This window comes from Nonomuraea sp. NPDC049649 (assembly GCF_040675175.1).
Lineage (GTDB): Bacteria > Actinomycetota > Actinomycetes > Streptosporangiales > Streptosporangiaceae > Nonomuraea.
Genome location: NZ_JBFAOH010000026.1, coordinates 1 through 55,746, shown reverse-complemented (window position 1 = coordinate 55,746; position 55,746 = coordinate 1). Strand labels below are relative to the sequence as shown.

Annotated in this window: 54 protein-coding genes; 19 read left to right on the top strand and 35 right to left on the bottom strand. The window is 71.4% G+C overall.

Features of this window, described 5'->3' with window-relative positions:
• Positions 1-125: 125 nt before the first annotated feature.
• On the bottom strand, positions 126-527 hold the full coding sequence (locus AB0J42_RS27045) for a VOC family protein (protein WP_364299143.1): 402 nt from the start codon (positions 525-527) through the stop codon (positions 126-128).
• Positions 528-606: 79 nt separating this feature from the next.
• Here AB0J42_RS27045 and AB0J42_RS27040 point away from each other — a divergent pair, with 79 nt between their 5' ends.
• A complete protein-coding gene (locus tag AB0J42_RS27040) occupies positions 607-1,200 on the top strand; it encodes a TetR/AcrR family transcriptional regulator (protein WP_364299141.1) in 594 nt (197 codons plus the stop codon).
• Here AB0J42_RS27040 and AB0J42_RS27035 read toward each other — a convergent pair.
• The gene (locus AB0J42_RS27035; RefSeq protein WP_364299139.1) at positions 1,190-2,116 is read right to left on the bottom strand and encodes a bifunctional riboflavin kinase/FAD synthetase; all 927 of its coding nucleotides are present in this window, start codon (positions 2,114-2,116) and stop codon (positions 1,190-1,192) included. The genes AB0J42_RS27040 and AB0J42_RS27035 overlap by 11 nt on opposite strands.
• A gap of 95 nt (positions 2,117-2,211) precedes the next feature.
• On the opposite strand from AB0J42_RS27035, the gene AB0J42_RS27030 reads away from it, so the two are divergent.
• Positions 2,212-3,231 (top strand): SAM-dependent methyltransferase, encoded by a 1,020-nt coding sequence (locus AB0J42_RS27030; protein ID WP_364299137.1) that lies wholly within the window; start codon positions 2,212-2,214, stop codon positions 3,229-3,231.
• Here the strand turns inward: AB0J42_RS27030 and truB are convergent.
• From truB to rimP, 8 genes are all read right to left on the bottom strand, one after another.
• A complete protein-coding gene (gene truB / locus AB0J42_RS27025; protein WP_364299135.1) occupies positions 3,228-4,100 on the bottom strand; it encodes a tRNA pseudouridine(55) synthase TruB in 873 nt (290 codons plus the stop codon). The genes AB0J42_RS27030 and truB overlap by 4 nt on opposite strands.
• Positions 4,100-5,122, bottom strand: coding sequence for a DHH family phosphoesterase (locus tag AB0J42_RS27020; protein ID WP_364299133.1), 1,023 nt, complete (start codon positions 5,120-5,122; stop codon positions 4,100-4,102). The genes truB and AB0J42_RS27020 overlap by 1 nt, the downstream gene beginning before the upstream one ends.
• Entirely contained in the window at positions 5,119-5,568 is a 450-nt protein-coding gene (rbfA, locus tag AB0J42_RS27015; RefSeq protein WP_364299131.1) for a 30S ribosome-binding factor RbfA, read from the bottom strand. Before rbfA ends, AB0J42_RS27020 begins: the two co-directional genes overlap by 4 nt.
• 42 nt (positions 5,569-5,610) lie before the next feature.
• The gene (locus tag AB0J42_RS27010) at positions 5,611-5,907 is read right to left on the bottom strand and encodes a DUF503 domain-containing protein (protein WP_364299129.1); all 297 of its coding nucleotides are present in this window, start codon (positions 5,905-5,907) and stop codon (positions 5,611-5,613) included.
• A 115-nt stretch (positions 5,908-6,022) separates the two neighbouring features.
• Positions 6,023-9,040 (bottom strand): translation initiation factor IF-2, encoded by a 3,018-nt coding sequence (gene infB / locus AB0J42_RS27005; RefSeq protein WP_364299127.1) that lies wholly within the window; start codon positions 9,038-9,040, stop codon positions 6,023-6,025.
• A 137-nt stretch (positions 9,041-9,177) separates the two neighbouring features.
• Positions 9,178-9,465, bottom strand: a complete 288-nt coding sequence (locus tag AB0J42_RS27000) for a YlxR family protein (RefSeq protein ID WP_364299125.1) — start codon at positions 9,463-9,465, stop codon at positions 9,178-9,180.
• Positions 9,449-10,441, bottom strand: a complete 993-nt coding sequence (gene nusA, locus AB0J42_RS26995; RefSeq protein ID WP_364299191.1) for a transcription termination factor NusA — start codon at positions 10,439-10,441, stop codon at positions 9,449-9,451. The genes AB0J42_RS27000 and nusA overlap by 17 nt, the downstream gene beginning before the upstream one ends.
• A gap of 23 nt (positions 10,442-10,464) precedes the next feature.
• Entirely contained in the window at positions 10,465-10,941 is a 477-nt protein-coding gene (gene rimP, locus AB0J42_RS26990; RefSeq protein ID WP_364299123.1) for a ribosome maturation factor RimP, read from the bottom strand.
• 234 nt (positions 10,942-11,175) lie between these two features.
• Here rimP and AB0J42_RS26985 point away from each other — a divergent pair, with 234 nt between their 5' ends.
• From AB0J42_RS26985 to AB0J42_RS26975, 3 genes are all read left to right on the top strand, one after another.
• Positions 11,176-12,141, top strand: coding sequence for a ferritin-like domain-containing protein (locus AB0J42_RS26985; RefSeq protein ID WP_364299121.1), 966 nt, complete (start codon positions 11,176-11,178; stop codon positions 12,139-12,141).
• 101 nt (positions 12,142-12,242) lie between these two features.
• A complete protein-coding gene (locus AB0J42_RS26980; RefSeq protein ID WP_364299119.1) occupies positions 12,243-12,869 on the top strand; it encodes a PadR family transcriptional regulator in 627 nt (208 codons plus the stop codon).
• 208 nt (positions 12,870-13,077) lie between these two features.
• On the top strand, positions 13,078-13,716 hold the full coding sequence (locus tag AB0J42_RS26975) for a DUF998 domain-containing protein (RefSeq protein WP_364299117.1): 639 nt from the start codon (positions 13,078-13,080) through the stop codon (positions 13,714-13,716).
• Here AB0J42_RS26975 and AB0J42_RS26970 read toward each other — a convergent pair.
• The 4 genes from AB0J42_RS26970 to AB0J42_RS26955 form a co-directional block, all read right to left on the bottom strand.
• Entirely contained in the window at positions 13,694-14,485 is a 792-nt protein-coding gene (locus AB0J42_RS26970; protein WP_364299115.1) for a class I SAM-dependent methyltransferase, read from the bottom strand. The genes AB0J42_RS26975 and AB0J42_RS26970 overlap by 23 nt on opposite strands.
• A 61-nt stretch (positions 14,486-14,546) precedes the next feature.
• On the bottom strand, positions 14,547-16,292 hold the full coding sequence (locus AB0J42_RS26965) for a proline--tRNA ligase (RefSeq protein WP_364299113.1): 1,746 nt from the start codon (positions 16,290-16,292) through the stop codon (positions 14,547-14,549).
• Positions 16,293-16,366: 74 nt separating this feature from the next.
• Positions 16,367-17,014, bottom strand: a complete 648-nt coding sequence (locus AB0J42_RS26960) for a hypothetical protein (protein WP_364299111.1) — start codon at positions 17,012-17,014, stop codon at positions 16,367-16,369.
• A 107-nt stretch (positions 17,015-17,121) separates the two neighbouring features.
• Entirely contained in the window at positions 17,122-17,550 is a 429-nt protein-coding gene (locus tag AB0J42_RS26955) for a hypothetical protein (RefSeq protein WP_364299109.1), read from the bottom strand.
• A 265-nt stretch (positions 17,551-17,815) separates the two neighbouring features.
• Between AB0J42_RS26955 and AB0J42_RS26950 the strand changes: the two genes are divergently transcribed.
• The 6 genes from AB0J42_RS26950 to AB0J42_RS26925 all read left to right on the top strand — a co-directional run bounded on the left by AB0J42_RS26950 (position 17,816) and on the right by AB0J42_RS26925 (position 24,924).
• The gene (locus tag AB0J42_RS26950; RefSeq protein WP_364299107.1) at positions 17,816-19,117 is read left to right on the top strand and encodes an FAD-dependent oxidoreductase; all 1,302 of its coding nucleotides are present in this window, start codon (positions 17,816-17,818) and stop codon (positions 19,115-19,117) included.
• A 10-nt stretch (positions 19,118-19,127) separates the two neighbouring features.
• Positions 19,128-20,279, top strand: a complete 1,152-nt coding sequence (locus tag AB0J42_RS26945; protein ID WP_364299105.1) for an aldolase — start codon at positions 19,128-19,130, stop codon at positions 20,277-20,279.
• Positions 20,280-20,450: 171 nt separating this feature from the next.
• Positions 20,451-20,627, top strand: a complete 177-nt coding sequence (locus AB0J42_RS26940; RefSeq protein ID WP_364299104.1) for a hypothetical protein — start codon at positions 20,451-20,453, stop codon at positions 20,625-20,627.
• An 81-nt stretch (positions 20,628-20,708) separates the two neighbouring features.
• Positions 20,709-21,710 carry an MvdC/MvdD family ATP grasp protein gene (locus tag AB0J42_RS26935; protein WP_364299102.1) on the top strand — a complete coding sequence of 334 codons (1,002 nt, stop codon included), beginning with the start codon at positions 20,709-20,711 and terminating at the stop codon, positions 21,708-21,710.
• Complete coding sequence (locus tag AB0J42_RS26930; protein WP_364299100.1) at positions 21,707-22,759, top strand: TIGR04500 family putative peptide maturation system protein; 1,053 nt, start codon at positions 21,707-21,709, stop codon at positions 22,757-22,759. The genes AB0J42_RS26935 and AB0J42_RS26930 overlap by 4 nt, the downstream gene beginning before the upstream one ends.
• A 38-nt stretch (positions 22,760-22,797) precedes the next feature.
• Entirely contained in the window at positions 22,798-24,924 is a 2,127-nt protein-coding gene (locus AB0J42_RS26925) for a peptidase domain-containing ABC transporter (protein ID WP_364299098.1), read from the top strand.
• On the opposite strand, the gene AB0J42_RS26920 is transcribed toward AB0J42_RS26925, so the two are convergent.
• The 4 genes from AB0J42_RS26920 to AB0J42_RS26905 form a co-directional block, all read right to left on the bottom strand.
• On the bottom strand, positions 24,911-27,499 hold the full coding sequence (locus AB0J42_RS26920; protein WP_364299096.1) for a LuxR C-terminal-related transcriptional regulator: 2,589 nt from the start codon (positions 27,497-27,499) through the stop codon (positions 24,911-24,913). The two genes, AB0J42_RS26925 and AB0J42_RS26920, sit on opposite strands and share 14 nt — an antisense overlap.
• Before the next feature lie 15 nt (positions 27,500-27,514).
• Positions 27,515-28,195, bottom strand: coding sequence for a copper homeostasis protein CutC (locus AB0J42_RS26915; protein WP_364299094.1), 681 nt, complete (start codon positions 28,193-28,195; stop codon positions 27,515-27,517).
• Between the two features lie 347 nt (positions 28,196-28,542).
• Positions 28,543-29,145, bottom strand: a complete 603-nt coding sequence (locus tag AB0J42_RS26910) for a GNAT family N-acetyltransferase (protein WP_364299092.1) — start codon at positions 29,143-29,145, stop codon at positions 28,543-28,545.
• A 212-nt stretch (positions 29,146-29,357) separates the two neighbouring features.
• Positions 29,358-30,107, bottom strand: a complete 750-nt coding sequence (locus AB0J42_RS26905; protein WP_364299090.1) for a GntR family transcriptional regulator — start codon at positions 30,105-30,107, stop codon at positions 29,358-29,360.
• A 929-nt stretch (positions 30,108-31,036) separates the two neighbouring features.
• Here AB0J42_RS26905 and AB0J42_RS26900 point away from each other — a divergent pair.
• Both AB0J42_RS26900 and AB0J42_RS26895 read left to right on the top strand, forming a co-directional pair.
• A complete protein-coding gene (locus AB0J42_RS26900; RefSeq protein ID WP_364299088.1) occupies positions 31,037-31,603 on the top strand; it encodes a flavin reductase family protein in 567 nt (188 codons plus the stop codon).
• 32 nt (positions 31,604-31,635) lie between these two features.
• Positions 31,636-32,382 carry an SDR family oxidoreductase gene (locus AB0J42_RS26895; protein WP_364299086.1) on the top strand — a complete coding sequence of 249 codons (747 nt, stop codon included), beginning with the start codon at positions 31,636-31,638 and terminating at the stop codon, positions 32,380-32,382.
• On the opposite strand, the gene AB0J42_RS26890 is transcribed toward AB0J42_RS26895, so the two are convergent.
• From AB0J42_RS26890 to AB0J42_RS26875, 4 genes are all read right to left on the bottom strand, one after another.
• Positions 32,379-33,194 carry a hypothetical protein gene (locus AB0J42_RS26890; RefSeq protein WP_364299084.1) on the bottom strand — a complete coding sequence of 272 codons (816 nt, stop codon included), beginning with the start codon at positions 33,192-33,194 and terminating at the stop codon, positions 32,379-32,381. The genes AB0J42_RS26895 and AB0J42_RS26890 overlap by 4 nt on opposite strands.
• Before the next feature lie 51 nt (positions 33,195-33,245).
• Positions 33,246-33,497 (bottom strand): hypothetical protein, encoded by a 252-nt coding sequence (locus AB0J42_RS26885; RefSeq protein ID WP_364299082.1) that lies wholly within the window; start codon positions 33,495-33,497, stop codon positions 33,246-33,248.
• Positions 33,498-33,518: 21 nt separating this feature from the next.
• Entirely contained in the window at positions 33,519-33,776 is a 258-nt protein-coding gene (locus AB0J42_RS26880) for a hypothetical protein (RefSeq protein ID WP_364299080.1), read from the bottom strand.
• 329 nt (positions 33,777-34,105) lie between these two features.
• Positions 34,106-35,878 (bottom strand): glycoside hydrolase family 3 N-terminal domain-containing protein, encoded by a 1,773-nt coding sequence (locus AB0J42_RS26875; protein ID WP_364299078.1) that lies wholly within the window; start codon positions 35,876-35,878, stop codon positions 34,106-34,108.
• A 191-nt stretch (positions 35,879-36,069) separates the two neighbouring features.
• Here AB0J42_RS26875 and AB0J42_RS26870 point away from each other — a divergent pair, with 191 nt between their 5' ends.
• Together AB0J42_RS26870 and AB0J42_RS26865 are read left to right on the top strand one after the other, a co-directional pair.
• Positions 36,070-36,729 carry a TetR/AcrR family transcriptional regulator gene (locus AB0J42_RS26870; RefSeq protein ID WP_364299076.1) on the top strand — a complete coding sequence of 220 codons (660 nt, stop codon included), beginning with the start codon at positions 36,070-36,072 and terminating at the stop codon, positions 36,727-36,729.
• On the top strand, positions 36,726-37,400 hold the full coding sequence (locus AB0J42_RS26865) for a DNA alkylation repair protein (RefSeq protein WP_364299074.1): 675 nt from the start codon (positions 36,726-36,728) through the stop codon (positions 37,398-37,400). The genes AB0J42_RS26870 and AB0J42_RS26865 overlap by 4 nt, the downstream gene beginning before the upstream one ends.
• Here AB0J42_RS26865 and AB0J42_RS26860 read toward each other — a convergent pair.
• The gene (locus AB0J42_RS26860) at positions 37,393-38,550 is read right to left on the bottom strand and encodes a LysR family transcriptional regulator (protein ID WP_364299189.1); all 1,158 of its coding nucleotides are present in this window, start codon (positions 38,548-38,550) and stop codon (positions 37,393-37,395) included. The genes AB0J42_RS26865 and AB0J42_RS26860 overlap by 8 nt on opposite strands.
• A gap of 83 nt (positions 38,551-38,633) precedes the next feature.
• On the opposite strand from AB0J42_RS26860, the gene metE reads away from it, so the two are divergent.
• Positions 38,634-40,838, top strand: a complete 2,205-nt coding sequence (gene metE / locus AB0J42_RS26855) for a 5-methyltetrahydropteroyltriglutamate--homocysteine S-methyltransferase (protein ID WP_364299072.1) — start codon at positions 38,634-38,636, stop codon at positions 40,836-40,838.
• A gap of 218 nt (positions 40,839-41,056) precedes the next feature.
• Here metE and AB0J42_RS26850 read toward each other — a convergent pair whose 3' ends face one another.
• The 5 genes from AB0J42_RS26850 to AB0J42_RS26830 are packed head-to-tail and all read right to left on the bottom strand — an operon-like array spanning position 41,057 to position 45,916.
• The gene (locus AB0J42_RS26850; protein ID WP_364299070.1) at positions 41,057-41,971 is read right to left on the bottom strand and encodes a carbohydrate ABC transporter permease; all 915 of its coding nucleotides are present in this window, start codon (positions 41,969-41,971) and stop codon (positions 41,057-41,059) included.
• Complete coding sequence (locus AB0J42_RS26845; RefSeq protein WP_364299068.1) at positions 41,971-42,882, bottom strand: sugar ABC transporter permease; 912 nt, start codon at positions 42,880-42,882, stop codon at positions 41,971-41,973. Before AB0J42_RS26845 ends, AB0J42_RS26850 begins: the two co-directional genes overlap by 1 nt.
• Positions 42,882-44,291: an N-acetylglucosamine/diacetylchitobiose ABC transporter substrate-binding protein gene (gene ngcE, locus AB0J42_RS26840; protein WP_364299066.1), complete on the bottom strand. Its 1,410-nt coding sequence runs from the start codon at positions 44,289-44,291 to the stop codon at positions 42,882-42,884. Before ngcE ends, AB0J42_RS26845 begins: the two co-directional genes overlap by 1 nt.
• A gap of 26 nt (positions 44,292-44,317) precedes the next feature.
• Entirely contained in the window at positions 44,318-45,046 is a 729-nt protein-coding gene (locus AB0J42_RS26835; protein WP_364299064.1) for an SIS domain-containing protein, read from the bottom strand.
• Positions 45,047-45,916 carry a MurR/RpiR family transcriptional regulator gene (locus tag AB0J42_RS26830; RefSeq protein ID WP_364299062.1) on the bottom strand — a complete coding sequence of 290 codons (870 nt, stop codon included), beginning with the start codon at positions 45,914-45,916 and terminating at the stop codon, positions 45,047-45,049. It abuts the gene before it with no gap.
• 79 nt (positions 45,917-45,995) lie between these two features.
• On the opposite strand from AB0J42_RS26830, the gene AB0J42_RS26825 reads away from it, so the two are divergent.
• The gene (locus AB0J42_RS26825; protein WP_364299060.1) at positions 45,996-46,976 is read left to right on the top strand and encodes a BadF/BadG/BcrA/BcrD ATPase family protein; all 981 of its coding nucleotides are present in this window, start codon (positions 45,996-45,998) and stop codon (positions 46,974-46,976) included.
• Here AB0J42_RS26825 and AB0J42_RS26820 read toward each other — a convergent pair.
• From AB0J42_RS26820 to AB0J42_RS26790, 7 genes are all read right to left on the bottom strand, one after another.
• On the bottom strand, positions 46,973-47,206 hold the full coding sequence (locus AB0J42_RS26820; protein WP_364299058.1) for a hypothetical protein: 234 nt from the start codon (positions 47,204-47,206) through the stop codon (positions 46,973-46,975). The genes AB0J42_RS26825 and AB0J42_RS26820 overlap by 4 nt on opposite strands.
• A 747-nt stretch (positions 47,207-47,953) precedes the next feature.
• Positions 47,954-48,772, bottom strand: a complete 819-nt coding sequence (locus tag AB0J42_RS26815; RefSeq protein ID WP_364299056.1) for a carbohydrate ABC transporter permease — start codon at positions 48,770-48,772, stop codon at positions 47,954-47,956.
• Positions 48,769-49,647 carry a sugar ABC transporter permease gene (locus tag AB0J42_RS26810; protein ID WP_364299054.1) on the bottom strand — a complete coding sequence of 293 codons (879 nt, stop codon included), beginning with the start codon at positions 49,645-49,647 and terminating at the stop codon, positions 48,769-48,771. Before AB0J42_RS26810 ends, AB0J42_RS26815 begins: the two co-directional genes overlap by 4 nt.
• Positions 49,648-50,904, bottom strand: a complete 1,257-nt coding sequence (locus AB0J42_RS26805; protein WP_364299052.1) for an extracellular solute-binding protein — start codon at positions 50,902-50,904, stop codon at positions 49,648-49,650.
• 9 nt (positions 50,905-50,913) lie between these two features.
• Positions 50,914-52,266 carry a cellulose binding domain-containing protein gene (locus AB0J42_RS26800; RefSeq protein ID WP_364299050.1) on the bottom strand — a complete coding sequence of 451 codons (1,353 nt, stop codon included), beginning with the start codon at positions 52,264-52,266 and terminating at the stop codon, positions 50,914-50,916.
• A gap of 55 nt (positions 52,267-52,321) precedes the next feature.
• A complete protein-coding gene (locus tag AB0J42_RS26795) occupies positions 52,322-53,068 on the bottom strand; it encodes an SIS domain-containing protein (protein WP_364299048.1) in 747 nt (248 codons plus the stop codon).
• Positions 53,065-53,934 carry a MurR/RpiR family transcriptional regulator gene (locus AB0J42_RS26790; protein WP_364299046.1) on the bottom strand — a complete coding sequence of 290 codons (870 nt, stop codon included), beginning with the start codon at positions 53,932-53,934 and terminating at the stop codon, positions 53,065-53,067. Before AB0J42_RS26790 ends, AB0J42_RS26795 begins: the two co-directional genes overlap by 4 nt.
• Before the next feature lie 135 nt (positions 53,935-54,069).
• On the opposite strand from AB0J42_RS26790, the gene AB0J42_RS26785 reads away from it, so the two are divergent.
• Together AB0J42_RS26785 and AB0J42_RS26780 are read left to right on the top strand one after the other, a co-directional pair.
• Complete coding sequence (locus AB0J42_RS26785; RefSeq protein WP_364299044.1) at positions 54,070-54,213, top strand: hypothetical protein; 144 nt, start codon at positions 54,070-54,072, stop codon at positions 54,211-54,213.
• Positions 54,210-55,382: a methyltransferase domain-containing protein gene (locus AB0J42_RS26780; protein ID WP_364299042.1), complete on the top strand. Its 1,173-nt coding sequence runs from the start codon at positions 54,210-54,212 to the stop codon at positions 55,380-55,382. The genes AB0J42_RS26785 and AB0J42_RS26780 overlap by 4 nt, the downstream gene beginning before the upstream one ends.
• The last annotated feature ends 364 nt before the right edge of the window (positions 55,383-55,746 follow it).

Genomic DNA, 55,746 nt, shown 5'->3' with positions numbered 1-55,746 from the left:
GCGCGGATGAGAATCGCGAACGACCGTGCGTGCCTACAGTCGCCGCGGCTAAGGCCTCAGGGCGGCGCCTCGCGCCACCGTCACAGAGCCGACATGCAAGGTTACCACCAAGAAGCGGAGCCCGCTCATACGTACTGCGCCGCGTACTCCCCGGCGGGCTCGATGGGCTGGATGACGTCGATGAGCACCCCGCCGGGGCCGGTCACGATGAAGTGCCGCTGGCCGAAGTCCTCGCTGCGCAGCGGCAGCTCGGGCTTGAGCCCCTCGCCCTCGACCAGCCGCTCCCACTCGGCGTCCGCGTCGCCGACCTCGAAGTTGAGCAGGAGCCCGGCCGCCCGGTCGCGGTACGACTCGGGCAGCGTGGGGTGCGTGTGATCGAGCAGGGCCAGTTCGTACGGGCCGCGCCTGAGGCTGACGTACCAGTCGGCTTCGAAGGTGACCTCGAACCCGAACAGCCGCACGTAGAAGTCGCGCGACTCGGCCACCTTGTCGGTGCAGATCACCGGATAGAAGCTGGTGAGCTCCATGATTCCCCTTTTCGCATACCATCGGTATGCGAAGGTACGCTATTTCACGTACCATCGGTATGTCAACGGGACGGGCGCGATGACGAGAACCAGGGCCGAGCAGCGCGAGGCCACCAGGCGGACGCTGGTCGCGGTGGGCCGGCGGCTCTTCTCCGACAAGGGCTACGCCGCGGTGGGCCTGGCGGAGATCGTGCGCGAGGCGGGCGTGACCAAGGGCGCGCTCTACCACCACTTCGACGGCAAGGCGGCGCTGTTCCGCGCCGTGCTGGAGGAGGTGCAGCAGGAAGTGGCGACCCGGGTGGCGGCCGCGGCCGACGCCGAGGGCGACCCGTGGGACCAGCTCAAGGCGGGGTGCGCCGCGTTCGTGCGCGCCGCCGCCGACCCCGAAGTGCAGCGCATCATGCTCGTCGACGGGCCGGCCGTGCTCGGCTGGAACGAGTGGCGCGCGATCGACGAGGCCGCCTCCGCCCGCCACCTGGCCGAGGCGCTGACGGCGTTCGCCGAGACCGGCACGATCATGCCGGGCCCGGTCGCCCCGCTCACCCGCCTGCTGTCGGGCGCGATGAACGAGGCGGTGCTCTGGCTGGCCCGGCCGGAATCCGGCCCCGACGACCTGGACGCGACGCTGGCCGCGCTGTCGCGGCTGCTGGAGGGCCTGCGGGTCAGGACGTGATGCGGCGGGTCCGGTCGACGTCGTCCTGGATCTGGTCGACCAGCTCCTCGATCGAGTCGAACCGGGTGTTGCCCCGCAGCCGCTCGGCGAAGTCGACCCCCACGTGCACCCCGTACAGGTCGAGGTCGTCGCGGTCGAGCGCGTACGCCTCGACCGTGCGCGGCACCCCCTCGAACGTCGGGTTGGTGCCGACCGAGATCGCGGCCGGCCAGCGCTCGCCCTCGTAGAGGACGGGCCGGTTGGCCACCGGCACGCACTCCAGCCAGCCCGCGTAGACCCCGTCGGCCGGGATCGCGGTCTGCGGCGGCGACTCCACGTTGGCGGTCGGGAAACCGAGCTGCCGCCCGCGCTGGTAGCCGCGCACCACCACGCCCTCGACCCGGTGGGGCCTGCCCAGCCCCTCGGCGGCGCCCACCACGTCGCCCGCCGCCAGCCGCTCGCGGATCAGCGTCGAGGAGACGTCCAGGACCAGCGGCACGCCCTCGGCCGCGAAGTCGTACTTCTCGCCCAGCAGCCGCAGCGTCTCGACGTCGCCCGCCGCGTCGTGACCGAACGCGAAGTCCTCCCCCACCACGACCGCCGCCGCGCGCAGCCGATCGGCGAGCACGCTCCGGGTGAACTCGGCCGGGCTCAGCTCGGCCGTCTCGGTCGTGAAAGGCAGCACGACCACCTCGTCCACGCCCAGCTCGCGCAGCAGGACGGACCTGCGCTTGGCCGTGGTCAGCCGGAGCGGCCGGTAGCCGGGGCGCACCACCTCGTCGGGCGGCGGCTCGAAGGTCAGCGCGACCGTGCGCAGGCCCCGCCCGGCCGCGAGCTCGACGGCCCGCCGGACCACCCGCTGATGACCGCGGTGGACGCCGTCGAACACGCCAATGGTCACGACAGACCGCTCCGGTTCACCCACACCCGGCCCCATTCGCTCATCCCGCGGAATCAACCCTCCAAGCCTGCCATGCGCGCGTCCCTGCCTTGTAATCGAGGCATGTATTCCAGGACGGTACGATCCGCTGCATGCCTCGATACGCGCTGCTGATCCTGCCTGCCTTCAACCGGGTCTACGCCGACAGCGCGCCCCGGCTCACCCACGCCGAGCTGGCCGTCTTCGCCCAGCGCGGGCTGGGCGCCGACCTGCCGGTCATCGAGGAGACCCGCATCGGCGGGCTGCCCTACGTCACGTTCGAGACGCCCGAGCCGCTGTCGCGCGCGGACGTGGCGCTGCTGTCGAACCTGTCGTCGGTCTACGCGCTGTTCGGGCTGGAGGGCGACCTGCTGCGGCCGGTGGAGCTGACCCCGCTCGACCGGCTGAGCAGCGATCTGCTCACGATCCAGAAGTACGCGGGCAAGACCAACGAGATCTTCACCAAGATGCTGCTCAACGTCACCGTGTTGGCCTCCGACTTCCCGCTCGGCGGCGGGCTCGCCGTGTTCGACCCGCTCTGCGGCCGCGGCACCACGCTCAACCAGGCCCTCATGTACGGGTACGACGCCTACGGGCTCGACCACGACGCCAAGGACTTCGAGGCCTACTCCGGCTTCCTGCGCACCTGGCTGAAGAACAAGCGGCTCAAGCACACCGCCGAGACCGTGCCGGTGCGCCGGCAGCGGGCGCTCATCGGGCGGCGGCTGGAGGTGGTGTTCGGCCTGACGAAGGAGGCCTACAAGGCGGGCGAGACGCAGAAGGTCACCGTGGTCAACGCCGACACCCTGCGGGCCCGGGAGTTCTTCAAACCGCGCTCGTTCCACGCCGTCGTCACCGACGCCCCGTACGGGGTGCAGCACGGCAGCAAGGGCGGCGGCGGGCTGTCACGCAGCCCGCTGGAGCTGCTGAAGCGGGCCGCGCCGATCTGGGCCGAGCTGCTGAAGCCGGGCGGCGCGCTCGGCGTCTCCTGGAACACCTACGGCGGCGGACGCGACGACCTGGCCCGCGTCCTCACCGGGGCGGGCCTGGAGGTCGTCGACTACCCCGGCTTCGAGCACCGGGTCGACCAGGCGATCGTGCGCGACATCATGGTCGCCCGCAAGCCCGCCTAGGACACGAAGACGGCCAGCGGCTTGGCCAGCCGGCCCTGCTCCTCGACCAGCGCCAGCAGCTCGCCGTCGGGGCCGAACATGCCGATCGGGCCCTTGCCCAGCCCGGCCGCCGGCAGCCGGCCGCCGTGCCTGACCACCCGGGCCTCCTCCTGGCTCACGTCCCGGCGCGGGAAGGCGGCCGCCACCGCCTCGCCGATCGGCAGGATCTCGCACTTCTCCGCGAGCTGGTCGAGGGTCTTGGCCTGGTCGAGCCCGTACGGGCCGACGTACGTGCGGCGCAGCGCGGTCAGGTGGCCGCCGACGCCGAGCCCGGCGCCCAGGTCGCGGGCCAGCGCCCGGATGTAGGTGCCGGACGAGCAGCGCACGGTGGCGTCCACGTCGACCACGTCCGCCTGCCGGCGCAGATCGGTGATCTCGAACTCGTACACGGTCACCGGACGGGCGGCCAGCTCCACCCCCTCGCCGGCGCGGGCCAGCTTGTAGGCCCGCTTGCCGTCGACCTTGATGGCGCTGACCTGCGGCGGCACCTGCATGATCTCGCCGGTGAGCGCCGCCACGCCCTCCCGGATCCGCTGCTCGGCCACGTCGCCGGCCGGGGTGGTCGCGGTGACCTCGCCCTCGGCGTCGTCGGTGTTCGTGGTCACGCCCAGCCGGATCGTGGCCTCGTAGACCTTCTGGGTCAGCGCCAGGTGGCCGAGCAGCCTGGTCGCCTTCTCCACCCCGATCACCAGGACGCCGGTCGCCATCGGGTCGAGCGTTCCGGCGTGCCCGACGCGGCGGGTGCCCGCGAGACGGCGCAGCCGCGCCACCACGTCGTGGGACGTCCATCCGGCGGGTTTGTCGACGATGATCAAGCCGCTCTCGGCCATCACGCCTCTCTCAGCAGGGCCCTGAACTTCGCCATGGTGGCCTCGGGGCTGTCGTACGAGGTGAAACCGGCGGCGTTGTGGTGACCGCCGCCGCCCAGCGCGGCGCACACGTGCGCGACGTCGACGCGGCCCTTGGAGCGCGTCGACACCTGCCAGGCGCCCTGGTCGTCTTCCTTGAGCACCGCCGCCACGTCGGCCTCGTCGGTGCGCCGCACCACGTCGATGATGCTTTCGAGCTCGGAGTACGGGAGCCCGTACGCGGCCCGGTCGACCCGGGTCACATACGTCCACACCAGGCCGTCTTCCAGCTTGACCCGGCCGAGCGCCGCGGCCAGCACCTTGAGGTAGCCGAACGGGGCGCGGTCCCACAGCTCCCGGGCGATCTCGTCGGTGTGCAGGCCGGTGGCCACCAGGCGGGCCGCCATCTGGTGAGCCGCCGGGCTGGTGGAGGAGTGGCGGAACGAGCCGGTGTCAGTGACCAGCCCCGCGTACAGGCAGGTGGCGATGTCGCGGTCGAGCGAGCCGCCGAGCCGGTAGATGAACTGCTCGGCCAGCATCGCGGTGGCGGCCGCCCGGGCGTCGATCAGGTCGACCGTGCCGAAGCCCTCGTTGGACGGGTGGTGGTCGACCACGATGAGCTCGCGGGCCCGGCGGACGCTGCCCTCCAGCAGCCCCAGCCGGGCGATCGACGGCGAGTCGAAGGTGATCATGAGCTGGGGTTCGGCCGGGTAGCGGTCCGGCGGCACCAGCATGTCCTGCCCCGGCAGGAAGCGGAGCAGGCGCGGCACCGTGAAGTCGTGGTCGCCGAACGAGGCGGCCACCCGCTTGCCCATCGAGCGCAGCACGAACCCGACGGCCAGCATCGACCCGAGCGCGTCGCCGTCCGGCGAGATGTGGCACGCCAGCGCGACCTCGTCGGCCTCGGAGACGAGCCGGACCGCCCGCTCCCAGGACTCCTCGGACACCGTGACGGAACCGCTCCTGGGCGGCCGGCCCGGCCTGTCGCGTACGTCGGGGGTCACGACTCCGCTAGCCCGTCCCGCTCGTCGTCATCAGGCTTCCGGTAGGGGTCGGGCTCGCCGGCGTAGGTGGCGTTCTGCGCCTGGCGGGCCACCTCGGCGTCCCGCGCCCGCGCGGCCGTGATCAGGTCGTCGAGCTGGCGGGCGCTCTCGGGGATCGGGTCGTGCTTGAACGTCAGCATCGGGGTGAAGCGCACCCCGGTCTGGCGGCCGACCTCGGAGCGGATGATGCCCTTGGCGCTCTCCAGAGCGGCCGCGCTGTCGGCGCGCTCGGCCTCGGAGCCGAACACCGTGTAGAAGACCGTCGCCTCGCGGAGGTCGGCGGTGATCCGCGTGTCCGTCACGGTGACGAAGCCCAGGCGCGGGTCCTTGATCCGGCGCTCCAGCATCTCGGCGACGATCTGCTGGATGCGGTCGGCGAGCTTGCGCGCTCGTGCTGCATCCACCATGTTCGCTCCCCCTTCACGCACGACCGGCGGTCGCACTGTCGTTCAATCTTCGTCGTTGTAAAGCCGCTGCTTGGCTGACAGGAGCTCGATCTCGGGGCGGAAGGCCACCAGCCGCTCGCAGGAGTCCATCACCTCTTTGCAGTTACCCGCGGAGGCGGAGACCACAGCGACGCCGACCTCGGCCCTCCGGTGGAGGTCGAGATGGCCGACCTCGGCCACGGCCACACCGGGAAAGCGCCGCTGCAGCTCGGCGACCAGGGGACGCACGACGGATCGCTTCTGCTTCAGCGAACGCACGTCGCCGAGCAGGATGTCCAGGGTCAGGGCACCCACATACATCGTTGTCAACCGCCGCTCGCACTGGTGTCGAGCGCACGCCGGGCCGGTGCGGCGGGGACCGGCCCGGCGTGCGGAAGGCGCCCGGCGGATGGCCCGCCGAGCGCCCGGCCACGGGTCAGACCCGCGGCTTCTCCCGCATCTCGAACGCCTCGATGACGTCGTCGACCTTGATGTCGTTGTAGCCGACCCCGATGCCGCACTCGAAGCCCTCGCGGACCTCGGTGGCATCGTCCTTGAACCGGCGCAGCGACGACACGGTCAGGTTGTCCGCGATGACGACGCCGTCGCGGATCAGCCTGGCCTTGCTGTTGCGGGTGATCACGCCCGAGCGGACCAGCGAACCGGCGACGTTGCCGATCCTCGGCACCTTGAAGATCTCGCGGACCTCCGCCGTGCCCATCTGGACCTCTTCGTACTCGGGCTTGAGCATGCCCTTGAGCGCCGCCTCGATCTCCTCGATCGCCTGGTAGATGACCGAGTAGTAGCGGATGTCGACGCCCTCGCGCTCGGCCAGGTCACGCGCCCGCGGCTCGGGGCGGACGTTGAAGCCGATGATGACCGCGTTGTCGTCGGCGACGGCGAGGTTGACGTCGTACTCCGTGATCGCACCGACGGCGCGGTGCAGGACACGGAGCCTGACCTCGTCGCCCACGTCGATCTTGAGCAGCGCGTCTTCCAGCGCCTCCACCGAACCGGACACGTCGCCCTTGATGATGAGCTTGAGCTCGTCCACCCTGCCCTTCTCGAGGTCGCTGAACAGCTCCTCGAGGGTGCGGCGGCGGCTCGACCTCGCCATGTCGGCGCTGCGCTTGCGCGCCGCGCGCTGCTGGGCGATCTGCCGGGCCATCCGGTCGTCGCTGACCACGATGAAGTTGTCGCCCGCGCTCGGCACCGCCGTCAGGCCCATCACCAGGACGGGACGCGACGGGGTGGCCTCCTCCACCGGCTCGCCGGTGTCGTCGAGCATCGCCCGGACGCGGCCGAAGGCCTCGCCGCAGACGATCGAGTCGCCCACGCGGAGCGTGCCGCGCTGGACCAGGACCGTCGCCACCGGGCCGCGCCCCTTGTCGAGGTGGGCCTCGATCGCGATGCCCTGCGCGTCCATCGTCGGGTTGGCCCGCAGGTCGAGCTCGGCGTCGGCGGTCAGCAGGATCGCTTCGAGCAGGTCGTCGATGCCCTCGCCCTTGAGCGCGGAGATGTCGACGAACAGCGTCGAACCGCCGTACTCCTCGGCCACCAGGCCGTACTCGGTGAGCTGGCCCCGGACCTTGGCCGGGTCGGCGCTCTCCTTGTCGACCTTGTTGACCGCGACGACGACCGGCACGTCGGCCGCCTGGGCGTGGTTGAGCGCCTCGATCGTCTGCGGCTTCACGCCGTCGTCGGCCGCGACCACCAGCACCGCGATGTCCGTGGACTTCGCGCCTCGGGCACGCATGGCGGTGAACGCCTCGTGACCCGGGGTGTCGATGAAGGTGATCTTGCGGTCTTCGCCTTCGTGCTCGGTCTTGACCTGGTAGGCACCGATGTGCTGGGTGATGCCACCGGCCTCGCGCGAGGCGATGTTGGTCTTGCGGATCGCGTCGAGCAGCTTGGTCTTACCGTGGTCGACGTGGCCCATGACGGTCACCACCGGCGGCCGCGCGGCCAGGTCGGCGTCGTCGCCCTCGTCCTCGCCGAACTCGATGTCGAAGGCCTCGAGAAGCTCGCGGTCCTCCTCCTCGGGGCTGACGACCTGGACGTTGTAGTCCAGCTCGGCGCCGAGCAGCTGCAGCGTCTCCTCGTTGACCGACTGCGTGGCCGTCACCATCTCGCCGAGGTGCAGCATGATCTGCACCAGCGAGGCGGGGTTGGCCCCGATCCGGTCGGCGAAGTCGGCCAGCGACGCACCGCGCGGCAGGCGGATCGTCGCGCCGTTGCCGCGGGCGACCTGCACACCGCCGATCGCCGGCGCCGACATGTTGTCGAACTCCTGGCGCCTCTGACGCTTGGACTTGCGGCCACGCGCGGGACGGCCACCGGGACGCCCGAAGGCACCCGCCGTGCCGCCGCGGCCACGGCCACCACCGCCGGGACGGCCGCCGAAGCCACCGGGACCGCCGCCCGTACGCGGGCCGCCGCCACCGGGACGGCCGGCGAAGCCGCCGGGACGCCCGCCGCCACCGCCGGGACGACCACCGCCGCCCGGACGGCCGCCGCCGCCACCACCGGGACCGCCGGGACGTCCGCCCGGAGGCGTGGGACGGCCCTGCGGCATCATCATCGGGTTCGGGCGCGGACCACCGGGACGCGGACCGCCCGCACCGGGGCCGGGACGCGGGCCGCCGGCGCCGGGACCCGGACGCGGGCCGGCCGCACCGGGCGGACCCGGACGCGGGCCCGGAGTGGGCCGGTCGCCGCGGCTCTGCGGCGGACGCGGGATCGCGCCGTCACGCGGCGGACCACCGGGACGATCGCCGCCCGGACGGCCGCCGGGACGCGGACGGGCCTGGCCCATGCCGCTCGCGGTCGACGAGAACGGGTTGTTGCCCGGACGCGGGCCGCGCGGGCCCGGCTTGGGCGCGGGACCCGGGCGGGGCGCACCGCCACCCGGCGCACCGGGGCGCGGAGCCTGGGCGGAGCCGCCACCGGGCTGACCGGGGCGCGGCGCAGGACCCGGCTTGGGGCCGGGACGGGGCGCGGGACCGGGACGCGGGCCGGGCGTCGGCCGCTGACCGGTCTCGAACCGCGCCTGCGGGGCGCCGGAGGTCTCGCCGCGGGCGGCCTCGGGCTTCTGCTGCGGAGCCGGCGCCGCCGGGCGGGGTGCGCCGCCCGCGGGGCCGGGCCGCGGACCGGGCTTCGGCCCGGGACGCGGAGGTGAGGGGACGGGCGCCTGCTGGGCGCCGTTTCCGGCCTGGCCTCCCGCCGGCCGGGGAGCAGCCTTCGGCGGCTGCGGCTTGTTGGACGGCGAACCGCCGCCCCTGGCGGGCGCGCCCTTGGACGCACCCAGTGCTTCGGTGAGCCTGCGGACCACCGGCGCCTCGATGGTGGAGGACGCCGAACGGACGAACTCCCCCATCTCCTGGAGCTTGGCCATGACGACCTTGCTCTCGACGCCGAACTCCTTAGCGAGCTCGTATACCCGGACCTTCGCCACTGCACTCCCTAACTCGGCCCGGGAGGCTGGCTGTGCCGTCCGGACCGTCGCTACCTTGACGTCTTCATCGCCGCGTGCTCATCAGGCGCTCATAGCAATCTGACTCCGCCCATCAACTCGGCGTCCTACATGACAGTTCATGGTTCTCCTCCCAGGTGTGCCCGCACCCGCGTCACATCGACCGGCCCCGGCACGCGAAAAGCGCGCGGGAACGCCCGGCGACGCTCGGCAAGCTCCAGACAACTCATGGACGGATGCAGCGATGCACCCCGGCCAGGAAGCCGTCCGCGCAGGTCGGGGACCACCTGGCCCTCGACCAACACCAGTCGGAGCAGCTCGGACTTATCCGTGCGAACCCTGCAGCCCACACAGGTGCGCTGTGGGGCCGCGTGGCAACCATATTCCAGATTACCGTGTCGACGCATCTACGGAACCGGCGGCATCCTCTGCCTGGGTGTCGGGACGGATGTCGATCCGCCAGCCTGTGAGCCTAGCGGCAAGCCGGGCATTCTGCCCTTCCTTGCCGATGGCCAGCGACAGCTGATAGTCGGGCACGATGACCCGCGCCACCCGTCCGTCGAGATCGAGAACCTCAACATGCGAAACACGGGCAGGCGACAGGGCATTCCCGACGAACTCGGCCGGATCGTCCGACCAGTCGATGATGTCGATCTTCTCGCCGTGCAGCTCGGTCATCACGCTGCGCACGCGGGACCCCATCGGCCCGATGCAGGCGCCTTTGGCGTTGACTCCCGGCTTGCGCGACCGTACGGCGATCTTGGTGCGGTGGCCCGCCTCACGCGCCACCGCGGCGATCTCGACCGTGCCGTCGGCGATCTCCGGCACCTCCAGCGCGAACAGCTTCTTCACCAGGCCCGGGTGGGTGCGCGAAAGCGTGACCGACGGGCCTTTGTGGCCCTTCTTCACCTGCACCACGTAGGCGCGGATGCGCTCGCCGTGGCGGTACTCCTCGCCCGGCACCTGCTCGTGGGCGGGCAGCACGGCCTCGATCTTGCCCAGGTCGACCAGCACCACCCGCGGGTCCTTGCCCTGCTGGATCACGCCGGAGACCAGCTCGCCCTCGCGGCTGGCGTACTCGCCGAAGTTGATCTCGTCTTCGGCGTCGCGCAGCTGCTGCAGGATCACCTGCTTGGCGGTGGTGGCCGCGATCCGGCTGAAGTTACCCGGAGTGTCGTCGTACTCGCGCACAACCTCGCCGTCCTCGCCGACCTCCGCCGCCCAGATCGTGACGTGGCCGGTCGCCTGGTCGAGCTCGGCGCGCGCTTTGGCGGCGGCGCCCTCGGTGCGGAAGTACGCGATCAGCAGCGCGTCCTCGATCGCCTTGACCACCAGGTCGAGGGAGATGTCCTTCTCCCGCTCCAGGCTGCGCAGGACGCTCATGTCGATGTCCACGAGGCTCCCCCTTAGCCCTCGTCGCCGTCGATGCGGCGGAACTCCACCTGCACCCGCCCGCGGGCCAGGTCCTGATAGTCGAGGCGGCGGGCGGCGCCGGCGACGTCGAGGTCGACCCCGGCGTCGTCCGCTGACAGCACCCTGCCCTCGATGACGCTTCCGTCTCGCATCTCCGCCTTGACCAGTCGCTTGGCGGCGCGCCTCCAGTGGCGCGGCTCGGTCAGCGGGCGGTCCACTCCGGGAGAGGACACCTCGAGCGTGTAGGGAGCGTCGCCCATCGCGTCGTCCTCGTCGAGGGCCGCCGAGACGGCCTGGCTCACCTCGGCCACGTCGTCGAGACTCACACCGCCGTCGCGGTCGACGATCACGCGCAGCAGGCGCCGCCTGCCGGCCTTGGTGACCGTCACGTCCTCCAGATCGAGGCCCTCCGCGGCGACCACGGGCTCCAGGAGCTTCATCAGGTGGTCGCGGGGTGACGCACTGCCCATGTCGACCTCCCCTATTGTCAAGTCACAGCCGGGCGGACCTCGCCACGGGCTCTCCGCCGCCCGCCCGTCCGGCCGGCGACGACAGTTGACACCCTATCCGCATGTGGGCGCCCGCAGAGCGTTCACCGGGCACCCTCGCCGCGGCGACTCCGGCCGGGCCGCGCCTGACCGTGGGCGGTGGTCCGAGACCGTACGATGCTGTCTGCGATCCGGTAAAAGTGAAAGGTCCTGCTCGTGCGCCAGCCTCACCTCTCCAGGCGAGCCCTGCTGGCGGGCGGGGCCGCCGTCGCGGTGCTCGCGGGCTGCAGCACGCCCGAGCCCGAACCGGTACGCGACACCCCCGAGGAGGCGCTGGCCCGCGCCCTCATCGCCGAGAAGGAACGGACGGTCGCGCTCTACTCGGCGCCGGCCGCCGGGGGTGGCAAGGCCGCCGCCTACCGCGACCGGCACGCGGCGCACCTGGCCGAGCTGCGGCGGCGCTACCCGCGGCTCACCGAGCCGACGCCGGCCTCCTCCACTGTTTCCGCCTCTGCCCCGGTGTCCGCCACCCCCACGCCCACCCAGAAGATGACGCTGGCGCGGCTGCGTGCGCTGGACCGGCGGGCGGCGGCGCGCAGGCCCACCCAGCTGGCCGGCGTGGCCCCCGCCCTGGCCCAGCTGGTGGCGAGCATCGGCGCCTGCGAAGCGCTGCACGCCGGGTCCGCCGTCAAGCGGCCCGCGGCGCCCGCCGCCCGCGCCGCCGCCGACCCGGGCGACGTGGCGAAGCTCCGCAAGGCGCTCTCGGCCGAGCACGCCGCGGTCTTCGCGTTCGGGCTGCTGGCGGCTCGCACGACCGGTTCCCTGCGCACCCGCCTGACCCGCGCCTTCGACGCGCACCGCGACCGCAGGGACGAGCTGCGCCGGCTCATCACGGCCCGGGGCGGGCAGCCGGCCGAGCCGCACGCCTCCTACGCGCTGCCGTCCGTCCCCTCCACCGGGCCCGCGGCCTCCCGGCTGGCGGCCCACGTGGAGAACGGGCTCACCGCGTCCTATCTGGAGCTGGTGGCGGCGGTGGACCCGGCGCTGCGGCGGTACGCGGCGGTGGCCATGCAGGAGGCGGTCATGCGCGCCCACTCGTTCCGCCCGAGCACGGTGGCGGCGTTTCCCGGCATGCCCGCCCCGGCCCCCGCGCCCTCCCCGACGGTGACGCCGAGCGGCTGACCCGCACCCTCGAGGCCGAGGCGTGATCCCTTCGTTCCCCCGTACTAGTTGACATCGACTACTCGGCGGCGGATAGTCGGAACCGACTAGAGGAGAGCGGGATGGCCGGAAAGCGGAAAGTGGGCAACCTGCTGGCGCTGGCCGTCCTGTCGTATCTGAGCCGGCGCCCCATGCACCCCTACGAGCTGGGCCGGACCCTGCGCGAGAACGGGGACGCCCGCAGCATCAAGTACAACCACGGCTCCCTCTACATGGTCGTCGGCCAGCTCGCCCGCGCCGGGCTCATCGTCGAGGTCGGCACCGGCCGTCAGGGGCAGCTGCCGGAGCGCACCGTGTACGGGCTCACCGACGAGGGGCGGCGGGAGCTGCGCGACTGGCTGAGCGAGCTGGTCGAGCAGCCGAGGCACGAGTACCCGGGGTTCGTGGCCGCGCTCTCGCTGATCGGGGCGCTACCGCCCGACCAGGTGGTGGAGCTGCTGCGCAGGCGGCTGGACCGGCTCGCGGAGCGGCGCGCGGAGATCAGCGGGCTGATCGAGGAGGCGGTGGGCTCGGGCCTGCCGGAGCTCTTCGTCGTCGAGGAGGAGTACCGGCTCGCGCTGCTGGAGGCCGAAATCGCGTTCGTCGAGCGGTTCGTGCGGCGGATCACCGACCCGGAGACCGGCTGGGGCCGCGCATGGGCGCGGGCGCACGCCGCCTGGAACCCGGACGGGGGTGGTGTGCCGGGCTGACCGGCCGGAGCACCCCGGTCGCGGTGCGGGAACACCACGACCGGGGTCGGCCTCGTACCAGATCCCGCGGGAACGGAACCCGGCGCGCGAGGTCGGCAACCGCAAGCGTAACCGGGACTCCTCCCCGTGGGGCTCGCCGCTTCACCGGAGGGGTTCTGTCACGGACTCCTCCCCGTGGGGCTCACCGCTTCGTTGGAGGAGTTCTGTCATGTCTTCGTTATCCGCCCGACGGCTGGCGCTCGGGGCGGTCGCCGGGCCCGTGCTGTTCGAGCTGTCCTGGCTCGTGCTCGGCCTGGTCAGCCCCGGCTACACGCTGTTCGGCCACCGGTTCACCGGCTACTCGCCCGTCAGCCAGCCCGTCAGCGGGCTCGGGCTGGGCGTCACCGGCCCGTACATGAACGCGGCGTTCGTCGTCACCGGGCTCATGCTCACCGCCGGTGTGGCGGGGGTCTTCCGGGTCACCGCCGCGCCCGGTCACCGCCGCTGCGCGGTGCTGCTCGGGCTCAGCGGGGTGGGCCAGGCCCTCTGCGGCCTGTTCACGCTGGAGGAGATGGTGCCGCACACGCTGGGCTATCTGCTGGCGATCGGCGCGCCCGTGATCGGTTTCCCGGTGGCGGGGCGCTACTTCCGCGGGCTGCCGGGGTGGCGGCGGCTGGGCGCGTGGCTGCCGGTGGGCGGCCTGCTGACGCTGGCGCTGCTCGTGCTCTTCCTCCTGACGTTCCAGCCCACCGCCGAGGGGGCCGAGGCCGGGGTGGCCGGGCTGGTGCAGCGGCTCGGGATCGTCGAGGTGCACGCGTGGTTCGCCGTCATGGGGGTGCGGGCCTTCAGCGGCGGCGGCAGATCATGAGCTCGGTGGTCGGGCTCTCGCGCAGGACGCGGACCAGGCGGCGTTCGAGCGGATAGAGCAGGGCTCCGGCCAGCCAGCCGGTGACCTCGGTCAGCGTGACCGCGCGCAGCAGGCCGCCCCACAGCTTGCGCCAGACGGGGTTGGCGTCGACCTGGGCGTTCATCAGGACGAGCATGGGGACGCGGCGCAGCACCTCGAACCCGGCCTCGCCGAGGGCCTCGGTGATCCACGGCAGCGGGTGGTTGACCTGGTAGTCGGAGCGCTGCTCGGGCCGGTGCAGGAAGTTCTCCGACAGGACGAAGACGCCGCCGGGCCTGACCGCGCGGCCGATGCTGCGCAGGGCGGCGCGGTAGCGGGTGTCGTCGGTGATGTGGAAGAGCATGTCCATCGCCGACGCCACGTCGTAGGAGGATTCCTCCAGCGCGTCGCCCGGGTCGGCGATGTCGAGCCGCAGGAAGGTGTCGTGGGGGAAGCGGGCGCGCAGGCGCTCGACGGCCGCCTCGGTGAGGTCGCTGCCGGTGACGGACTCGGCCCCCAGCGCCCGCCACTGGCGGACGTAGAAGCCGGTGCCCGACCCGACGTCGAGGACGCGGGCCTTGGCCAGGTCGAGCCCCAGGGAGGCGATCTCGCGGCGGAAGCCTTCGGCGCGGACGCGGTACATCCAGGTGTTGAAGGCCCTGCCGAGGGCTTTGTAGCCGACGCCGCTCTCGGTCCAGTCGGACCGCAGGCGCTGTTCCCAGAAGTCTCTCAGTTCGGCGTGTGGCTTCACTGATCGAGAGTTTCAGCCTGACACCGCCCCGTCAAACCGGGGCGGTGCATAGCCGGATATGTCAGGACGCGCAGGCGGCGGCGATCCGGTCGGCGGCCTCCGCGAGCGGGATCTCCTGCTTCTCGCCGGTCACCCGGTCGCGCAGCTCGATCACGCCCTGGGCCAGCCCGCGGCCGACCACCACGATCGTCGGCATGCCGAGCAGCTCGGCGTCCTTGAACTTGACGCCGGGCGAGACCTGGGCCCGGTCGTCGACGAGCACCCGCAGGCCGCGGGACTCCAGCTCGGCGGCCAGCTCCAGGGCGGCCTCGACCTGGCGGTCCTTGCCGGTGCCGACGATGTGGACGTCGGCGGGGGCGATCTCGCGCGGCCAGACCAGGCCGAGCTCGTCGTGCATCTGCTCGGCGATGACCGCCACCGCGCGGGAGACGCCGATGCCGTAGGAGCCCATGGTGACGCGGACCGGCTTGCCGTCGGGGCCGAGCGCGTCGAGCTCGGCGGCGTCGGCGTACTTGCGGCCGAGCTGGAAGATGTGGCCGATCTCGATGCCGCGGTCGATGGACAGCGCCGAGCCGCAGCGCGGGCAGGGGTCGCCGGCGCGCACCTCGGCGGCCTCGATCGTGCCGTCGGGCTCGAAGTCGCGGCCCGCGACGACGTTGGCGGCGTGCTTGCCCGGCTCGTTGGCGCCGGTCACCCAGGAGGTGCCGGTGACGACGCGCGGGTCGACGAGGTAGCGGATGCCGAGCTCGCGCAGCACCTGCGGCCCGATGTAGCCGCGGACCAGGCCGGGGTGCTTGGCGAAGTCCTCGGCCTCGAAGATGGCGGGCTCGCCGGGCGCCAGGGCGGCCTCCAGGCGCTTGAAGTCGACCTCGCGGTCGCCGGGCACGCCGATGACCAGGGTCTCGACCTTGTCGGAGCCGGGCGTGGCGACCTTGACGACGACGTTCTTGAGCGTGTCGGCGGCGGTGACGGACATCCCGTGGTGCTCGTTGACGTACGCGACCAGCGACTCGATGGTCGGGGTGTCGGGGGTGTCCATGACGCGCAGCTCGGGCTGCCCCTCGGTCGGGCGGACGGCGGGGGCGGGCGTGGTGACGGCCTCGGCGTTGGCGGCGTAGCCGCACGAGTGGCAGGCGACGAAGGTGTCTTCGCCGGTGGGCGTGGGCGCCAGGAACTCCTCCGAGGCCGAGCCGCCCATCGCGCCCGACGTGGCGAACACGATCTTGTAGCGGATGCCGAGCCGGTCGAAGGTGCGGATGTAGGTCTCGCGGTGCTGCTCGTAGGAGTGCTTGAGGCCGTCGTCGTCGAGGTCGAACGAGTAGGAGTCCTTCATGAGGAACTCGCGGCCGCGCAGGATGCCGGCCCGGGGCCGGGCCTCGTCGCGGTACTTGGTCTGGATCTGGTAGAGCGTGACCGGGTAGTCCTTGTAGGAGGAGTATTCGCCCTTGACCATGTCGGTGAAGAGCTCCTCGTGGGTGGGCCCGAGCAGATAGTCGGCGCCCTTGCGGTCGTGGAGCCGGAAGAGCGTGTCGCCGTACTCCGTCCAGCGGCCGGTGGCCTCGTAGTACTCGCGGGGCAGCAGCGCGGGGAAGAGCACCTCCTGGGCGCCCATCCGGTTCATCTCCTCGCGGACGACGCGGGTGACGTTCTCCAGCACGATCTTGCCCAGGGGCAGCCACGAATAGATGCCGGGGGCCACCCGTCGGACGTAGCCGGCGCGAACGAGGAGCTTGTGGCTCGGCACTTCCGCGTCTGCCGGGTCGTCCCGCAGGGTGCGAAGAAACAACGACGACATGCGCAGCAACACGATTACTCCTTGCTCGAAACCGGCTGTGAAGGGTTACAGGCTATCGATTCCGAGAAGCCGTCCGCGCGCGGATATCAAGCGGGAAGCGCCGTGAACGCGAGGGCGAAGACGCCTGCCGCGACGGCGGCGATCGTGAGGGCGCGCGCCCGTGCCGGTCCGGTGCGCCGCAGCGCGAGCACGGCCACCGCCGCCATGATGCCGACGGGCAGCGCGGGCAGCGGCCAGAAGTACGGTTCGGCGATGAATCCGGGGGTCGCCCGCTGGACCACGTCGGTCATCAGCGCGGCGCCGATGACCCCGGCCGCGAGGTCGCCCCAGCGGTCGTCCCTGCGGGTCGCGTACGCCAGCAGCCCGAGGCCGAGGAGCAGGGCGAACGTCCAGTAGAGCCCGGTGGGAGTGCCGCCGAACAGGGTGAAGTCGAAGTTGCCGCGCAGGGCGGCGCCGCCCATCGTGGCCACGAGGGTGGAGACGGCCGCCAGGAACGTGGTGAGCAGCGCCCAGCCGAAGCCGGCGGCGGAGGCGCCGACGGCGACCACCAGGGCGAGATAGATGTACGGGTCGTAGATCTGGCTCACCCAGCCGGGGACCCGCCCGGCGGTGAGCATGCCGATGAGGCCGACGGCCAGACCGGCCGAGAAGGCGGCGACGAGGTGCAGCTCGATCGCGCGCTGCCGGCGGTCGAATTCCGCGAAGTAGTCGAAGTCTATGGTGCTCGCTCTCATCCCTATTCCCCGATCACCCCTTCCCGGGCGGATGCCATGGGACGACCACATTCACATTAGGTGACCGTACAAAAAGGGCAAAACTCCGTTAACCGGAGGTAAGCCTCTCAACCGCCGAGAAGTTCTTCCCAGGGATGACGGGTGTTGGTGGGGCGGGTGGTGTCGAGCGCCTCGGCCAGTCGCCAGAAATCCGGCCGGGCACGCACCCGTACCCGGCCCATAGGATCGATGGCACGGAGCTCGAACCGTACGCCCATGACGTCGAGCACGGCGCAGGAGTCGCCGCTCTCGCCCGGCGTGACCAGGCCGGGCATGCGGTCGGCGAGCAGCGCCGCCGCCTCGGCGGCGAACGGGCCGTCGCGCCACTCGACGTGCCAGCTAGGGCCGGCGCCGCGCCACCAGGTCAGGTCGCGGCAGGCCTCGATGAAGTCGGCCTCGGTGGCCAGCGCGGCCATCACCCGGCCGAACGCCTCGTAGTGCACCGCGGCCGGCTGCGTGCCGTCCTTGGTCCGTCGCAGCGCCTGCTTTCGCCTCACGAGCAACACTGTGATCGGGACGGGCGCGTTTGCGCAAGAGGAGATATCCGGCGGGCACGGGAACCGCCGGGCGGCGGGGACGGCAGGGGGTACAGGGGCGAGACGCTGGTGAGATCACGCACTGTAATGTTCGGATATATCGACAGACATCATGATCGGACGGTATTCACGAGGGACGAGTTCGTTCTCACGGGGGATCGGGGATACATCGATCACACCGGCGGGCCGCACCCCAGGGGAGCCCCGCCGGCATGAAGGAGGCGGCGTGACGTTGCGCGTGGCGGTCATCGGGTCCGGCCCTGCCGGTATCTACACGGCGGAGGCCCTGGTCAAGCAGTCGGACGGGCCGGTGGAGGTGGATGTCCTGGAGCGGCTGCCGACCCCGTACGGGCTGGTCAGGTACGGCGTCGCGCCCGACCACACGTCGATCAAGTCGATCGCCAACTACCTGCGCAGGGTGCTCGAACTGCCCCAGGTCCGCTTCCTCGGCGGGGTCACGCTGGGCGAGCACCTGACCGTCGAGGATCTGCTGGCCTGCTATGACGCGGTGGTCTACTGCACCGGCGCGATGGTGGACCGGCGGCTGGGCATTCCCGGCGAGGACCTGCCGGGCAGCGTGGCCGCCACCGACTTCGTCAACTGGTACTGCGGGCACCCCGACATGGACCCGTCGCGGTTCACCCTCGACAGCCCCGAGGTCGCGGTGATCGGCGTCGGCAACGTGGCCGTCGACGTGGTGCGGATCCTGGCCAAGACCGCCGAGGAGCTGAAGGCCACCGACGTGCCGCACGAGGTGCTGGAACGGCTGGCCGACAGCCAGGTCAAGGCCATCCACATGGTCGGCCGCCGCGGTCCCGAGCACGCCAAGTTCACCCTGAAGGAGCTGCGCGAGCTGGGCGACCTGGCCAACGCCGACGTGTGCGTCCGCCCCGAGGAGGCGGTCGTGCTCGGCGGCGACTTCCCTCGCCAGATCAAGGGCAACATCGACGTGCTGCGCTCCTGGTCGGAGCGGACCCCGGCCGGCCGGCCGCGCCGCCTGGACGTGCGGTTCTGGCTGCGGCCGGTGGAGATCCTCGGCACCGAGCGGGTGGAGGGGCTCAAGCTGGAGCGCACCCGCCTGTCACCGGAGGGCCGCGTGGTCGGCACCGGCGAGTACGAGACGCTGCCGGTCGGCATGGTGCTGCGCTCGGTGGGCTACCAGAGCGTCCCGCTGCCCGGGGTGCCCTTCTCCGAGAAGACGATGACGGTGCCGAACACGGCGGGCCGGGTCCGCGAGCGCGAGTACGTGGCCGGCTGGCTCAAGCGCGGCCCCACCGGCGTGATCGGCACGAACAAGTCCGACGCCGCCGAGACGGTCCGCACGCTGCTGCAGGACCTGTCCGGGCAGCCGCCGCGCGAGCTCGGCTCGCTCGACGCGCTGCTCGCCGAGCGCGGGGTCGACCCGGTGACGTACGAGGAATGGCTGGCGATCGAGGCAGCCGAGGCCGAACTCGCCAAGACGCTGGGCCGGGGCGAACGGGTCAAGCTGGCCGGCCTGGAGGCGATGCTGCGGGCGTGCCGCCCCTGAGAGGAGCCCGATGCGCACCACCGTCCCGTCCGGCGTCCCCGGATTCGAGCGGGTCTACCGGGCCCAGCTGGACCGCTACCCGGCAGCCGAGCCCGGCTGGCAGCCCGTGCACACCGTGTACGTGCCCGCCGACCGGTTCACGGCCGGGACGGTGACGGTCTGGGGCGAGGAGGCGCTGGCGCTCGCCGAGGCCCACCTCGGCACGCCCGCCGACCTGGCCGAGGTGTTCGGGGCCGCCGGGGAGGCGGCCGCCGTGCACGAGCTGGTCCTGCGCAAGCTCGCCGCCGAACCGGTCGAGGACCTGCGGGTGGACTTCGAGGACGGGTACGGGGTGCGCCCCGGCGAGGAGGACGGCCACGCCGAGCAGGCGGCCGGGGCGGTGGCCGCGATGCACGGGGCGGGCACGCTGCCGCGCCGGTGGGGGCTGCGGGTCAAGTCCTTCGCCGACGGCGACCCGGAGCGGTCGGTGCGGACGCTCGACGGGTTCCTCACCGGGGTCGTGGAACGGCTCGGCGAGCTGCCGGACGGGTTCGTGGTGACCTTCCCCAAGGTGCTGATGGAGCCGTATCTGGGGATGTTCGCCGCGTTCCTGGAGCGGCTGGAGCGGGCGCTGAGGCTTCCCCGGCTGCGCTTCGAGATCCAGGTGGAGGCGCCGCAGACCCTGCCGTTCCTCCGCGCCGAGCTCGCCACGGAGCTGGGCGGGCGGCTGGCGGCGGCGCACTTCGGGGTGTTCGACTACACGGCGGCGCTCGGGCTGCCGCCGCACGAGCAGCGGCTCGACCATCCGGCCTGCGACCACGCCCGGCACGTGATGCAGACGGCGTTCGCGGGCACCGGGGTGGAGCTGTCGGACGGGTCTCTGGCCGCCTCCCCCGCCTCCGGCTCGGCCGCCGACGTGCGCACGCTGTGGCGGCGGCACGCGGCGCTGGTCCGGCACTCCCTGGCGCACGGGTTCTACCAGGGGTGGGACATGCACCCGTCGCACCTGGTGAGCCGGTTCGCCACCGTCTACGCCTTCCATCTGGCGCGCTACGACACGTACCGGGAGCGGGTGCGCGCGTGGGAGGAGCGGCGCGCGGCCGGAGACGGCGTCATGGACGAACCCGCCACGATCAAGACGCTGCAGGCGGCCCTGCGCCGGGCCGGCCTGGCGCTGGGCTAGACGACTCGTCGCCGGTTCCTGACGCCGGCGCGGCCCTTCATGTGACCCTCGACACACCGGTTTGAGTACTCACTACTCAGGCGGACGCCCGGGGTGCGAAGCCAGCATGAGGAGCGATCAGAGCGGTGCCGCCCGTTGCCGGCCGCACCGCACGTCAGGAAGGAAACCCAGATGATCAAGCTCCACATCGGTGATCTCGCGCCTGAGGACGACGTCGTCGAACTCGTCGACGACGACCAGCTCGACCTCGTCGTCGGCGCGATGCGCCCCGGCACGGGCTTCGTCTGCTCCGTGACCAGCGGAGACACGAAGTACAGCAAGAACCCCGAAGAGTGCTTCCGGGTCTAGCGTCCGACGCGACCGGCGTGGCGCGCACCGACGAGGGGGCGGGCGCGCCACGCCCTTCGAATGTGGCCCTGGAGCGCTCACATGCTTTTGATCATCAGTAGTCCCGACGACGCCGTCACCGTCGACTTCGTACGCCCCAAGGTGGAGGCGCGCGGAATCCCGGTGCTCTGGTGGGACGAGGACCAGTACCCGGCGCACAGCCGGCTGACCGTCGAGATAGACGACGACGGCGGCTGCCGCCAGATTCTGAAACACCACGGCCGGACGTACGACCTGGCCGAGGTCACCGCCGTCTGGGATCGCCGCCCCAGCCCGATCCAGGCCGGCGAACTGGTGACCGACGAGGACTACCGGGCGTACGCCGAACTGACCGCCCGTCGTTTCCGCGACGGCTTCTGGGAGCTGATGCCGGCGCGCTGGATGCCGGCCAAGCCCACCCGGGCGCTAGGAGCCGACAACAAGCTGGTCCACCTCGCCAAGGCCGCCGAACTCGGCTTCACCGTGCCCCGGACCGTCTTCACCAACGACCCGGACGAGCTGATCCCCGCCTGGAACCACGCCGGCGGGCAGCTCATCAGCAAGGCGCTCACGTACAAGGACTTCTTCGTCTACGGCGAGCAGCACCTCATCTACACCACCCAGGTGCAACGGCGGCACCTCGCCGGCCGGCACCGGATCCAGCACGCGCCGGTGATCCTCCAGCCCAACGTCGCCAAGGCCGCGGAGCTGCGGGTGACGGTGGTGGGCGACCGGATCTTCGCCGCCGAGATCGACTCGCAGTCCTCGCGGCTGACCGCGCAGGACTGGCGGCGCTACGACGACAACAGGGTCGCGTACCGGGCCGTCGATCTTCCCGCCGAGGTGGCCCGGCGCTGCCTGGACTTCACGTCCGCGCTCGGGCTGAACTTCGGGGCCATCGATCTCATCCGCGGCGAGGACGGAGAGTACGTCTTCCTCGAAGTGAACGTGAACGGCCAGTGGGGCTGGATCGAGACGCTCACCGGACTGCCCATCAGCGACGCGATCACCGACTGGCTGACCGCCGGCGAACCCGTGACTTCGACCAAGGAGACGACACCGTGACCATCCCATCGACAGCGGTCGCCGAGCGCGGCGGCGCATCCGGTGCGGACGCCGAGTTCGGCGCCGATCTGGCCAGTGCGGTGGCGTTGCTGCGCCGCCTGCCCCGGCACCGGGACGAGGTCGGCGAGGCCCGGCGGATGGTCGCCGACTGGTCGGCCGCCCATCCGCGGCGGCGGGCAGAGCTCGTGGTCGACCTCCCGCCGGGCGACCTGCGGGCCGGCTACGACCTGGTGCTCGCCCACCCGGAGGGCGGGAACGTCGCGCTTACCGGACAGGCCGAGGACGGGGTGCCGTGGTCGATCGAGTACTCCACCCACTTCGCGGCCAACCGGCTGCTCAGCGTGAACGAGCGCTCGCTTTCGGTGCCCTCGGCGCTGTTCACGATCCGGGCGCTCAACCGGCGCGACCCCACCCTGCACCGGCAGCTCGTCGACTACTGCCTCCTGTGGGACCAGGTGTTCGACGAGGACGTGGCGGCGACCGCCGAAGAGCTGGAGGCGGCGGCCGACGTGTTCCGCCGCAGCCGCGGCCTGCACAGCCGGGCGGCCACCCTGGAATGGCTGGCCGACGTGGGCCTCACCGAACAGGCCTTCGCCATCCACATCGAGTTCGTCGCCCGTATCGAGCGGTTCCGGCGCGGCTTCTTCGAGGCGCACGCGGCAGACCACCTGCGGGCCCACCCGGCGGACTTCGACCGGGTCGACGCGGTCTGGGTGCGGGCGGCCGACGCCGAGGCCCTGGACGGCCTCGCGGCGGCGCGCACCCCGGCCGACCTGCTCGCCCGCCTCGGCGGGCACGGCGGCGACCTCCAGCTCACCATGGGCCGGCACTGGGCGCTCGACCTGCCCGCGCCGCTGCGCTCCCTCGCGGCGGGCGAGGTCGCCGGGCCGGTGCCCGAGACGGGGCAGGTCATACTCGGCGGGGTGCGGGCACGGGAAGCCGCCGACGCGGCGGATCCGGCGGTGCTGGCCCGCGCCGGAGAGGCGGCGCTGGCCGAGTGGCTCGCCGAGCAGCGGGCCCAGGCGACGATCCGGTGGCACTGGCTATGAGCCGCGGGTTGCGGCCACGCCGCCGCGTACCACTGCGCATGCAGCTCTCGGCGTCCGACTGCGGCGCGGCCTGCCTGGCCATGGTGCTGAGCGCGCACGGCCGGCGTACCTCCGTCATGGAGGCACGCGAGCATCTCCCGTCGGACCGGGACGGCGCCAGCGCCCGCGAGCTGATCGGCGCCGGGAAGCGTCTCGGGCTGCACCTGCGCGCGTTCTCCGCGCCGGCGGCCCGCCTGCCCCGGCTGCCGGGCCCGCTCATCGCCCACTGGGGGGAGAACCACTTCGTCGTCGTGGAGGACATCCGCGCCGCGGAGGTGCGGATCGCCGACCCGGCCCAGGGCCGGCGGCGGCTGAGCCACGACGAGTTCGAGGCCGGATACAGCGGCGTCGTGCTGACCGGGGAACCCGAGGGGAAGCTGTCCGGCGGCGCCGATCCGACCTGGCGGACGGCCGCCCGGCTGCTCACCGGGGTGCTCGGCGACTGGCGGCTGATCGCCGCCCTGGTCGCCGCGTCCGTCGTGGTGCAGCTGTTCCCGCTGCTGGTGGCGGGGGTCACCCGGGTGGTGGTCGACGGGACGACCAGCGGAAGGCTCGACGAGCTGCTGCTCCCGCTCACCGTGGCGGCGGGCGCGGGCTGGCTGCTCTTCACCGTCGTGAACTGGCTGCGATCGGTGATGCTGATCCACCTGCAGACCGGCGTGGCGGCCCGCCTGATGCGCCGGCTCGTCGAGCACACCTTCACCCTGCCCTTCCGCTTCTTCGACCAGCGCGGCTCCGGCGACCTGGTCACGCGTCTCTCCACCGCCTCCACGCTGCGCGACCTGCTCACGGAGCGGTCCCTCGCGTTCGGCATCGACTGCCTCACCGGCCTGGGATACCTCCTCCTGCTCGCGACCGCCTCCCCGCCGATCGCGCTCGCCGCGGCCGCCGTCGCGGCCCTGCAAGCGCTCATCGCGCTGCTGGCCGGCCGGGCGAGCATCCAGCGCGTGCACGAATCGCTGGCCACCCAGGCGATGACGCAGAACACGCTGGTAGAGAGCCTCGGCGGAGTGGAGACCGTGATCGCCTGCGGGGCGGAGGAGGCCACCGTCAGCCGCTGGCGGGCCCGCTACGGCCGCGAACTCGCGACCGCCCGGAGCCGTGACCTGTTCCTCACCGGAGTCCAGGCGCTCACCACCGCCGCGCAGACCGCCCTGAGCGTCGGGCTGCTGCTCATCGTCGCCTACCAGTTGCCCAGCCCGGCGCAGCTCGGTGAGCTGCTAGCCCTCGCCGCGCTGGCCGGTGCCGCGCTGGCCCCGCTGGGGTCGCTGCTCACCACCGTCCAGCAGCTGCACGCCGCGATGGCGCACCTGGAGCGCCTGGGCGACATCATGGACACCCCGCCGGCGCCGACCGGCCGGGTGCAGCTGCCCGGCGGCCTGCGCGGCCGCATCGACGTGAGCCGCGCGTCCTTCGGCTACCACCCCTCCCGCCCGGTCCTGCGCGACATCACCCTGCTGATCGAGCCGGGGCAGCGGGTCGCCATCGTCGGGCCGTCCGGTTCCGGCAAGACCACCCTCGGGCGGCTCCTGATCGGCCTGCTCGAACCCACCGACGGGCACATCGGCTACGACAGCGTGCCGCTGGAGCTGCTCGACCGCCGGCGGCTGCGCCGGCAGATGGGCATCGTCACCCAGCAGCCGTTCCTCTTCGAGGGCACGATCGCCGACAACATCACCGTGGGCAAACACTGCACCCCCGAGCAGATCCAGCTGGCGGTCTGGGTGGCCGCGCTCGCCGAGGACGTCGCGGCCATGCCGATGGGCCTGCACACCACGGTGGGCGAGGCCGGCTCGCAGGTCTCCGGCGGCCAGCGGCAGCGCATCGCGCTGGCCCGCGCCGTGGTGCACCAGCCGAGCGTGCTCCTGCTCGACGAGCCGACCTCGAACCTGGACTCCCGCACCGAGGCGCTGATCCAGACGCGGCTCGCCGGGCTCGGCTGCACGCAGGTGGTGATCGCGCACCGGCTCTCCACGATCCGGGACGCCGACCTCATCGTCGTCCTCGACCGGGGGACGATCGTGGAGCAGGGCACCCACGACGCCCTGGTCTCCCGGAACGGCCGCTACGCCCAGCTCGTGCGCGAACAGCGGGACCAGCCGGACCCGGCGATCAGCGGAGTGTGAGGCCGTCCTCCGCGAGCGCCGCCGCCAGCTCCGTGCGGCGGTGGATGCCGAGCTTGCCGTACGCCCGCTGCAGGTGGTTCTCCACCGTGCGGGGCGACACCGACAACGTACGCGCGATCGCCGTGTTCTCCATCCCCCGGGCGGCCAGCTCGCAGATCTGCAGTTCGCGGCGGGTCAGCACCGGCGCCGACTTCGGCGGGGGCAGCCACTCCGGCCAGACGCCCCGATGCTCGCCGAGCAGCCGCTGGGTACGGCGCGCCAGCGCGTTCACCTCCCGTCCGCCTCGGAACATCGCCCCGGCCGCGGCCGCCTCCAGGGCGAATCCCAGGTACCCGCGCTGCTCGAAAGCGGCGCTGACCCGGTTCATCCCCCGCAGATCCCGGCCCGCCAGCGCGGCGGCGTGGTCGGCGAGGAGGCCGTACAACTCCCCGTCCGCGTTCTCCGCGATCTCCCGGAGCCGGGCGGCCGTCGCCGCCGAAGGGTTGAGCCGGATGTCGACGTGCAGGAACTCGGTGGCCATCAGCACGTTGCCGGCGGCCAGCGCCTCCGTCGCCCGGCGCCGCAGGACCACCCCGGCGCCCTCGCGGTCCCCGGCAATCACCAGCGCCCACACCTCGCCGAAGGCGCCGTAGTCGGCCACCGACTGGACGGCCCCGGCCTCCCCCAGCCGGTCCAGCAGCTCACGCGCCTCGTCGACGTCACCGAGCTCCGCGGCGACGCCGGCGCTGATCGCCAGCACGCTCTCCCGGAACCGGAACCTCGGCTGGCTGTCGGTCAGCGCGCGGGCTTCCCGCAGCCACGTCGCGGCCTGCTCGGGCTGCCCCTGGTAGTAGGCGCAGATCCCGCCGGCCAGCGCCACCAGGCCCACCCCGGCGGGCGAACCCTGCTCGACCGCGTCCTGGTAGTAGCGCCGCACCGTCTCGGCCGCCCGCGCCACCTCACCGGCCATGACCAGCGCGTGCACGTGACAGACCTGCGTCATCGCCCGCATCATCGGCCACGCCCCGGCGACCCCGCCCCGGGCCGCGGACAGCTCCGCGATCGCCTGCGCCGGCCGCCCGGTGAAGAGCAGCAGCTGGGGCCGTAACGGCGCCATCGCCCCCGCCAGGACCGGATCGTCCGGAGGACGGTCCGGCAGCCGCGCCACCATCTCGTGCGCCGCCTCGGGCCGGCCGTCGAAGACCAGGACGAGCGCCTCGGCGGCCAGCAGGTCTCCGGCGTCGTCCGCCGGTATCGCCGCCTTGGCCTCGGCGACGACCTCCAGCGCCCGCCGCGGCTCGTGGAAACCCCAGAACAGGTTGACCGCCCGCAGCGCCGCCACATTCGCCCGCGCGGCCGGATCCGTCAGTTCCCGGGCCGCCTCGGCCAGCCACTTCTCCGCCTCGGCGTACTCACCCCGCGCCACCAGCGCCCGGCCCAGCCGCCAGGCCCCGGCCGGCGCGGCGACCTGGCGGGACAACTGCTCCGCCACCGCCACGTCCCGATCGCGCAGCGCCTCGTCGGCCGCCGCCAGCACCTTGTCGTCGGGCACGTCCAGCTGGGCCGCCAGCCGCCATTGCACCGTACGGACCCGATCGTCCGGCCGGCAGGCCATCATCGCGGTGGCGAGGTCGTTGCGGATCCTGTGGATCCGCAACGCTCCGGTACGGGCGACGACGGTGTGGGCGTGCAGCGGATGCGCCACCCGCAGCAGCGGGACCCGCCCGGACTGGTCGAACTGGATGAGCCGGTGTTCCTCCAGCCGTTCGAGCACCGGCATCGCCACCAGCCGCTCCATCACCTCCAGCGGCGCCGAGTGGGCGACGGCCAGGTAACGCAGCGCGTCCAGTTCCTCGGCCGAGAGCGCGTCCAGCGCCGCGGCGGCCGTGTGGCTGGAGTAGGCGTCGCCGGTGACACCGTCGCGCCAGGTCACCACGCCTTCCCGGGGCACGAGGGCGCCCTCGTCCACCGCGCCGCAGAGCACCTCCCGCAGGAAGAGCGGGTTGCCGCCGGTGACCCGCCACAGCCGGTCCAGCGTGAGCCCGTCCACCGGAGCTTCAAGCACCGCCTCGACCAGGTCCTTCGTCCGTGTCCGGCCGAGCGGGGCGAGGTCCGTCCGCGACCACCGGCCCCACCGCCGCAGCCCCTCGGCCGGCGCCGTCGCCGTGGCCATCAGCACGCGCGCGCCGGCGTGCACCACCAGCCGCTGGATCACCGCCGCCGACGCCTCGTCCAGCCAGCTCGCGTCGTCGACGGCGATGACGACCGTACGGCCCCGCGCGGCCTTCAGCAGGGCCTCGGCGGGGTCCGCCGGATCGCCCGGCTCCGGCGCGAGCTGACGGACCGCCCCCAGCGGCAGGTCCCGGTCCGCCGGCGTGCAGACGATCCGCGCGGTGTGGCACGAGCTGACCGCGCACCGGTCGAGCACGGCCTCGACGACCCGGCTCTTCCCCACTCCGGTGTCGCCGGCGAGCAGCACCCCGTCCGTGCCTTCGGCGAGCAGCGACCGGAGGATCGCCGCCACCTCCCGCCCTCGCCCGGTCAGCGGCCACCGGCGCCGGACATGCTGAGCGGAGATCGTCGTCAGTTCGTGCATCTGCGCATCAACCGTCTAATCGCTCTCTACCAGGGAGCGCCAGCGGCGGACCAGGTGCGGATCCACCGGGTCCGTCCAGCTCCGGCGGACCGACGAGCCCACGTGGAAGGCACGGATCCCGTAGTCCAGCAGGTCCGGCACGTGCCGGGGCTGCAGGCCGCCGCCCGCCAGGATGATCGAGGCGTCCCCGGCGTCGGCGCGGCCCTTGAGCACCGGCAGCCCGTCCTCCACCCCGTGCGGCGAGCCCGAGGTGAGCACCGTCGCCAGGTTGGGCAGCAGCCGCACGGCCCGCCAGGCGGCGTGCACGTCGGTCGCGTGGTCGACGGCGCGGTGGAACGTCCAGGGCAGCGGGGACACGGCGTGGATGAGCGCCTCGGTGGCCGCCACGTCCACGCCGCCGGTCTCGTCCAGGAACCCGAAGACGAACCCGGCCGCGCCCGCCTGCGCCAGTTCGCGGGCGTCCCGCCGCAGCCGGTCCAGCACGTCGCCGTGCGCGGCGAACCCGGCGTCCGGGCGGAGCATCACCATCTGCGGCAGCGGGCACTCGGCGGCGATGGCCGCGACCGTCTCGGGCGACGGGGTCAGCCCGCCCACCGCCATGCCGGAGACGACCTCCAGGCGGTCGGCGCCGCCACGTTCGGCCGCTACGGCGTCCCGCACGCCGAGCGCGATGACCTCGAGCAGAGATCCCGTCATGAGCCGAGGCTATAGGGTGCTCTGCTCGGATTTGCCCGCCTGGGTGCGAATTCCACCGATCTTCCCTGCGCCACCAGCGCCTCTTCGTGCACCGGACGAACACCACCAGCCCCGCCCCGACCACGAGAAGACCCGGCGTCGGCGGCCCGGATGACGGCTGACACCACCGGCGCCCCGCTCCACCAGGGGCGCCCAGTCCGGGAGGCGCGTATGGGCACAACCCGGTCAGCGGCGGCAATTCCGGCCGAGGATGCAAATGGGCGCATCCCCGGGGGCGGCAGTTCCCGCCGAAGGCCCGGGGTCAGGAGGTCGGGCCTCGGCGGGAAGCGCCGGTTACGTCGTCGCGGTCAGGCGACGATCAGTTCGGGCATGGTGAGGTCGCGGAAGGCCGTGATCTGCAGGTCGGCGGCCCGGCGCTGGAACAGCGCGCCCGACGCGCGGTGCGGCAGATCGACCGTGCGCAGGTGGCGGAAGCCCCGGCGCCGGTAGTAGCGCTGCAGCCGCTCGTTCCGCTTGGCGCAGTCCAGCCGCAGCCAGGGCAGCCCGGCCCCGTACGCGGTCGCGCCGGCCCAGTCGAGCAGCGCGTCGCCCAGCCCGCTCCCCGACCAGGGCCGCGCCACCGCGAGCTTGTGCACGTACAGGGCGGCGCCGGGATCGTCGTCCTGGGTCCAGAATTCCGGGTCGGCGTACCGGTCGAGGGCGATGGTGGCGACGGGCGTCGCCGGCTCGTCGGGGTCGAGCGCACGCAGCTCGTCATCGAGCAGGAACAGCACTCGCTCCTCGATCAGCGGCATGATACGGTCCGGGCCGAAGCCTTCGCGGGGCCACTGCTTGACGCCCCGGGCGTGCAGCCAGCCGGCCGTGTCCGCCAGGAGGGCGAGGACTCCCCGCAGGTCGCCGGGCTCCGCCCGGCGCAGGGTGAGCGGGTGCAGGAGGGTGTTCGTGCGCATGATTCACCTTTCGTTGCTGTTTGTGCGCGTACGAATACGGACGGTGATCAGTAGATGGGTCGCGAAACCCGGGCAGGGCTCAAGGCCCGGTATCCGTTAGCCCGATATATACGGATAAATCGCTATATGAGGAGCACTACGGCTCCCCGTGCCCAGCGAGACCGCAAGCTCGCTGTGCCGCGGCCGGCGGGATCACCCCCAACCGAGCTCCGTCAGCGGCGATCGAGCTCGTATCTGATCAGATGTTTGTCGGCGGGCAGCACCGACACCGCGACGCGCACCGGCACGTCACAACGGTCGTAGCCGACGCGGACGTAGACCATGACCGGCGTGCCGAGCTCCAGCTGGAGCCGCTCAGCCTCCTCCTGATTGGGCATCCGCGCCCAGATGTCGTCCACGACGCGCACCTGCGCATGACCCAGCTCCTCCAGCACGCGGTTGGCGCCGCGCTCGATGTCGCCCGGCCGGGCGATCTCCGAGTCGGCCACCAAGTCCCGCGGGAAGTAGGAGTCGTTGGTGTTGTAGGGCTGACCGTCCACGAACCGCAGGCGACGCCGGACCACGGCGAGCTCTCCGTCGGACAGTTCCAGCCTGCTGGCGATCTCCTCGACCGGGGATACGGTCAGCACCTCGATGTTCTGGCTGGGCTGGCGGCCTTCCTGCGTGACGGCGTAGGCGAAGGCCTCGCGCAGCTCTCCTGAGGGTTGCGGCTCCAGCTCGCGCTGCGGATAGATGAGCAGCGGGCGGCGGTCCCTGACGATGGTGCCGCGCCGTGGCGTGCGCGTGACGAGCCCTTCATTCACCAGTTCCCCGAGGGCCAGACGGACGGTGTTGCGGCTCACCCCATGGTCTTCCATGAGCTGCGCCTCGGTCGGCAGCTGCGCTCCGGGGCCGAGTACGCCGGAGTAGATGGCCCTTCTCAGTTCCGAAGCCACCTGCTGATACAGCACCGACCTTGCCACTTTCACCCCTTTTGTTCCAACAATTTAGACGATCTGGTTCTAGCAGGCCATCTCCCCCTTGACCGGACGGCCCTCTCAGCCTCATCATCCATTCGTTGGTACAAATCCATCGAAAGGCCGGTGAGGGGGTGAGGGCCGGTGGTGCCGATCCGCGCGGGTATGCCGTACGTGCCCTGGCGGGGCCCTTGCGAAGCAACACGTTTACTGCGTTACGAGTTGCCTCGCCATGGGTTCCACCACATCAGCCAGAGCGTTCAGCACGGCAGCTCCGCGCCTTCCGTGGTAACCGAGCCGAGCGTCCGACGCCAAGACGGGTCCCTCATCCGGTATGAGGAAAGCGCCCCCGTCCGCGTCAAGCCCGCGCTCCGGCCGGCACGGCAGGTGGCATCGCCGCAGACAGACCAACACCCGGAGTCCTCGCGAGAGGGTCACTCCCCCACCAACTCCGTGCGCGATCACACGGTCTAGGACTCCATCCCTCGCCGGAGTCCTGGCGCCGCCGCACACGGGGCAGGAAGCGCGTCCTGGCGGGTCCCCCACGCCCGCCAGGGCGCGCGTTCCTCCTTTTCGCACCTTCCACGCCAGGGCCTGGAAGGGGTTGACCAGGCCGCGGGCGACGAGACGGCCGACGAGGCCGACGGCACCGAGGGTGACGCCGAGGCCGGTGACAGCGGCGAGAGTGACGCCGAGGTCCTGGACTTCAAGACCGTCCGCGGGTGACGTCTTTCTTCCCCGCCGCACGGCCAGTCTCTTCTTACTCCCGCGATTTCGGTGCGGCCTCTTCTTACGTCCGCGGTTTCGGCGCGCCCTCTTCTTCCGCCCTTGGTTTCGGTGCCGACCGAAACGAGCGAGCCCGCAGCCTCTTGACGGGGCGGCACGGGCGGCCTAGCTTTACCAAGCAAGCGCTTGGTGTGAACGAGGAGGCGGCCATGGCGCAGACCCGAGAGCTTCTTACCCAGGAACGGCGGCTCGCCTCCCTGCTGTGCAGGCCCCGCCCACCCGCGGGCGGCCCGGTCGACCCCGGCACGTTCCGCTCGGTGCTCGGCCGGCTCGCCACCGGCGTGGTGGCGGTCACCGCCCTCGACCGTGAGGGCCTGCCCAGCGGCCTCGCCGTCAACTCGTTCACCTCGGTGTCGCTCGACCCCCCGCTCGTCTCGTTCTGCGTGGCTCACAGCAGTACGAGCTGGCCCCGGTTACGGGCGGCCCAGGTGATCACCGTGAACATCCTGGCCGAACACCAGCGGGCCGTCTGTGCCCAGATGGCCACCCGCGGCGGAGACAAGTTCGCGGGCCTGACCTGGCGGGAGTCGCCCGGCGGGAACCCGGTGCTCGATGGCGCGCTGGCCTGGATCGACTGCCGGGTCGAAGCCGAGCATCCCGCAGGGGACCACGTCATCGTGGTGGCCCGCGTGCTGCAGCTCGACACCCACGCCGACGGCGGCCCGCTGGTGTTCTACAACCGCTCCTACGGCGGCTTCATCCCCGGCACGATCTAGCGACCAACCGGTCGGTATGGCATGCTTCCGGGATGACTCTGTTCTCGGTGGAAGGCAAGACCGCCGTCGTCACCGGCGGTTCCCGGGGTATCGGGCGCATGATCGCGGCCGGGTTCACGGCGGCCGGGGCGAAAGTGATCATCTCCGCGCGCAAGGCCGCTGAGGTGGAGAAGACCGCCGCCGAGCTGGGCTGCACCGCCGTGGTCGCCGACCTGTCCACGCCCGAGGGGGTGGACGCGCTGGTGTCGGCCGTACAGGAGCCGCTGCACGTCCTGGTCAACAACGCCGGCGCCACCTGGGGCGCGCCGCTGGAGGAGTATCCCGGGCACGCCTTCGACAAGCTCTGGAACATCAACGTCAAGGGCGCCTTCACGCTCGTCCAGCGCCTGCTGCCGCGGCTGCGCGAGGCGGCGGGCGAGGACGACCCGGCACGGGTCATCAACATCGGCTCGGTCGACGGGATCAGGGTGCCGGCGATGGAGACGTACGCCTACTCCTCCACCAAGGCGGCCGTGCACATGCTGACCCGTCACCTGGCCAGGCAGCTCGCCCCCGAGCACATCACGGTGAACGCGATCGCGCCCGGCCCGTTCGACTCCAAGATGATGGCCTTCGCGCTGGACGACCCGTCGACCCGGGCCGCCGTCGCCTCCAACGTCCCGCTGGGCCGCATCGGCCAGCCCGACGACATGGCGGGGGCGGCCATCTTCCTGGCCTCCCGCGCCGGCTCCTATCTGACCGGGGCGGTCATCCCGGTGGACGGCGGCATCACGGCCTAGAGCAGCTCGCGCAGCGCGGCGGCGAAACCGGCAGCGGAGCCGGGGGCCTGGTGGAGGTAGAGGTACGGCTCGGTGAGCTCCAGCTCGATCAGGGCCGGTTCGCCGCCGGGCAGCCGGACCAGGTCGACCCTGGCGTACAGAAGGGGCTGAGGGATGGCGGCGAGCACCTTCTCGGCGAGGTCGACCTGGTCCGGGGCTGGGGTGCGCGGCTGCGCCCGGACGTTGTCCGCGCCGGTCATGCCGGGGGCCAGTACGGGCGAGCGCCGGACCGCGTGGCTGAAACGGCGGTTGAAGTAGAGGAGTGAGGTCTCGCCCTCCGCCTCGACCATGTCGAGGTAGGGCTGGACCATCGGGACGCGACCGGCGGCCTCCAGCGCGGCGGCGAACGCCACCGCCTCGCCGCGGTCGGCGGTCCTGATCGTGTCGCGGGCGCTGGCCGAGATCGTGGGCTTGACGACGTACTCCCGGTGCTCCGGCAGGTCGCGGGAGGACCAGTGGGTCGGCACGATCGGCACGCCCAGGTCGCGCAGGTAGGTCTTGTCGGTGTTGGTCTCCAGCACGTCGGCCGGGTTCAGCAGCCGGGAGACCCGCTCCACGCGCCGCGCCCAGGACAGGAACTCGGCTCTGCGGTCGCAGTAGTCCCAGACGGACCGGACGACGACGGCGTCGTAGGCGCTCCAGTCGGCGTCGGGGTCGTCCCAGCGTTCGGCCCGTCCTTCGACGCCGGCCTCGCGCCAGGCCGTCAGGACGGCTTCGCGCTCGTCATCGTGGCCATCGGGGTCGGCGAAGGTGACGTAAGCACAGAGAACCATCCGGCGATGGTAGCGCCCGCGCCCCCGGGCAGCGCGGGCGCCGTCCACCGGCTAGTCGACCTCGATGGCCACCGGCGCCCAGCCGCGGTGGGTCGCCACGACCGCGTTGCCGTTGATGTTGGTCACGTTGGTGGCGTTCTGGCCGCCGCGGTTGCTCGCGCCGATGTTGCTGAAGTTGTTGCCCGTCTGAGACGACCTGCTGTTGCGGCTGTCGTTGTCGATCCGGGTGTCGGCGTGCGCGGGCGCGGCCAGCAGGGCGACGCCGGCGGCGGTGACACCGATGAGAGCGAGCTTCTTGATCATGTCAGTGAGGGTCCTTCCGGTTCAGAAGAAGATGTAGGTCACAGTGGTGCCGCCGTGGGCGGCCGTGATCGCGTAGCCGTTGAGGTTGTTGACGTTGACCGACCTGGCTCCGCCCCGATTGGTCGCGCCGATGCGGGAGAACGTGTTGCCCGACTGCGACGACGAGGTGTTGGTGCTCCAGTTGTCAGTCCAGCTGTCGGCGTGTGCCGGTGTGGCCAGCACCGCGCCGCCGACCGCCGCCGCCACCACGAAGCCCGTGGCGCACAGCTTCTTGATCACTTCAGCTCCTTCGCCAGTGTGAGGGCAGGCGAGCGCCCTCCTTGACCTGTCTTGACCCAGCGGGGTCAAAACCAAAGCGATCGTATAGCTCTCTGTAGTCAATCAACAGCTTTGAGTGATCAGAAGATTATTCTGCGCTGACCCGCTCGTTGCGGATGGCACTGTCCTGCCAGGTCAAGGCCAGTTTCGCGGCGTGCTCGACGTCACGCCACGCCGACGCCGGCGCGGCCACCGACCGCCCGCTTCCCGCCCAACGCCTTTCCGGCGCTATCCCGTACGCGAGAAGGCTGCTATCCCGTACGCGCGAACACGTACGTGCTCAGACCCGTCTACGCCCGCTCAACCCGCGGACCACCGGCGATCACCTCGGCCGCGGCCTGACCGCAGACCCGCGCCGCCCCGTACGTGGCGATATGAACGGCGCCGAGGTCCGCGCGGTGGGGCAGGCCCATCTCCACCACCACCGCGTCCGGCCGGGCGCCGAGCAGGTGGCGCAGCGCCTCCATCTGCCAGGGGTGCCGGTGGGCGTCGCGGACCACGATCACCAGCCCGCGCCCCTCGGCCTCGTTGAGCGCGCCCTCAAGCGCGGAGCCGGTGGCCTCACCTGCTGCGAACCGGATCGCGGTAGTGCCCGGCAGCAGCTCGGCGAGCGGCGCGGCCAGACCCCAGGGCGTCGCCTTGTCGATGGCCAGGTGGGTCTCGGGAGCGAGTTCGACAACGTACGGCGCGGCGCTCAACGGCAGCACCGAAGGCTCGGCCCGGCGCGTGACCCGCAGCGCCCTCCGAGCCGCCACCAGCCCGATCCCCTCCCCCGACGTGGAGACACCGCCGGAGACAGCCCCGCCCTCGGACACCTCTGGTGAGCCATTGGAGTCAACCGCCGAAATCTCCGGACCCGCCCCCGAGGAGCCCGGCTCAGCGCCACCTACCGAGGCTTCCGGACCAGCGCCCGCGGAACCACTCGCGGAGCCGAACGCGGAACTGCCCGAGATCTGCGGACCCGCGTCTGCGGAGTCACGCTCGGAGCTGCCCGCGGAGTCGGACGGAGAGTTTCCGACAGTGATAGTCGCCCGCCCGGAGCCCTCTGGAGAGCCGGCCGAGGAGACCTGCGGGGTTGTCGTCCAGAGGGCCAGGTCGTGGACTCGGCGGGCGGCGTCCGCAAGTCTCTCCTCCGGGAGGAGGCCTTCCTGGACGGCGGTGACGATGGCGTCGCGGACGGCGGTCGCGGTGGCCTCGTCGTAGTTCTCGCCGCCGACGCAGATGGCGTCCGCGCCCGCGGCGATGGCGCGGGCGGCGGCGCCGCCGATGCCGTACGGGCCGGAGACGGCGGTCATCTCGATCCCGTCGGTGACGATCACCCCGTCGAAGCCGAGCTCTTCGCGGAGGAGCCCGGTGAGGACCTTGGGGCTGAGGGTGGCGGGCAGGTGCGGGTCGTAGGAGGGTACGAGGAGGTGCCCGGTCATGACGGCCCGGACGCCCTCGGCGATGGCCGCCCGGAACGGCCGGAGCGCCTGTTCGATGTCGCGGTCGGCGACGACGGGCACGCGGTGGTGGGAGTCGACCGAGGTGTCGCCGTGCCCGGGGAAGTGCTTGGCGCAGGCGGCGACCCCGGCGGACTGCAGGCCGCGGACGAAGGCGCGGGTGTGGCGGGCGACGAGTTCGGGGTCGGCGCCGAAGGAGCGCAGCCCGATGACGGGGTTGTCGGGGTTGGAGTTGACGTCGGCGGAGGGCGCGAAGTCGATGCCGATGCCGGCGGCGGCCAGGTCCTGCCCCAGGTCGCGGGCGAGCGTTTCGGTCAGGGCGGGGTCGTCCACGACGCCGAGCGCGTACCCGCCGGGACGGCTGCTGCCGGTGCCGACCTCCAGCCTGGTCACCTCGCCGGTCTCCTCGTCGGTGCCGACGAGCGCGTGCGGGTTCTCCGCCCGCAGGGCCCCCGTGAGGCGGGCGACCTGTTCCGGGTCCGCGATGTTGCGGGAGAACAGCACCACTCCGGCCAGCCCGTCGCCGAGCCTGCGCCGCAGCCATTCGGGCGGCGTGTGACCCGCGAATCCCGGCAGGAGGACGGCGTCGGTCAGGCGGAGGAGGTCGCGGCTCGGAGACATGAACCGCAATCTAATAGGAAAGTTTCTTATTTGCTAGGGGCATTCCCGAACGTCATCCCATACCCCGGGACGACCAAGCCCCGGGGCGCGGGCCACTGGTTCGCCGCGGTGCGAAAGAGCTGGATAATGGCCGATGCCGAACGGATCAGCTCGTTCACCAAGCGCTTGGTCGCGGGCGCATAATGGTGTCCGTGACAACGCGAAAGAACTCCGGCGGCACCACCCAGGCGAAGCGCCCCGCATCCCAAGGAGCGGGATCCGAACGCCGCGAATACCTCGTCAAGCTCGCCGCGGAGCTCTTCGCGCGCAAGGGCTTCCAGGCCACCACCGTCCGGCAGATCGCCCAGGAGGCGGGCATCCTCTCGGGCAGCCTCTACCACCACTTCGACTCCAAGGAAGCGATCGTCGACGAGGTGCTGTCCACCTTCCTCGACGACGTCACCGCCCGTTACCGCGCCGCCGTCGAGGCCGGCTCCGACCCGCGCACGGTCCTGAACGAGATGGTCCGCATCGGTTTCGCCACCCTCGAACCGCACCGCGCCGCGATCACCGTCATGCAGAACGACTGGAACTACCTGCGCCAGTTCGAGCGGTTCAACTACCTCGTCAAGGCCGAGGAGGAGGTCGAGCAGATCTGGGTGACCCAGATCAGGGCGGGCCAGGCGGCCGGGCAGCTCCGCGACGACGTGGACCCCAAGCTGACCTACCGGATGATCCGCGACACCATCTGGGTGGCGGTGCGCTGGTTCCGTCCCGACGGCAGGCTCGACACGAACGAACTGGCCGACCACTTCGTCACCGTCCTGTTCGACGGCCTGGCCACCGGCGAACGGGTGTCGCAGCGGGCATGAACCTGATCGAAGAAGTCCGGCTGGCGCTGCACAAGGTGGCCGACCCCGGCAAGGCCGCCGCCATGCAGGGGTACATGAAGTCGGCGATGCCGTTCCTCGGCGTCCAGGCCGGGCCGCGGCGGGCGGCGCTCAAGCAGGTGCTCACCGACCACCCCCTGGAGACGGCGGCGGAGTGGCGGCAGGCGGTGCTGCGGCTCTGGCGCGAGGCGGAGTACCGCGAGGAGCGCAACGCCGCGATCGACCTCACCGGCCTCCCCCGCTACCGCCGCTTCCAGACCCTCGACACCGTTCCGATGTACGAGGAGATGATCGTCACCGGCGCCTGGTGGGACCTGGTGGACGAGCTGGCCGTCCACCGCATCGGCGGGCTGCTGGCCGCCTACCCCGAGACCATGCGGCCCCTCATGCTGGAATGGGCCCACTCCGACGACCTGTGGAAGCGGCGCACGGCGATCCTGTCCCAGAACCGGTTCAAGTCCCGCACGGACACGGCGCTGCTGTACGCGTGCATCGAGCCGAGCCTGTCGGACAACGACTTCTTCGCGCGCAAGGCCATCGGGTGGGCGCTGCGCCAGTACGCCAAGACGAACCCGGACGAAGTGGTCCGTTACGTAGAGGCCAAGGGCATCACCGGCCTGAGCCGCCGCGAAGCCCTCAAGAACCTCACCTAGTCCACAGCGCCTCCTGCATCGCCTGCACCAGCGCCAGCAGTTCGTTCGTGACCCGCTCCCCCGCCCAGGCCAGCGCGTACGTGATCCTCAGATCGACGCCCTCCAGCGGCACGAACACCACATCGTCCCGCCGCACACTCCGCACCAGCAGATGCGGGATCGGCAGCACCCCCACCCCGGCCGCCACCAGATCCAGCGCCGCCCCGAAGTCGTCGTCCCGCACCATCCGCGGATGCCCCGGCAACCCCGCCCACCTTCTCCCCCCAGGCGTCAGCACCACCAGCCCAGCCAACTCCCCCGGCCACACCCCACCCTTCGACGCCCCTGCCCGGTTCATCCCAACCCTCGCCCGAGCGGGCTGCGCCGCGCCTGCCTTCGGATGACGTGATCCGTCCGTACGGGCGTCCCCTTGACCGACCCCCTCCGTACGCGACAGACCGGACTCCATCGCGCCCGCCCCCGGGTGCGGTGAGCCCGTCCTCTCGCCAGGGGCGTCCGTGCGGGACGCCCCGGACGAGCCGGCGGTGGGGACCGCTCCGGGTTTCGCCGGCTCTTTTCCATCCGTACGAGAGGCGAAAGGGGAAGCCGGGCGGATGGGAGGTTCGCCTGGGTGGGAGGTGCGGGGGCGGGCTCGGGCGGCGAGGGGGTGGGTGCGGGGGACGGCGAGGTGGTCGACCGTGACGTGGAAGCGGGCGGCGGTGACGAAGCGGGCCGGCGCGGGGGTGGCCAGGATCGCGGCGGAGACCTCGCCCGCGTCCAGGGCGGCAGCGGCGGCGGAACGGCCCGCGGCGTGTAGTTCGACCTCCACGGGCGGGGTGCGGCTCAGCATGCGCCGGGCGACCCGGGCGGCGAGCACGCCGACGAGGGGTGGATAAGCGAGGTGAATGACCGGCCGGGCCAGACGGGACGCCTCGGCGGTGAAGGCGGCGGCCGATTCGAGGACCTGCTCGGCGTAGGGCAGCAGCGCGGCGCCCGCCGCCGTGAGCCGCACCGCGCGGGCGCTGCGTTCGAAGAGCCGGACGCCGGTGGCGCGTTCGAGCCGGGCGACGGCCTGGCTGACGGCCGGTTGGGACAGGCCCAGGTCGGCAGCGGCCCCGGAGAAGCTGAGCCGCGCCGCCACCCGGACGAAGCAGTGGATCTCCTTGACCATAAGCGTCACGAATAAATGATGCACGAGCGGGCGAGAGCCGTGCACGATGCCCGGACGTTCACGATCAACGCTGAGGAGCATCGATGTCCGTTTTTCCCCGGTCCACCGTGCTCGGGTACCCGAGGATCGGCCCCCGCAGGGAGTTGAAGCGCGCGCTGGAGTCGTACTGGGACGGCCGGTCCACCCGGGACGAGCTGGAGGCTGCGGGCGCCGCGATCCGCGAGTCGACCTGGCGGAGGCTGGCCGAGCTGGGCCTGGAGGGGTTGCCGTCGAACACGTTCTCCCTCTACGACCAGGTGCTGGACACGGCCGTGCTGCTGGGCGCGGTGCCGGAGCGCTATCGGGAGACCGCGGACCCGTACTTCGCGATGGCGCGCGGCACCGACGGGGTGGCGCCGCTGCGGATGACGAAGTGGTTCGACACGAACTACCACTACATCGTGCCGGAGGTCGGCCCGGAGACGGTCTTCAAGCTCGACGCCGCCAAGCCGCTGGGCGAGGTGCGGGAGGCGCGGGCGCTGGGGTTCGAGACGCGGCCGGTGGTGGTCGGGCCGGTGACCTTCCTGCTGCTGTCGGCGGACCCGGCGGCGGCGCTGGGGCGGCTGGACGACGTGCTGGCCTGCTACGAGGAACTGCTGGGGGTGCTGGCCGCCGAGGGCGTGGCGTGGGTGCAGCTGGACGAGCCCGCGCTGGTGGCGGACCGGACACCGGAGGAGCTGGCCACGGTGCGGGCCGCCTATGAGCGGCTGGGGAGTGTGGCGGCGCGGCCGGGGCTCTTCGTCGCCTCGTACTTCGGGCACCTGGGCGAGGCGCTGCCGGTGCTGGGGGCGACGCCGGTGGAGGCCGTCGGGGTGGACCTGGTGCGCGGCGGCCTCGACGGGCTCTCGGCGCTGGCGGGCAAGACGGTGGTGGCCGGTGTGGTGTCGGGGCGGGACGTCTGGCGGACGTCTCCGTCGCGGGCTGCGCGGGCGCTGGCGGCGGTGAGTGAATATGCGGGTCACGTGGTGGTCGGCACGTCCTGCTCGCTGCTGCACGTCCCGTACGACGTGACGGCCGAACCTGGGCTTGACCCGGCGCTCCGGGGCCGCCTCGCCTTCGCCGACCAGAAGGTCTCGGAGGTCGTGGCCCTCGCCCGTACGTTGGAGAACGGTCTGCGGGACCTCGCACATCAGCCCGTCGCCACCGCGGCGACGAGCACGAAGGCGGACGTAAGCGCGGATGGTGAGAGGCGGAGTGAGTACCGCGTGCGGGCGGGGGTGCAGGCGGAGCGGCTCGGACTGCCTCTGTTGCCGGTGACGACGATCGGGTCGTTTCCGCAGACGGGAGAGTTGCGGGCGGCGCGGGCGGCGGTGGCGGCGGGGACGCTCGGCGAGGAGGAGTACGAGCGGCTGGTGGAGGCCGAGATCGAGCGGGTGATCCGGCTGCAGGAACGGCTCGGGCTGGATGTGCTGGTGCACGGGGAGCCGGAGCGGAATGACATGGTGCAGTACTTCGCCGAGCGGCTGGACGGGTTCGCGGTCACGGTGAACGGGTGGGTGCAGTCGTACGGGTCGCGCTGCACGAGGCCGCCGATTCTGTACGGGGATGTGTCGAGGCCGGAGCCGATCACGGTGCGGTGGGCCGCGTACGCGCAGTCGCTGACGGACCGGCCGGTCAAGGGCATGCTCACCGGCCCGGTGACGATCGTGGCCTGGTCGTTCGTGCGGGACGATCTGCCGCTGCCCGAGGTGGTCCGGCAGGTGGCGGACGCGGTGCGGGAGGAGGTGCGGGACCTGGAGGCGGCCGGGGTGCCGATCATCCAGGTGGACGAGCCGGCGCTGCGCGAGCTGCTGCCGTTGCGCGCGTCCGATCAGGCGGGCTACCTGGAGTGGGCGGTGGCCGCGTACCGGCGGGCGACGTCGGGCGCGAGCGACCACACCCAGATCCACACCCATCTGTGCTATTCGGACGCCGACGAGATCCTGGACGCGATCGACGGCCTGGACGCGGACGTGACCACGATCGAGTCGGCCCGGTCGGGGGCGCGGATCCTGGAGGCGGTGGGGTCGTTCGGGCGCGGGCTGGGTCCTGGCGTGTACGACATCCATTCGCCGCGCGTGCCGGACACGGCGGAGGTGGCGCAGCTGCTGCGCCGGGCGCTGGAGGTGCTGCCCGCCGAGCGCGTGTGGGTGAACCCGGACTGCGGCCTGAAGACCCGTACGTACGAGCAGGTGGAGGCGGCGCTGGCGAACGTCGTGGCGGCCGCGGCGGAGCTCCGGGCTCAGCCGGTGAAGGTCCACTCCAGGTGAGCCAGGGCGGCCTCGGCGTAGCGGCGCGGGCCGGTGCTGAGGCCGTAGGCGAGGTCTTCGATGAGGGCGCGGCGGGCGTGGAAGAGCGCCCGCCGCTGGTCCGCGTCGTCGAAGTCCCGGTCGTACGAGGCGAGGACGAGGTCGAAGACCTCGGGCCCCAGGTCGCGGTAGATCCTGGCGAAGTCGTGGGCGGGGTCGGCGAGGAGGTGTCCGGCGGGTTATTTGAGCGCCCCCGCGGTGAGGCCCGCCTGGATCTGCCGCTGGAAGATCGTGTAGACGACCAGCATGGGCAGGATGGCCAGGGTGAGCGCGGCGAACAGCGCCGCCCAGTCCTGGTCGTAGCCCGCCGCGGTGGAGATGTCGGCGATGCCCTGGGTGAGCACCCATTTGTCGCGTTCCTGCAGCAGCACCAGCGGGAGCTGATACTGGTTCCACTGGCCGAGCACGTTGAAGATGGTGATGCTCATCAGTCCCGGCTTGGCCATCGGCAGCATGATCTGGAAGAACACCCGGGTGTGCGAGGCCCCGTCGACCCGGGCCGCCTCCCCGACCGCCGTCGGCAGCGTGCGGAAGAACGCCGACAGGAAGAACACCGTGAACGGCATCGAGTAGGCGATGTAGACCAGCACCAGCCCGGCGTGCGTGTTCAGCCCGATGAACGGCCCGACCAGCGGCACGTTCCCCATGTTCTGCACCACGAAGAAGAGCGGCGTCAGCGCCAGGTAGACGGGGAACGCGAGCCCGGACACGAACAGCAGGTAGACGGCCCGGTTCCCGCGGAACGGGTAGCGGGCCAGCACGTAGGCGGCCATCGACCCGACCAGCATGGTGCCGAACGTGCTGAACGAGACCACGATGACGCTGTTGAGCATGTACTGCCCGATCTGGGCCTGCTCCCAGGCGCGGGCGAAGTTGTCCCACTGCAGGCTGGCGGGCATCGACCAGGCGTCGCCGAAGATCTCGTCCTCGCTCTTCACCGAGGCGAGGAACGTCCACAGGATCGGCACCACGGTCAGCACCGTCCACACCAGCAGGGCCACGTGGGTCAGGATCGCCAGCGGCCCGAGCTGCCGCCGCCGTTCGCGGCGGGCGAGCCGGCGCGAGTTCGCGGCCGTCCAGGATGTGGAAGTCATCAGTACTCGATTCGTTCGCGACGGGACAGGCGCAGCGACAGGATCGCGAAGCCGATGGTGAAGAAGAACATCACGACGCCCAGCGCCGAGGCGTAGCCGAAGCGGAAGTACTGGAACGCGTTGCGGTAGATCTCGGTGGCCATCACGGTGGTCGAGAAGTCCGGCCCGCCGTGCTGGTCGGTCATCACCCACACGATCGCGAACACGTCCAGCGCCAGGATGCCCAGATAGACCCAGGCCACCTGCACGGTGTCCCAGAGCAGCGGCAGCGTGACCCGGAAGAACAGGCTGAACCGGCCGGCCCCGTCGATCTGCGCCGCCTCGAACATGTCGCGCGGGATCGACGCCAGCCCGGCGGAGAACAGCACCACGTAGAAGCCGACCGCCTGCCACACCATGACGCCCAGCACGGACCAGAAGGCGAGGCCCGGATCCGACAGGAAGCCGAACGGCCCCAGCCCGAGGGCCATCAGCGGCGCGTTCAGCATGCCGCTGTCGTCGGGCCGGAACACCTGCTGGAACAGCACCGCGACCACGGTCACGGCCAGCACCTGCGGGAAGAAGAACACCACCCGGTAGAACTTGGACCCGGCCACGCCCGCCACGCCCCGTCCCTCGCGTCCCACGTTGAGCAGGAACGCGAAGAACAGGGCGATGACGATGGTCAGCAGCGGCAGCAGGACGAGCAGCGCCGCGTTGTGGGTGACCGCCTTCCAGAAGATCCCGTCGGAGAACAGCCGGATGAAGTTGTCGAACCCGATGAAGTCGGGCGTGGCGGTCACCCCCCGCCAGTCGGTCATCGCGATGTAGAACGCCTGCGCGTACGGCGAGATCACGTAGACCAGGTAGAGCGTGACGGGCGCCGCCAGGAAGGACAGGATGAACAGGCCCCGGCGGTAGGTCTGGAACATCAGCGCCGGTACTTCTTGATGGAGGAGTCGGCCTTGATCTCGTCGGCCTTCTTCTGCAGCCGCTCGACGTACTTCTGGGGCGTGACGCCGCCGCTCATGAGCTGCCCCGTCGCCGCCACGGCCTCGTCGTGCAGCTGCGCGTACCAGGAGCGCCAGCGGTAGTAGACGGTGTTCTCGCCGGCGGCGGCGAGCGCCTCGGTGGCGCTCTTCGCGCCCGGCGACAGGTCGCGCCCCTCCCCCGCGCCCTTGACCACGGACACGGTACGGACGAGCTCGCTGAAGTCGCCGGCCGCCTTCTTCGACAGCATGGCCCGCAGGTACTCCATGCCGCCCTGCGGGTTGGCGCCCCGCGACGGCACGATGAACGACTCGCCCGGCTGGGTGTGCAGGGTGCCGTAGGGCATCTTGTCGGAGGAGGTGAAGTCGGGGATCGGGAACATCCCGTACTCGAAGTCGTCCGGCGTGGTGGTCGCCTGCTCGTTCTCCAGCCAGGAGCCGCACGGCAGCATGGCGACGTCGTACTTGTTCTGGGCGGTCTGGGTCTGCACGTGGTCCAGTCCGGCGGTGCCCTGCAGCAGGTACTTGGCGCCGACCTCGGCCCACGCCTCGGCGGCCTGCCGCACCGGCTCGGCGGACCAGGCACCGTCCTCCAGGTTGTCGATGTTGACCAGCACCTCGTTGCCGCCGATCTTGGCGGCCATGGTGAGCAGCGGCTCGTACAGGTACTGCGGGTGCTTGCCGGCGTAGGTGAAGGGCGCCATCTTGCCGGACTTCTTGATCGTCTCGCAGAGGGCGAGGAACTCGTCCCAGGTCTTCGGCACCGTCCAGCCGTTGTCGCGGAACGCCTTCTGTGAGTACCAGATGCCGTGGATGTAGTTGACGTAGCCGACCACGTGGAACTTGCCGTCGTAGGTGCCGAACTCGATCACGGCCGGGTCGAGGATGTCGCGGACCTTGACGTCCGGGTCGTCCCAGCTCGGCGCCTCCAGCAGCGGGCCGAGGTCCTGGAGCTGGCCGTCCTGGGCGAGCGCGCCCAGGTCCATGGCGTTCGCGCCGGAGTTGTCGATCACGTCGGGAGGGTTGCCGCCGGCGAAGCGCGGCTGCAGAACCTTGGTGATCTCCTTGGTCGCGTTGTGCTTGATCTCGACGTCGGGGTACTTGGTCTTGAACAGCGGCTGGTGGATGTCGGTGGCGTATGCGTTGCCGAAGCCGCCGTCGAAGATCCACACCTCCAGCGGCTTCTCGACGTCCACGCCGAAGGGGTTGGCCGCGCTGGTGGCGGCCGGCGCGGCGGACGCGGTGGGCGCCTGGGCCTGCGGGGTGGCGCACGCGGCGAGCGCGCCGGCCACCGGGGCCAGGGCCGCGGCGCGCAGCAGGCCGCGCCGGGTGATGTGGGGGGTGTTCGCCATGACGTACCACTCCTGACTTGTCTGCCTCAGCGCCTGATGCGCCCTGCGTACCGGCTTTCCAGGGCTCTGTTGTGCTCGTCGCCGCCGGCCACGTTGGCCGACAGGTAGACGGGCGGCGTCTCTCCGAGCGCCACCAGCCGTTCGATCGTCCGGGTGACCATCAGCTGGGCGAGGAGCGCCGAGGTGACGGTGGAGACGGCGCCGTAGCTCCCTCCGCCCGGCAGCTCCAGCACCGCGTCCCCGTATGGGGCGCCGTTGTCGAGGACCACGTCGGCCAGGTCGAGCAGCTTGCTGCCCGAGGGGTGGCGTGAGGTCATCCGGGTGCTGTGCTCGACCGAGGTGATCGCGATGAGCGGGTGGCCGCGCTCCTTCACGAGCGAGGCGAGCTCGACGACCGCGCCGTTCACGCCGGAGCTGGAGATCAGGACGAACACGTCGCGCGGGTCGACGGGGGCCAGCGCGTAGATCCGGTGCGCGATCGCCGGGTCCCGTTCCAGCTCGGGGGTGAGCACCCCGGGCGGCTCTCCCCCGTACAGGACCAGGTCCCGGGGCGAGAGCCGGTTGCTCGGCACCAGGCCGCCCGCCCGGTGGGCGATCTCCATCGCGATGGCCTCGGAGTGGCCGGAACCGAAAGCGTTTACCACACCGCCGGCGCGGAGCCCGGCGACCAGCGTGCCTGCGGCCCTCTCGACCGGCTCCGCCTGGCTCTCGGCGACCTGGCGGGCCAGCTTCAGGGCCACGGTTGCGAACGTCATCTAACCTCTCTCCACCCGGTGGCTCTCCACGGCCGCGATCGTCAGCTCGAACGCCTCGTTGGTGCGCTCGTACGTCCGCTGCGCGACCGCCACGTACACGGCGTCCAGCACGAACAGCTGGGAGTGCACGGCGGCCAGCCCGCCGAGCCGGAACGTCGTCTCCCTGCTGGCCGTGGTCAGGACCAGCTCGGCCAGGTCGGCCAGCGGCGAGCGGGCGAAGGAGGTGACGGCCACGGTCAGCGCGCCGCGGCTGCCCGCCTCGGCCAGCGACTCCATCACCTCGCGGGTGCGGCCCCGATGGCTGATGCCGATCGCGACGTCGCCCTCGCGCAGCAGCGCCGCCTCCGACAGGGCCACATGCGCGTCGTACGCGCTCCAGCACGGGATGCCGATACGGCGCAGCCGGCCCTCCAGCATGGTCGCCACGTTCCCGCTGGTGGAGACGCCGACCAGGAGCACCCGGCGGGCGGCCACCACGGCGTCGGCGACCTGCGAGACCACCTCCGGGTCGAGCTGGGCGGCGGTGTCCTGGATGAGCCGGGCGTCGGCGGCGGCCATCACCTCGATGGCGGCGTCGATCGGGTCGTCCGGGCCGATCTCGTGGCCCACGCCCGCGCCCCAGCCCGCCTGCGCGGCCCGGCCCGTCTCGGTGGCCAGCGCCACCCGCAGCTCGGCGTAGCCGGAGAAGCCGAACGCCCGGCAGAACCTGGTCACGGTCGCGGGAGAGCTGCCGGCCCGCTCGGCCAGCGCGATGATGGTCGACCGCGCGGCCTCCGCCGGGGCTTCGAGGATCACCTCGCCGACCCTGCGCAACGCCTCGGGCAGACCGGGAAGCTCGGTCTCGATGCGTCCCAGGGCACCTGGTCTCACGAACAATCCTTCCGGGCTTCGGGCCTTTCGGCGAAAATTATTCTTGCTTACCGGTCCCGTCAAGACCCACAATCTGATCGTGACAATTTCGCTCGTGGTCGGGATCGACGCCGGCGCCACCGCCACCCGGGTGGCGGTCCACACCCTCGCCGGGGAACGGGTCGGGTACGCGCGGGCGGGGGCGGGCAACCCGACCGCGCACGGGCTGGACAGGGCGGTGGCCGCCATCACCGGCGCGCTGCGCGAGGCCCTGTCCGGGCACGACGGCTCCCGGGTCGTCGCCTCCCTCGCCGGGGTCGCCGGGCACGTCGAGCAGATGGCACCCGACCTCGCCAAGGCCTGGTCCGTCCTGGGCATCCCGTCGGGGCCACGGCTCACCGGCGACGTCGAGATCGCCTACACCGCCGGCTCCCCCACCCCCGACGGCTCCCTGCTGCTGTCGGGCACCGGCGCGGTGGCGGCGGACATCCGCTCCTACCGCCTGCACCGGATCGCCGACGGGCTCGGCTGGCTGCTCGGCGACAAGGGCTCCGGCTTCTGGATCGGCCGCGCCGCCGCCCAGCACACCGCCGCCGCCCTGGACTCGTCTGCTGCGGCTCCCGCGAGTTCAAGTGGGTCGGGCGAGGTACGTTCTGGCGGGCTGGCCGATCTGGTGGTCACTCACTTCCTCGGCGACTGGCGAGGGGCCACGGCGCGAGAGACCGACGACCGGTTCGTCCGGCTCATCCAGGGGAATCACATGCGGCTGGCCGAACTCGCCCCGCTGGTGAGCCGCGCCGCCGCCGACGGCGACCCGGCCGCGCTGGCGATCACCCGGCGGGCCGCCGAACACCTGGTCTCCACCGTACGGAGGATCCACGTCTCGGGCCCCGTGGTGCTCGCCGGAAGCGTGCTCACCAACGACGGCCCGGTACGGGAGCACGTCCTGGAACTGCTGGCCGGAGAGCAGGTGTGCACGGCGGGCGACGCGGCGGGCGCGGCGGCCTGGCTGGCGGCCCGCGACCACCTCACGGAGACCGAGGCCCGGCAGGCGCACGCCGCGTTCACGAGAACGTCTTAAACGCTCCCCAAGACGACGAGGGTGTCGCTGTCCTCGTTCAGGTCTCGCATTCTCGCCGCCTTTCCCGAGTCGGGGACGACGCGATAGTAGCCGTGGAAGTCGCCGGTCTCCGGATTCTCGATCCGTACGACGTATTCTCCGGCATTGCGCCAGCCGTGCCCGGTCGCGCCACCGGCGTCCGGCGGAAGGCCGAGCCTGCGTTTCCGGACGGCTTTCCCCGTGACCGTCATGCTTGACGACATAGATTTTTCCGTCGTCGTCCGCGCGGACCGTGACGACCGCACGACCGTCCGGCGTGATATGCGCCGGAACCACCGCCGTCCAGCTTCCCAGCGTGGAACCGGCACGGTCCACGAGGGTCACTCTTCTCTTCGAGAGTTTCTCGTCGCAGGCTCTTTCCACCAGCATTCTGGCGGCTTTCCTGCTCATCCCGTGGACGCGGCAGAATCCCGGGACGGTCGCTATGTGCCCGGTGTCGAAGTCGGTCAGCAGAATGTGCGGGTCCGCACCGGCGAAGGCCACGGCGAAGAAGTCTCCGTCCGCGGCTCACCGCCACCGGCATGTCGCGGAGCTCGCCGGAGCTCGTCCGCACCCGGCTGGCGGCGTCGGACAACCGCAGCTGGGCAGAGCAGTCGTCGTCGCTCTTGTCGTATCCCCCGCAGCCGGCGCCGTACGTGAAACCGGGATCGAGCCTGCCCTCACCCGCTTTGAATTCGGCGAGCAGCGTCCATTCGGTGCAGACCACCAATTCGTCCGTCACCGGCGGGTCCTCGGTGTGGCAGTCCTCGAACAAGGAGCGGTGGGCCCATCGCACAGGCGGATCGTAGGGTTCCGGCGTCCATTCCTGCACGGTGTGCCGCGGCGGGACAGGGTTGTGCACAGTTATATAGACGGCTACCACGACGACGAGCGCCGCTGAAAGGGCTGTGCCGATGATGCGGGGTCTCGCGTCGATTTCCACACGGCGAGATCTTACGTCAGCCCTTTACCGCGCCCGCTGTCATTCCGGTGCCGACGCGGCGCTGGAGGAAAAGGAAGAGCAGGAGCACCGGGAGGGCGAAGAGGCCCGCGGCGGCCATGGTGGCGCCCCAGTCGGTGCCGAAGACGTCGCGGAAGGACGACAGCCAGACCGGGAGGGTGCGTTTGTCCTGGTCCTTGATGATGAGGATGTTGACGAACGCGAACTCGTTCCAGGCCGTGATGAAGCCGAACAGCGAGGTGGCCATGAGGCCCGGCGCCAGGAGCGGGAAGGTCACCCGGCGGAACGCGACCAGCCGGGAGCAGCCGTCCACCTGGGCCGCCTCCTCCAGTTCCGGCGGGATGCCGGCGAGGAAGCCGCGGAGCGTGACGATGGTGAACGGCAGGGTGATCATGAAGTAGACGCCGGTGAGCATGGCCAGGGAGTCCAGCAGGTCGGTGTCCCGGGCGATGATGAAGACCGGCACCAGCAGCGCCTCCCAGGGGGCCATCTGCGCGGCGAACACCATGAGCACGAACGCGCCGCGGCCCCGCCAGCGCATCCGGGTCGCGGCGAACGCCGCGAGCAGGGCCACCACCAGCGCCAGCAGCACCGACGCGACCGTGACCAGCAGGCTGTTGCGCCAGAACGTCCAGAAGCCGGGCGCGTTCACGGCGGTGACGAAGTGGTCGAGTGTCGGGGAGGCGGGCCAGAAGGTGGGGGTCTCCGACTGGATGTCGCGGGTGGGTTTGAAGGCCGTCAGGTACATCCAGTAGACGGGGAAGATCGTCACCACCAGGACGCCCAGCGCGGTGGCGTTCAACGCGATTCTTCTCAAGATCGGACCATCCGTCGCAGGTTGCTGATCAGGGCCACGGCGAGGATCAGCACGGTGAGCATGGCGACCGCCGAGCCGAGGTCGTACCGGTGCAGCACTCTCGCGATCTTGAACGCGTACACCGGAAGGGTGGTCGTGGCGTCGCCCGGCCCGCCCTGGCTGAGCACCCAGATCTGCGGGAAGCACTTGGCCACCCAGATCACCTCCAGCGAGATGATCAGGGCGAAGAGCGTGCGCAGCATCGGCAGGGTGACCTGCCAGAAGATCTGCCACCCGGTGCCGCCGTCGATCCGCGCCGACTCGTACAGCTCGGTCGGAATGGTGGTGAGCCCGGCATAGAGGGTGAGCGCCGCGAACGGTACCGACTGCCAGACCACCAGCACGACCAGCACTGCAAAGGTGGCCTTGCCGTCGGCGAACCAGGTGTAGCCGCGGAAGGAGTCGAAGCCGAGCATGACCAGCAGCCAGTTGACCACGCCCAGCTCCGACTGGAACAGCCACTGGAAGACGGTGGTGGCCGCGATGATCGGGGTGGCCCAGGCCAGCGCCAGCGCGCTCATCAGGGCCAGCCGCATGCCGCGCCGCAGCCGTACGAGCAGCAGCGCGACGGCGGTCGACAGGACCACGATGAGCACCACGTTCACCGCGGTCCACCAGACCGTGCGGAGCAGCACCGCCCAGAACTCGGTGCCGCCCAGCAGCTCCGCGTAGTTGGCCAGGCCCGCGAACGGCGCCCCGCCCCTGATCAGCTCGCCCATGCGGAAGTGCTGGAGGGAGATCACCGCGGCCTTGGCCACGGGATAGAGGAGGAGGAAGGCCCCACCCGCCACCGTGGGCGCGATGAGCAGGTAGGGCCAGAGGGAACGGCCGCGCACTCAGGATCCGCTGTTGAGGGTGGCCGTGATGGACTCGGAGGTCTTCCTCGCCTCCGTGGCCGGGTCGGCGCCGGTGAGCACCGCGGTCATGTACTGCTTGATGACCGAGGTGGCCTCGACGGCGGCCCAGTTGGGGGTGTTGGGGGTGGCCCGGCCGTTGGCGGCGCCGGTGGCCATCGCGGCGGTGCCCTCGTCGCCGGAGAGGACTCCGGCCAGCGAGGTACGGTTCGGCACGAAGCTCATGGCCTTGGCCAGCTCGGTCTGGAACTCCTCGCCGGCCAGCGCCTTGACGACCTCGTACGCCTCTTCCTGGTGCTGGGAGGCGACCGGGATGATCAGGTCGGAGCCGCCGGTGAAGACCGTGCCGGGCTTGTCGGGCGTCTTCCCCGGGATCGGGAAATATCCCATTTTGTCCTCCATGCCGGGCTCGACTTCGAGGACGCGGGCCGCGACGCCGGGCACGGCGATGATCTGCGCCACCTTGCCCTGGGCGAACACCTCGTGCTGCGGCGGGTTGGCCTCGTCGGCGTCCTTGGGGCCCTTGCCGAGAGCCTGGAGCCGCTTGTAGAACTCCATGCCGGCCAGGGCCTGCGGGGTGTCGAGGGCGCCCTTCCACTGCCCGCCCTCCTGGACGGCGAGGTCGCCGCCCTCGTCCCAGATGAAGCCGGCCAGCGCGTACCAGGTCTGCCCGGTCAGGTAGATGCCCTGGTTCCCTCCCTGGTTGAGCTTCTCCGTGGCGTCCAGCCACTCGTCCCGCGTCTTCGGGGGCTGGACGCCGGCCTTCTCGAACAGGTCCTTGTGGTAGACGACCACCCGGTTCGCCGCGTACCACGGAATCCCGTACTGCCGGCCGTCGATGTTCCCCGGCTGGGCCAGGCCGGGCAGCCAGTCCTCGCCCTGGAGGTCGGCCACCTTGCCGGTGAGGTCGGTGACGCCGCCGCTGGCCGCGTACTGCGCCACCTGGGTGTTGCCGACCTCGATCACGTCCGGCGCGTCGGTGCTGGCCAGCGCGGCCGTCACCCGCTCGCCGATGCCGTCCCACGCCTGGATCTGGATGTCCAGGTCCACCTGCGGGTGGGCGGCCTCGTAGCCGGTCTCGAACGTCTTGAGCAGCTCCTGCGTGACGCTGCCGTCCATGATCCAGACGGTCAGCTTGGCCGGGCCGCTCTCGGGAGCCGCCTGGGTTCCGGCGTCCGAGCCGCACGCCGCCGCGGCGAGCGCCAGTGCCGCCGCCACGGCGGTGAGTCGGTGCTTCATCGCTGTCTCTCAGGAGTTGGGGATGGTGTCGCGGAACGTGGTGCCCTCGGCGCGCAGCGCGTCGACCCGGCTCAGCACGCCGGCGGGCGAGACGACCTCGTTCTTGGCGTGGTAGACCCAGTCGACCTGCTGGCGGTAGGTGCGGGTGCCGGTGACGGACTGAAGATCGATGAACCAGTTATTGAACATGATCCACATGGGGGTCTCGGGGTAGTAGATCCCGCCGTGCTCGGCGAAGAGCCGGCCGTCCACGTAGTACTTGATCTGCCCGCCCGACACCTGGATCACCAGGTCGTGCCAGCCGGCGAAGCTCTTGCGCTCCGCGGTGTGGGTGTTGACCGCCAGCCACGGCTCGTTGCGGTAGGTCTCCCAGCTGGTGGCGTAGAGGATGTTCGACGGCTCGCCCCAGCCGCCGTTCGGCAGGTACTCGAAGTCCAGCTCGCCGTAGTCCGGGTCCAGGTCGTAGTCGAGCGGGGTGATGGTGAAGAACGTCTGCACGACGTGCTCGCCGTCCGGGCCGCTGATCGGGGCGTCGCTGAAGCGCACCCGGGCCGCGTACGTGCCCTCGAAGAACTTGCGGTGGGCCGTGGAGAGCTCGGTCTGGACGGTGCCGCCGGGGGTGCCGTCGGTGCGCGAGTCCATCGTCAGCAGGCCGTCCGGGAACGTGATCGCCGACGGCGACCAGGTCGCCCCGGGCACGCCCGGCCCGCCGGAGCTGGAGCGGACGGTCCAGCCGCGCTGGGCGAGACGCGGGTCGGCGGAGTTCGTGTACGAGAAGTCGTCGAAGAGCACGCCGCCGGGGACGGGCGGGTCCGTCGGCGTCGGGGTCGGGCCGGGTTCGTCACCCGACGGGGTGCCCCAGACCAGCTCGCCGCCGATGTGGACGGTGACCTTGTCCCAGGCGGAGTAGGAGGTCTGCGGGCCGTAGGAGTAGTCGTCGCTCTGGGTGAACGTCTGCCAGTCGGCCCGGTAGAAGCGGAGCTGCATGTCGCCGGTGTTCGCGCCGGAGGCCAGGGTTCCCGAGGTGAAGCCCACCTCCAGGAACTGGTCCGGGCCCGCCTGGTCGACGAAGTGGCCGGTCACCGTCGAGCAGCCGACCACGGCCCAGGAGCAGGCGAAGCGGTAGGTCTCGGTGCCGGTGAGGTAGTAGCGGATCTTGACCTGGTTCAGCGCGATCGTGGTGGAGCCGGTGTTGGTCAGCTTGAGCCAGGGCTCGGCCTGGGCGGTGGTCGCGCCGGGGGCGCTGGTGCGGTACTGGAGGCTGACGGCCTGGGCGGCGCCGGCCGGGGCGGACAGGACCGAGACGATGAGGGTGAGGGGGAGGGCTAAGGACAGCAGGATTTTTACGACATTTCGTGGCATGGGTGGGGTTCTCCTTGTCGGTGCGGTCCCCCGATGTCGAACGGTCCCCCGTGGATCAGGCTCCTCTGCGCAGGCGGCCCGCGTACCGGGCCTCAAGTGCGAGGTTGTGCTCGTCGCCCCCCGGCACGTTCGCGGACAGATAGATCGGCGGCGTCTCACCCGCCGCCAGCAGGTCGCGCACGGTGTGCGCCACCACGAGCTGGGCGAGCAGCGCCGAGGTGATGGTGGAGACCGCGCCCGCCGCGCCGCCGCCGGGCAGCGGCAGCACCGCGTCCCCGTACGGCGCCCGGTTGTCGAGCACCACGTCGGCGAGGTCGGCGAGCTTGCGGCCGGACGGGTGACGGGAGGCGGCGACGCCGGTGTGGGCGAGCGAGGTGATCGCGACCAGGTCGTGGCCGCGCTCTTTGACCAGCGAGGCAAGCTCGACCACCACGCCGTTCACACCGGAGTTGGAGATGACGACGAACAGGTCCTCGGGCTGGACAGGGGCCAGGTCGAGGATGGCGCGGGCGACGGCCGGGTCGCGTTCGAGGTCGTAGCGGTCGAGCGTCTCCCGGGGCGCGTCCCCGTACAGGACGATGTCGCGGAGCGCGAGACGGTTGGTGGGCACGAGGCCGCCGGCCCGGCCGGCGATCTCCATCGCGACCGCCTCGGAGTGGCCCGAGCCGAACGCCTGGATCACGCCGCCCCTGGTCAGCGCCCTGGTGAAGAGGTCGGCGGCCTTCTGGATGGCGGGGTCGTCGGGGATCTCTTTGACGAGGTCGGCTATGTGACCTGCGAATTTTTCGGGATTTATCGTCATTGCTCCCCTTCTGGGAGTCGATGTCCCGCGACGGCCCTGACCGTCACGTCGAAAGCCTGCTTGGTCCGCTCGTACGTACGCTGCGCCACCGAGACGTAGACCACGTCCAGCACGAGCAGCTGCGAATGGATCGCGGCGAACCCGTCGGCCCGGAACGTCGTCTCCCGGCTGGCCGTGGTCAGCACCAGCTCGGCCACCTCGGCGAGCGGCGAGCGCGGGTCCGACGTCACCCCCACGGTGAGCGCGCCGTGGCCGCCCGCCTCGGCCAGCACCTCGATCGCCTCCCGGGTCCGGCCGCTGTGGGAGATGCCGATGGCCACGTCCCCCCGGCCGAGCAGCGCCGCGTCGGTGAGCGCGCTGTGCGCGTCAGACCTGCTCCAGGTGGGGATGCGGATGCGCTGCAGCCGGTACTCCATCTCGTGGGCCACGGCCGCGCTGCTCGACACCCCGAACAGCAGCACCCGCCCGGCCCCCGCGATCGCCTGCGCCACCTTCTCCACCACGGCCAGGTCGAGCTGGTCGGCGGTCTCCTGGATGAGCCGGATGTCGTTCCCCGACACCACGCCGAGCACCTTCTCCAGGCTGTCGCCCGGCAGGATCTCCCGCCCGATGTCGGTCTGCCACGTCTGCTGGTTGACCCGGCCCGTCTCGGTGGCCACGGCCACCCGCAGCTCCGCGTACCCGCCGAAGCCGAGCGCGCGGCAGAACCGGGTGATGGTGGCGGTCGAAGTGCCGCTCCGCTCGGCCAGATCCACGATGGTCAGCCGCGCGGCGGCACCGGGATTCTCCAGGATGGCGTCGGCCACCCTGCGCAGCGCGTCGGGCATCTCATGCCGCTCGGTCCTGATCCGGCCCAAGAGCTCCATGCGGTGAAAATTATGCTCACTCAAGCCGGTAGTCAAGCGGTGGAAATAATAATTCTTGACAGAAGCTCACTCTTGCAGCCTGTCGTAATCTTTCGCTCACGTGGAGTCACCGATCCCGCGAGAGGAGACCACGCCATGGGCGGGAAGCACGCAGGCGAGCCGAGGAAATACGAGCCGCTGAAGAAGACCGACCAGCCGAGCAGGTCGACGGACGACACCTGGCCCGGCGGGAAAGGCAAGCACGCCAAAGACGACAAGCAGGACGGGCAGAAGAAGTGATCAGCGCACTCAATCGCACGGAGGCGCTCATCCGCGAGCTGGCCCCCCTCGACCGCAGGATCGCGGACGCGATGCGCGCGGTGCCCCGTCATCTGTTCGTCCCGCCCGTCGCCCTGGCGAGTCTCGATGGTGAGGACGCACGGGTCATCGACCGCGAGGCCGACCCCGAAGACTGGTGGGACGCGGTTTACGCCGACATCCCCGTCATCACCCAGCTCGACGACGGCGCCACCGACATCAGAACCGCCTCCGGAAACTCCACGTCGTCATGCTCCGCACCCGGCATCGTCGCCCGCTTCCTGGAACTGCTCGACCCCGAGCCGGGCACCCGGGTACTGGAGATCGGCACGGGCACCGGCTGGACCGCCGCCCTCCTCTGCCACCTGGCCGGCGAGACCAACGTGACCTCCGTCGAAGTGGACCCCGTCGTCGCCGAACAGGCCGCCAAGAACCTGAGCGAGGCCGGGTTCCAGCCCCACCTGATCGTCGGCGACGGCGCGCAAGGCTGCCCCGCACGCGGGCCGTTCGACCGCGTGCACGTCACCTGCGGCATCCGTACGGTCCCGTACACGTGGATCGAGCAGGCCCGGCCGGGAGCCGTGCTGGTCGCCCCGTACTCGCCGCGCTTCAAGACCGACTTCCAGCTCCGCCTCGTCGTCACCCCGTCCGGCGTGGCACACGGCCGCTTCCCCGACCTCGCCTCGTACATGATGATGCGATCCCAGCGCTCCGTGCCGGGCCGGCAACCTGGCGAAACGGAGAACAAGCACCACCTCACCACCCGCATCGACCCCCGCACGATCACCTGCGCCCCCGCCGGCGCCGACCTCGCCATCGGCGCGATCACCGGACTCACGGCCCACGACAGCGACGAACCGGACGAGGACGGGGAGTGCCACCGGATCTGGGTGAGCGACCCGCGCGACCCGGACGCCTGGGCCGTGGCGATCTGGCGGCCGGACTCCGACGAGTACCAGGTGTTCCAGGTGGGCGACCGGCCCGTGTGGGAGGAGGTCACCGACGCCTACTTCCGGTGGGTGGGCTGGGGTGAGCCCGACTACGACCGATTCGGCATGACGGTCAGCCCAGAGGGGCAGTGCGTCTGGCTGGACCGTCCGGAGCACCCGGTCCCCGGCCTCTCGTTCACCGGCGACTCCTCCGCCCAGTAGACCGGCATGACACCCGGTCCGGCAGAGCTCTGTCAAAGGAGCGTGCTCGCCGGGCCGGGCAACATGGTCGACCGCCTCGTCTGGCCGTCCTATCCAGCCGTTCCATTCAGGATCCGCAGCCACAACTCCTGCGCCGCACGGGCCTTCACCCACGGGCTCTCGACACTGACTGCCGGATCCTCCTCAGCCAGCCGGCGGACGAACAACAGCCCGCCCCCGGTGCAGAACTCATAGACCGGACGCCGCGTGTCCGATCGACGCGACACTAACCTCGATCTTTCACGATCTTCGTAGGCTCGGGTAAGCGGTTCGGCTGAGGGTTGATTTCACGCTGAGGTCAGCGTGAAGAGCCCGGTTGACGCGC

What these genes read in the sequence shown, in the direction of transcription:
- AB0J42_RS27045 (WP_364299143.1), bottom strand. Translation starts at nt 527, where the DNA reads ATGGAGCTCACCAGCTTCTATCCGGTGATCTGCACCGACAAGGTGGCC.
- AB0J42_RS27040 (WP_364299141.1), top strand. Translation starts at nt 607, where the DNA reads ATGACGAGAACCAGGGCCGAGCAGCGCGAGGCCACCAGGCGGACGCTG.
- AB0J42_RS27035 (WP_364299139.1), bottom strand. Translation starts at nt 2,116, where the DNA reads ATGGGGCCGGGTGTGGGTGAACCGGAGCGGTCTGTCGTGACCATTGGC.
- AB0J42_RS27030 (WP_364299137.1), top strand. Translation starts at nt 2,212, where the DNA reads ATGCCTCGATACGCGCTGCTGATCCTGCCTGCCTTCAACCGGGTCTAC.
- truB (WP_364299135.1), bottom strand. Translation starts at nt 4,100, where the DNA reads ATGGCCGAGAGCGGCTTGATCATCGTCGACAAACCCGCCGGATGGACG.
- rbfA (WP_364299131.1), bottom strand. Translation starts at nt 5,568, where the DNA reads ATGGTGGATGCAGCACGAGCGCGCAAGCTCGCCGACCGCATCCAGCAG.
- AB0J42_RS27010 (WP_364299129.1), bottom strand. Translation starts at nt 5,907, where the DNA reads ATGTATGTGGGTGCCCTGACCCTGGACATCCTGCTCGGCGACGTGCGT.
- AB0J42_RS27000 (WP_364299125.1), bottom strand. Translation starts at nt 9,465, where the DNA reads ATGCGTCGACACGGTAATCTGGAATATGGTTGCCACGCGGCCCCACAG.
- nusA (WP_364299191.1), bottom strand. Translation starts at nt 10,441, where the DNA reads ATGAGCGTCCTGCGCAGCCTGGAGCGGGAGAAGGACATCTCCCTCGAC.
- rimP (WP_364299123.1), bottom strand. Translation starts at nt 10,941, where the DNA reads ATGGGCAGTGCGTCACCCCGCGACCACCTGATGAAGCTCCTGGAGCCC.
- AB0J42_RS26980 (WP_364299119.1), top strand. Translation starts at nt 12,243, where the DNA reads ATGGCCGGAAAGCGGAAAGTGGGCAACCTGCTGGCGCTGGCCGTCCTG.
- AB0J42_RS26975 (WP_364299117.1), top strand. Translation starts at nt 13,078, where the DNA reads ATGTCTTCGTTATCCGCCCGACGGCTGGCGCTCGGGGCGGTCGCCGGG.
- AB0J42_RS26960 (WP_364299111.1), bottom strand. Translation starts at nt 17,014, where the DNA reads ATGAGAGCGAGCACCATAGACTTCGACTACTTCGCGGAATTCGACCGC.
- AB0J42_RS26945 (WP_364299105.1), top strand. Translation starts at nt 19,128, where the DNA reads ATGCGCACCACCGTCCCGTCCGGCGTCCCCGGATTCGAGCGGGTCTAC.
- AB0J42_RS26940 (WP_364299104.1), top strand. Translation starts at nt 20,451, where the DNA reads ATGATCAAGCTCCACATCGGTGATCTCGCGCCTGAGGACGACGTCGTC.
- AB0J42_RS26935 (WP_364299102.1), top strand. Translation starts at nt 20,709, where the DNA reads ATGCTTTTGATCATCAGTAGTCCCGACGACGCCGTCACCGTCGACTTC.
- AB0J42_RS26925 (WP_364299098.1), top strand. Translation starts at nt 22,798, where the DNA reads ATGCAGCTCTCGGCGTCCGACTGCGGCGCGGCCTGCCTGGCCATGGTG.
- AB0J42_RS26920 (WP_364299096.1), bottom strand. Translation starts at nt 27,499, where the DNA reads ATGCACGAACTGACGACGATCTCCGCTCAGCATGTCCGGCGCCGGTGG.
- AB0J42_RS26915 (WP_364299094.1), bottom strand. Translation starts at nt 28,195, where the DNA reads ATGACGGGATCTCTGCTCGAGGTCATCGCGCTCGGCGTGCGGGACGCC.
- AB0J42_RS26910 (WP_364299092.1), bottom strand. Translation starts at nt 29,145, where the DNA reads ATGCGCACGAACACCCTCCTGCACCCGCTCACCCTGCGCCGGGCGGAG.
- AB0J42_RS26900 (WP_364299088.1), top strand. Translation starts at nt 31,037, where the DNA reads ATGGCGCAGACCCGAGAGCTTCTTACCCAGGAACGGCGGCTCGCCTCC.
- AB0J42_RS26895 (WP_364299086.1), top strand. Translation starts at nt 31,636, where the DNA reads ATGACTCTGTTCTCGGTGGAAGGCAAGACCGCCGTCGTCACCGGCGGT.
- AB0J42_RS26890 (WP_364299084.1), bottom strand. Translation starts at nt 33,194, where the DNA reads ATGGTTCTCTGTGCTTACGTCACCTTCGCCGACCCCGATGGCCACGAT.
- AB0J42_RS26885 (WP_364299082.1), bottom strand. Translation starts at nt 33,497, where the DNA reads ATGATCAAGAAGCTCGCTCTCATCGGTGTCACCGCCGCCGGCGTCGCC.
- AB0J42_RS26875 (WP_364299078.1), bottom strand. Translation starts at nt 35,878, where the DNA reads ATGTCTCCGAGCCGCGACCTCCTCCGCCTGACCGACGCCGTCCTCCTG.
- AB0J42_RS26865 (WP_364299074.1), top strand. Translation starts at nt 36,726, where the DNA reads ATGAACCTGATCGAAGAAGTCCGGCTGGCGCTGCACAAGGTGGCCGAC.
- AB0J42_RS26860 (WP_364299189.1), bottom strand. Translation starts at nt 38,550, where the DNA reads ATGGTCAAGGAGATCCACTGCTTCGTCCGGGTGGCGGCGCGGCTCAGC.
- metE (WP_364299072.1), top strand. Translation starts at nt 38,634, where the DNA reads ATGTCCGTTTTTCCCCGGTCCACCGTGCTCGGGTACCCGAGGATCGGC.
- AB0J42_RS26850 (WP_364299070.1), bottom strand. Translation starts at nt 41,971, where the DNA reads ATGACTTCCACATCCTGGACGGCCGCGAACTCGCGCCGGCTCGCCCGC.
- AB0J42_RS26845 (WP_364299068.1), bottom strand. Translation starts at nt 42,882, where the DNA reads ATGTTCCAGACCTACCGCCGGGGCCTGTTCATCCTGTCCTTCCTGGCG.
- ngcE (WP_364299066.1), bottom strand. Translation starts at nt 44,291, where the DNA reads ATGGCGAACACCCCCCACATCACCCGGCGCGGCCTGCTGCGCGCCGCG.
- AB0J42_RS26835 (WP_364299064.1), bottom strand. Translation starts at nt 45,046, where the DNA reads ATGACGTTCGCAACCGTGGCCCTGAAGCTGGCCCGCCAGGTCGCCGAG.
- AB0J42_RS26820 (WP_364299058.1), bottom strand. Translation starts at nt 47,206, where the DNA reads ATGACGGTCACGGGGAAAGCCGTCCGGAAACGCAGGCTCGGCCTTCCG.
- AB0J42_RS26805 (WP_364299052.1), bottom strand. Translation starts at nt 50,904, where the DNA reads ATGAAGCACCGACTCACCGCCGTGGCGGCGGCACTGGCGCTCGCCGCG.
- AB0J42_RS26800 (WP_364299050.1), bottom strand. Translation starts at nt 52,266, where the DNA reads ATGCCACGAAATGTCGTAAAAATCCTGCTGTCCTTAGCCCTCCCCCTC.
- AB0J42_RS26795 (WP_364299048.1), bottom strand. Translation starts at nt 53,068, where the DNA reads ATGACGATAAATCCCGAAAAATTCGCAGGTCACATAGCCGACCTCGTC.
- AB0J42_RS26790 (WP_364299046.1), bottom strand. Translation starts at nt 53,934, where the DNA reads ATGGAGCTCTTGGGCCGGATCAGGACCGAGCGGCATGAGATGCCCGAC.
- AB0J42_RS26785 (WP_364299044.1), top strand. Translation starts at nt 54,070, where the DNA reads ATGGGCGGGAAGCACGCAGGCGAGCCGAGGAAATACGAGCCGCTGAAG.